Here is a 57671-nt window from a genome sequence, read left to right as displayed (position 1 = left end):
GCGCTGCTGGAATACCTTAAAGTGCTGGGCGGCCCGCTGGAGCAACAACTGCCATGATGATTCGATCCCCTTACGACCGACCTTCCCTGCTCGGCCGCCTCTGGCTGCGCATCGGCGCATTTCTCGGCAAAACCTTGCTGTGGCTGGTGGGCCTCGGCCTACTCGGTTGGCTGGCGGCGACCGCCTGGTACGCCTGGCAACACAGCGGCCCGGTGTCACCAAATGAGCAAATCCCAGCGGGCGAAGCGGCGATGACCCAAGGCATCATCCAGACGGCGGTGCGCATCGTCGACCAACACCGCGAAGGCACGCGCTACCTGCGTGATGCCCACGCCAAGGCCCACGGTTGCGTGAAAGCCGAAGTCAGCGTGCTCGCCGATCTCGACCCGGCACTGCGCCAGGGCGTGTTCGCCGAACCGGGCAAGACCTGGCAGGCGATGATGCGGTTGTCCAACGGCAACGCTTACCCGCAGTTCGACAGCATCCGTGATGCCCGCGGCATGGCGCTCAAGTTACTGGATGTGCCGGGCAAGCAGCTGCTGGCCGACCAGCAGACGCGCACGGAACAAGACTTCGTAATGTTCAGCCACCCGAACTTCTTTGTCAGCGATGTGGCGGAGTACGCGCAGAACATCGGCGCGCAGGCGGACGGCAAGAAGGTGCTGGCGTTCTTCCCCAAGGCCGACCCGCGCAGCTGGCAAGTGCGTCACTTGTTCATCGCCCTGGCGACCCTCGCACCCGCACCGGCCAGCCCGACGCAGACTACGTACTTTTCAGTTTCGCCCTACAAGTTCGGCACGGCCAACGCCAAATTCCGCGTCGCGCCCGACCCGCAAAACTGCCCGGAGTATCAACTGCCGAAACAAAACCAGGACCTGCCAAATTTCCTACGCAGCGCCTTGAGCCAGCAGTTGTCCACCGACCGCGTGCCCGCGTGTTTCGTGCTGCAGATCCAGCGCCAGAACCCGCAGAAATTCATGCCGATCGAAGACACCAGCATCGAATGGAAAGAAAGCGATGCGCCGTATGAAACCGTGGCGAAGGTGCATATCCCGGCGCAGGATTTCGACACGCCCGAGCAGAACCTGGCGTGCGACAACCAGTCCTTCAACCCCTGGTTCGGCGTAGCGGAGCACCGCCCCATCGGCGGTATCAACCGTTTGCGCAAAGCCGTGTATGAAGCGGTCAGCGATTACCGCCACAGCCGCAACGCGCCATAAAGAATGCGTAACAATGGACCCGACGGTGTAAGGATTGCGTCGGGTCTATTGAGCCATTTTCACCCCGCCTCTACCGTGAGCACCTACCCCATCACCCGCAGGAAATCACCGTGGAAGGCTCAACCCTCGGCATGATCGTACTCACCCTGATCGCCGTGTTCGGCACCGCGTCTTTTTGCTTCGAACACCTGGCGACGCGCCAGATCAAAAACAAAAAACCAGTCAGCACTGACCTTCAGTCAGGGAGCCCAGCCTCTGCGGTACGGGCCCGCAACCACTGACGAAAACTGCGCACCGCCGCGGGTGGATTGCGATGATGCGGCTGCATCAGGTGCAAGCGACCGCGACTGTGCATGCTGTGGGGCAAGGCCATTTGCAGGCGCCTGGAGTCGAGGTCGCTTTCCAGCAAGCGCTTCCACCCCAGGGCGACGCCGTGGCCCATCACCGCCGATTGCATCAACAGTTGATAGCTGTTGGTGCGCAAGGCATGGCGCGGCGAGTAGTAATCGGCGCCCGCGTCAGCAAACCAGTCGGCCCAAGTCAGCCAGTCGTGGTGGTGGTCTTCCACGATCAGCAAGGTGTGAGCGTGCAACAGGTGACGCAGGTCGCGAATCGGGCCATGGCGCTCAAGGTAACCGGGGCTGCACACGGCGATGACCTGCTCGCTGTCGAACACCGGCGACAGCTCAAGGCCGTGGGGCGCGGCCAGTTCATCCAAGTGATAGAACAAGCCCAGGTCATATTCGCTGACATCCAGATGGCTGGGGCTTTCGCTGCACAGGATGCGGATATCCAGGTCCGGATGGTCGCGCTGGAACTGCGGCAACAGACCGGCCAGCCAGATAGAGCTGATGGTGGGCGTACTGGCCAGGGTCAACTGGCGATCGGCACCGCGCCTGCGCAACTCGGCGGACTCGCGGTCAAGCTCGCGCAACAGGCGTTGGACAGTTCGAAAATAACGCACCCCGGCGGGTGTCAGGCTCAAGCCCTGGGCCAGCCGATAAAACAGCGGGCGGGCCAGGTCTTCTTCGAGGCGTTTGACCTGGCGGCTGACCGCGCTCTGGGTCAGGTTCAATTCATGGGCGGCCTGGGTAAAGCTCAAATGGCGGGCCGCCGCTTCAAAGGTCTGCAAGCAATTGAGGGGAGGAAGATCGACGTTACGGCGCGACATGAGCAAGTCCATTGGCAATGACGGGCCCAGGTTACCCCAGGCCCGCAGAGATCACGTTGGCGAGCATCCTGCCAGTTGCCTGCTCAGAGTGCGACCCTGGCCACGCGTTTACTCCATTGCCGACGGTGTTCCAACTGGCCGTTTTCCCAGGCGGTCTGCTCCGCTTCGATGTAGAACCACTCGGCGTCGGCGTGCACGCTCAATTGGCTTTCCACCTCCACGGCCCACTGGTCGCGGCCGACTCGGTAGTGCCATTCGATATCGGCCCGCGTCGACAGCGGATCCCAGGGCAAAGTGCGGTATTGCTCAGTGCAACGCTGGTCCACCGACAAGCCGTGGTCGGTAAACCGCACTGAACCCAAGTCATCTTCGATTTTCACGGAGACTTCGCCACTGCCCACGTCTTCGATCAAGGTGCGTTTCGGCGCAGCGGCGCGTAGGACGTCCATCGCCACCGGCGTAGCCGACTGTGGCGCTTCGAACGGGCAGTCCACCGCCTCGCCTTTGAATATCGGCAGTTGCAGGCTTTGCAGACTCGGCAGCAACGTCAGAGTGGTCAGCTCACGGCTCGGCCACAGTAACGGGAAACTCGCGGTACTAAGGGCAAGACGCAAACGGTAGCCGACGGGCAGGCGCATGCCGATGTGGTCGAGGTTTAACTGCACGTCCATGGGCTCACCGGGGACTACAGGTGTTACCTGGGAAAAATCCTCACGCAGTGTGAGATTGAGTACCCCGTAACTGATCTGCGTGACTTGCCCGTCCGGCGCTATCGCATTCAGCCGGGCGACCAATTGACCACAGGCGGTGTCACTTGCCAGGCGCAACTTAAGACGTGCATCGCCGAGCAACGACAGCGGCTCGGTCAGCACCTGGGAGTCGAAGCACAGCGAGTGGGCGTCATCACGACGTTGATCCGTCGGTCCATCGGGGCCAAACCAGATGGCGCAGTATTCGCCTTGGTGCAGGCCGGTGGTCAGCGGCGAGCAGATGCTGCGCGGCGCCGCCAATGGCAGTGAGCCTGCACTCAGGCCCTGTTCGCCGAGACTGAAATCCGCCCATTGCACCTGCGGATCCGGCCAGCCGGAGGTCTGCACCCAGATCCCCGGCCGCTCGGCATAACTGCCCTTCGGCGGCAGAATATCCTGTAGGTAAAAGGTGCAAGACGCGTCATCCATTACCCCGTTATTGATGCCCTTGAGCCAATGATCCCACCAGCGCTTGGCCTCTTGCAGGAAGCCGATGGCCGGGTTGGGCACGGCGAAATGCGGGTACTTGTGGATCCAAGGTCCGATCATGGCTTTCTTCGGGCCTGGTAGGTTTTGCATCAGGCGCGAAACGGTGTTGCGGTAGGCATCGCCCCAGCCACCCACCGCATACACGGCCGCCTTGATCTTCGAATAGTCCTCGCACACCGAGCCATGGCGCCAATAGTCATCGCGGGTCTGGTGTTGCAGCCAGGTTTGCGCCAGCAACGGCATGGCGTCCAAGCGTTGGTGCCAGAGGTGTTTCCAGTCGTCGCCCACCAGCAAAGGATCCGGCACCGCGGCGCTGAAGTTGAGCATGGTGGCGGCCCAGCCGAAGTTCTCCATCAACAGATTGCCGCCCTTGTAATGGATGTCGTCGGCAAAGCGATCATCGGTGGAGCACAGGGTAATGATCGCCTTCAACGCCTCGGGCTGGCGTGCCGCGACTTGCAGCCCGTTGAAGCCGCCCCAGGAGATGCCCATCATGCCGACATTACCGTCGCACCAGGGTTGATGGCACAGCCAGTCGATCACTTCGAGGGCGTCTTCCTGTTCCTGAAGCAGGTATTCATCGGCCATCAAACCTTGGGATTCACCGTTGCCCCGCATATCCACCCGCACACATACATAGCCCTGCCCCGCCATCCACGGGTGGGTCAGCGCATCGCGTACGGCGGTGCCGTCGCGTTTGCGGTACGGCAGGTATTCCAGGATCGCCGGGAAGGTTTGCAGGCCGGCGACTTCCGGTAACCAGATGCGGGCCGCCAGTTGGGTGCCGTCCTTCAAGGGGATCAGGCAGTGCTCGATTTCGCGCACGGTGTAAGCAAATTCAGTGACGATTTCCATCAGTAACTCCTACAGCGGTTCAATCGATCAGCGGGCGAAATCCGGCACCGGGCTGGCGCCACGCGATTGCATTTCGGGGGTCCGCTGAAGGCGTTTCACATCCAGCAACGCGGGATTTTTCAACCAGAAAATCAGCGAGGTACTGGCCAACAACACCAGGATCATCCCGGGCAAACCGCCGAGGTTGGAGAGCATCTTCACCCCGTCGATGCCCACAAACGCGACCATGACCCACGACACCGTGCCGATAATCAGGCCCCAGACGATCTTCAGCAGCGGGTTGCCGTCGAGATCGGAGTCCGCGGTCACGCCTTTGCTGCACAGGTTGGCGATCACATCGGTGCTGGAGTCCGCCGCCGTGACAAACGAGATGAACGCTACTAACAGCAGGAACGCGATCATCAGGCCGCTGGCCGGCAATTGCTGGAACATCTGGTACAGCACGTGCTCCACGCCCTGCTCGTTCAGCACACGGTTGAGGCTGCCGTCGCCGAGGGCATCGAAGTACAGGCTGGTGCCGGAGAAAATGCAGATCCATATCGCCGTGAACAGCGCCGGGTAGAGCATGTTGATATGGATGAATTCGCGCACGGTATAGCCACGGCCAATCTTGCCAAGGAACAGCGCGCTCACCGGCGCCCAGGCAAACCACACCGACCAGTAGAACACCGTCCAGCTCTGCGGCCAGGTGTCGCCACTCGCGGCGCCAGTGAACAGGCTGCGGCTGAAGAAGGTGTCGAGGTACACGCCAAGGGACTCGACGCCGAGGCTGAACATGTACAAGGTCGGCCCGCACAGCAGCACAAACAATCCCAGCCCCAGCATGATCCAGGTGTTGAACGAGGACAGCATCACAATGCCTTTCTGCAGGCCGCTGGCGGCCGAGGCGACAAAGGTGATGACGATGATCGCAACGATGATGGCCAGGCGGAACGGCGTGGTTTCACCGCCGATATATTGGGCCAGGCCACCGGCCAGGGTCAGCGCGCCAGTGCCCAGGGATGAGGCCATGCCCGCCACCAGGGCGAACATCGCCAGGGTGTCGATCAGCCCGGCGTAGCGCTTGACCCGCGCTGCGCCCAGCAGCGGCTCGAGCATGGCGCCAATGGAGAAGTTGCTGCGACGGTTATAGAACACCAGCGCAAACACCAGCGAGGGCACCAGGTAAATGGCGTAGGGGGTGATGGTCCAGTGCAGGAACATCGTCGACATGGCAAAGGTCTTCGCCGCCGAACTGCCCGCTTCGATCGGCAGGCTGGTGGGTGGGCCATACAGGTGATAGAGCGGTTCGGCGATGGTCCAGAACAGCACGCCCACTGCGAGCGTGGTGCTCAGCGCCACCATGAACCAGCGCCATTTGCGCAGCAATGGCTGGGCGTCTTCGCCGCCGATACGCACCTTGCCCAACGCGGAGAAGTAGACGATCGCCGTCAGCACCACCATGGCAAACGAGCCGGCACTGAACAGCCATGAGAAGTTTTTCAGGATTAGGTTATTGAGCTGTTTGCTGATCGCCAGGAAGGCATTCAAGTCGACATAGCTGGCGATCACCGCCGCCAGCAGGATCAGGAACGTTGGCCAGAACACCAACGGACGCAGTGGATACTTCATAGAGAGCCATTCCCCTTGCAGACTATTCTTATCTTAGAGAGCGGGCACCGCAGCATCCTGCTGCCGTGACTCGCCTGGAAGTCTTCGCGTAGCTATAGATAAACGTTTAAGCGGCCAGGGACGCAATCAACCAATCTGCATAGGGGTATTCCGTCACGTCATGGCGCACCAGCACAGTTCAGGGCGACATGCAGTGCACAACGGCGAAGCGTAAGGCGGATAAATCGCAGACGAAAAAAAGCCCGCTCAATGAGCGGGCTTCTTGTGGTGACCTGGCGTTCAGCGTTCCAGGTGACCGAATATGGCGCAGCGGACGGGACTCGAACCCGCGACCCCCGGCGTGACAGGCCGGTATTCTAACCGACTGAACTACCGCTGCGCGTAACACTTGAAGCGAATGGTGGGTGATGACGGGATCGAACCGCCGACATTCTGCTTGTAAGGCAGACGCTCTCCCAGCTGAGCTAATCACCCTTCACTTTCGGTGTGGGCGGCATCATACACCAAAAATTCGCAATGTCTTGATTTAAATGCACTTTATTTTTGATTTTTTCCAGAGCCCGGCGAAACCCCGTAAAAACGGGCTTCTGCTCGCGCAAATACGAGTCTATTGGGTTTACCGGGCGCTTAACCGCACAATTAAAAATTATTCTCAATAACGCCTGAGCCACGCTTATGTCTGTGGGTGAACTGCCCTTCCAAAGGGAAATCACCCAGCTCTGCAGCGAGCATCATGCCTGGCTGCTCACCTGGCTGTGGCGCAAGCTCGACTGCCGCCAAAGTGCCGCTGACCTGGCGCAGGACATCTATAACTCTCCCCATGGCGGCGATGAAGAGCTCTCCCAGGACGCCAATTGGCTGGTCGACCTGATGACCCAATATCAGGTCAGCAAAAACCTGTCGGCGACGCTGAACGTCAACAATATCTTCGACAAGTCTTACTACACCAACATCGGCTTCCATAACTCCGCCGCTTACGGTGAGCCACGCAATTTCATGGTGATCACACACTGGAATTTCTGATCCCCCAATAAAAAACGCCGCCGACCATCGGAAATGATCGGCGGCGTTTTTTTTGCAAAGCCCAGACAGCAAAAAGCCCGCTCAATGAGCGGGCTTCCTGTGGTACCTGGCGTTCAGCGTTCCAGATAACCGAATATGGCGCAGCGGACGGGACTCGAACCCGCGACCCCCGGCGTGACAGGCCGGTATTCTAACCGACTGAACTACCGCTGCGCGTAACACATGAAGCGAATGGTGGGTGATGACGGGATCGAACCGCCGACATTCTGCTTGTAAGGCAGACGCTCTCCCAGCTGAGCTAATCACCCTTCGTTTCGGTGTGGCGCGCATTCTACGGAGCGGCCCTAGGTCTGGCAAGCACTTTCTTAAATCTTTTTTTTGATAGCTTCCAATGGCTTAGGCAGGGTTGGCCTGGGACGTTATCAAGAGAATAATGCCCCCCTTTGTATAAAGGAGAGACTCGCCCCATGTGGTTCAAGAACCTGCTTATCTATCGCCTGACCCAAGATCTGCCTGTTGATGCCGAGGCGTTGGAAGCGGCCATGGCCACCAAACTGGCGCGCCCTTGTGCCAGCCAGGAGTTGACCACTTACGGTTTCGTCGCGCCTTTTGGTAAAGGTGAAGACGCTCCCCTGGTTCACGTCAGCGGTGACTTCCTACTGATCGCCGCGCGCAAGGAAGAACGCATCCTGCCGGGCAGCGTGGTGCGTGACGCACTGAAAGAGAAAGTCGAAGAGATCGAGGCCGAGCAAATGCGCAAGGTCTATAAGAAGGAACGCGACCAGATCAAGGATGAAATCATCCAGGCCTTCCTGCCGCGCGCCTTTATTCGTCGCTCGTCGACCTTTGCCGCGATCGCGCCGAAACAGGGCCTGATCCTGGTCAACTCCGCCAGCCCCAAGCGCGCCGAGGACTTGCTGTCCACACTGCGTGAAGTGATCGGTACCCTGCCGGTTCGCCCGCTGACGGTAAAAACCGCACCAACCGCGATCATGACCGACTGGGTCACCACCCAGAAGCCGGCGGATGATTTCTTCGTGCTCGACGAGTGCGAACTGCGCGACACCCATGAAGACGGCGGCATTGTGCGCTGCAAGCGCCAGGACCTGACCGGTGAAGAGATCCAGCTGCACCTGACCACCGGCAAAGTCGTGACCCAACTGTCGCTGGCCTGGCAAGACAAGCTCTCCTTCATGCTCGACGACAAGATGACGGTCAAGCGCCTGAAGTTCGAAGACCTGCTGCAAGACCAGGCGGAACAGGATGGCGGTGAAGAAGCCCTGGGCCAACTGGATGCGAGTTTTACCCTGATGATGCTGACGTTTGGTGACTTCATCCCTGCGCTGGTCGAAGCACTCGGCGGTGAAGAGACCCCACAGGGTATCTAAAAGCTAATTAGATCTTATGTGGGCACGGTCAGTGTGGGAGCCGGGCTTGCCCGCGATGCAGGCACCTCGGTCTTCAGTTGAATCGAGTTGATGCTATCGCAGGCAAGCCAGCTCCCACATTTGATCGAGTTGCCACCTCCAGCACTCTAATAACAAGGACACCCCCATGCGCGCACTCGCCGTCTTGAGCCGCTTCGTTGGCAATACCTTCGCCTACTGGGTGTTGATTTTCGCCGTCGTCGCCGTCCTCGAACCCGGCTGGTTCATCGGACTGAAAAGCGCCATCGTCCCGTTGCTGGGTCTGGTGATGTTCGGCATGGGATTGACCCTCAAGATTGATGACTTCGCCGAAGTCGCCCGCCATCCGTGGCGCGTGGCATTGGGCGTGGTCGCACACTTCGTCATCATGCCGGGCGTGGCTTGGTTGCTGTGCCAGGCCTTCCACCTGCCGCCGGAAATTGCCGTTGGCGTGATCCTGGTCGGCTGCTGCCCAAGCGGCACCTCCTCCAACGTGATGACCTGGCTGGCCCGCGGCGACCTGGCGCTGTCGGTCGCCATCGCCGCCGTCACCACCCTTCTCGCCCCGCTGTTTACGCCGGCGTTGATCTGGCTGCTGGCGTCGGCCTGGCTGCCGGTGTCGTTCATGGAGTTGTTCTGGTCGATCCTGCAAGTGGTGCTGCTGCCGATCGTGCTCGGCCTACTGGCGCAGCGCGTGCTCGGTGATCGGGTACGCCACGCGGTGGATGTGTTGCCACTGGTGTCGGTGGTGAGCATCGTGATCATCGTCGCGGCGGTGGTTGCCGCCAGCCAGGCGAAGATCGCCGAGTCGGGCCTGTTGATCATGGTTGTGGTGATGCTGCACAACAGCTTCGGTTACTTGCTGGGCTACTTCACTGGCCGCGTGTTCAAGTTGCCATTGGCGCAGCGCAAGTCGCTGGCGCTGGAAGTGGGCATGCAGAACTCCGGGCTGGGTGCCGCATTGGCCAGCGCGCATTTCTCGCCCTTGGCGGCGGTGCCGAGTGCGTTGTTCAGCGTCTGGCACAATATTTCCGGGGCGTTGCTCTCGACTTACTTGCGCCGCATGAGCGAGAAGGAAGACCGTCGCGCCTTGGAGAACACGCCGCAAACTTGATCAGTCGATCACTTTTGGGCACTCTTACGAGCTTCGCGGGGACGACCCCGTGACGCTTTCAAGCGCCTAATCCGGGGACGACCCCACCTAGCGTTAGGAGGTCATCATGTCCTGGATCATTCTGTTTTTTGCGGGCCTGTTTGAAGTTGGCTGGGCCGTCGGCCTGAAATACACCGACGGTTTCAGCAAGCCGCTGCCCACTGCCCTAACGATTGCCGCCATGGCCGTAAGCCTTGGCCTGCTGGGGCTGGCGATGAAGGAACTGCCCCTGGGCACCGCCTACGCGATCTGGACCGGAGTCGGTGCCGTGGGCACCGTGATCGCCGGGATTATCCTGTTTGGGGAATCCATGGCGCTGTTCCGCTTGGCCAGTGTCGCGCTGATCATTTGCGGGCTTATTGGCCTGAAGATCAGTACTTAAGCCACTACCGCAATCGCGGCGATGCGGCGACCCGACAAGTCCGCTCCCACATTTGGATTTGTAGATACGCTCAGATGTGGGGGCTTGCCTGCGATGAGGGCCTTGAAGCCAGAAAAAACTACCTGACACTCCCCCGCAACACCCCCACCCTTTCCTGCAACTGCGCAGGCGTCGCGGCCTCTACCGTCACCGGCTCACCCGCCACCAACACCACCCGCGACCAGACCCGATGAAACAACCCTTTGTTCGGATCGCGGCTGAAAAAACTCCCCCACAACCCCTGCAACGCCATCGGAATCACCGGCACCTGCGTCTCCTCCAGAATGCGCGTCACGCCACCGCGAAACTCGTTCATCTCGCCATCGGCGGTCAACTTGCCCTCCGGGAAAATGCACACCAACTCCCCGTCCTTCAGATACTGCGCAATCCGCGTGAAGGCCTTTTCATAGATTTGGATGTCTTCGTGACGCCCGGCAATCGGAATCGCCCCGGCCGTGCGGAAGATAAAGTTCAGCACCGGCAAGCGGTAGATCTTGTAGTACATGACAAAGCGAATCGGCCGACGCACCGCGCCGCCGATCAGCAGCGCATCGACAAATGAAACGTGGTTGCACACCAGCAGCGCCGCGCCTTCGTCCGGGATCGCTTCCAGGTTGCGATGCTCCACGCGGTACATGGAATGGCTGAGCAGCCAGATCATGAAACGCATGGTGAACTCGGGGACGATCTTGAAGATGTAGGTGTTAACCGCGATGTTGAGCAGCGACACCACCAGGAACAATTCGGGAATCGACAGCTTGGCCACGCTCAGCAGCAGGATCGACACAATCGCCGAGACCACCATGAACAGTGCGTTAAGAATGTTGTTGGCAGCGATGACCCGCGCACGCTCGTTCTCGGCGGTGCGCGACTGGATCAACGCGTACAGCGGCACGATATAGAAGCCGCCGAACACGCCCAGGCCGAGGATATCGAACAACACCCACCAGGCTTGGCCGTAACTGAGCACCGCGAGCCAATCGTTGGCCTGCACGTTCTGCGGGAAGCCGCCGGAATGCCACCACAGCAACAGGCCGAACACGGTCAGGCCGAATGAGCCGAACGGCACCAGGCCGATTTCCACCTTACGCCCGGAGAGTTTTTCGCAAAGCATCGAGCCGAGGGCGATCCCCACAGAGAACACCGTGAGGATCAACGTGACCACGGTTTCGTCGCCGTACAGCCATTCCTTGGCGTACGCCGGGATCTGCGTCAGGTAAATCGCGCCAACAAACCAGAACCACGAGTTACCCACGATTGAGCGCGAAACGGCCGGCGTCTGCCCCAGTCCCAGGCGCAAGGTGGCCCAGGATTCACTGAAAATGTTCCAGTTCAGGCGCAACGCTGGGGTCGACGCCGCCGCCCGCGGAATACTGCGGCTGGCCAGGTAACCCAATACCGCCACACCGACGATCGCCACGGCTACCACCGGTGCGTAATGGGTGGACGACATCATTATTCCAGCGCCGATGGTACCGGCCAGGATCGCCAGGAACGTGCCCATTTCCACCAGGCCGTTGCCACCTACCAGCTCATCGTCGTGCAGGGCCTGGGGCATGATCGAGTATTTCACCGGACCGAACAGCGCCGAGTGGGTGCCCATGGCAAACAGCGCCAGCAGCATCAATTCCAGGTGGTTGGTCAGGAAGCCCGTCGCGCCCACGGCCATGATCACAATCTCGCCGATCTTGATCGCGCGGATCAATGCGTCCTTGTTGAACTTCTCGCCAAACTGCCCGGCCAGCGCCGAAAACAGGAAGAACGGCAGGATGAACAGCAAGGCACAGAGGTTGACCCAAATGGACCGGTCACCGTCGATGGTGAGCTTGTAGAGAATGGCCAGGATCAGCGATTGCTTGAAGATATTGTCGTTGAACGCACCCAGCAACTGGGTGATGAAAAACGGCAGGAAACGCCGTGTGCGCAGCAAGGTGAATTGCGAGGGGTGGCTCATCGTCCGTGTTCCTGCGTGGCCTGTTATCGATTCAGGCCACGACTTTACCTAATCCGGCTTACTTATTCGCTAGTCCTGCAATGCATGGCGAAACAAAAAGCTCACCTTTATAGGCGCCCTGCACCGTGCGTTTAGCGACGATCAGCCACATCAGCGTCAACGCCACCACCAACAGACAGCCGAATACACTAAAGAACCCCAGGTGCAGCAGGCTCGCCAACTTCAGTGTGGACAAGGCGTAAACCCCCAAGGGAAAAGTGAAGCCCCACCAACCCAGGTTGAACGGGATACCGGCGCGCAGGTAGCGCAGGGTAATCAGTACGGCGATCAGCATCCACCAAAGGCCAAAGCCCCACAGTGTAATGCCTGCCACCAGCCCGAGGCCGTTAGCCATTTCACCGACACCCGGCAAGCCATTGGCCGCGAAGATCGCCGGCGCATCTCCCCCCAGCAACAACATGCCCAAGGCACCGGTGCCGATGGGGCCTAGCGCCAGCCAGCTCGACGCGGCCATATTGGCGTGGGGCAATTTATGCAGGGCCATGCGCAGCATCAGGATGGTCAGGATGCTGAACGCCACCGGCAGGGAAAACGCCCACAGCACGTAGCTGGTCACCAGCATCACCAGTTGCGAATGGGCGTCCGCCAGGTGCGGGGCCAGCAGGCCACCGCTGGCGGCGGCGACTTCGGCGGCAACCACGGGCAGCAGCCAAACGGCAGTCATCTGGTCGATGCTGTGTTCCTGGCGGGTGAACATCATGAACGGGATAAGCACGCCGCAGGCCAAGGCCATCGCGACATCCAGCCACCACAGCGCTTCAGCCAGCGGGATCACGTCGCTGCCCCAACGCGGCAGGCCGAACAGCAGCAAGCCATTGAGAATGGTCGCGAGCCCCATGGGGATAGTGCCGAAGAACATCGACACCGTGGAGTGCCCGAAAATCCGCCGCGCCTCGTGGAAAAACATCACCCAGCGGGCTGCGTACAACACGCTGAACAACACGAACAGGCCGACGGTGAACAACCACAGCGCTTCGGCGATGGCGTACAAACCTGGCAGGTTGACCGGCAACTGCGCCAGCGCCAGCGCCAGCACGCCCGTGCCCATGGTCGCGGCAAACCAGTTGGGGGTGAACTGGCGAATCACTTCCCGAGGACGGGTCAGGTAACTGAAGGGTTTATAACTGATGGTATTCGAGCAGGTCATGATGGCAATCCTCTTCCTCACATGAGGTTGAGACCATGATAGAACCTGATCGAATATCTATATAACGGGTAATATCTCTATCTGTTATCTACTTTGTAGATATGGCCTAAACGCTGCCTTCGCACTCGATCACCAGAATACGCGCCGGGCCTTGGGGATGGGCCACATGCTCGGTGCCGACACTGGCATAGAAGATATCCCCTACGCCCAACTCCGCCACCTGTTCGAAGCCGTTGTCGCGGTAGTGCATCTGCACGCGGCCATCCAGCACCACGAACACTTCCTCGCCGTCATTGATGTGCCAGCGATACGGCTGGTCAGTCCAGTGCAGGCGCGTGGTGATGCCGTTCATATTGGCGATATCCAGCGCCTCCCAGGCGCGACTGCCGGTGAAGTCCTTGCTGCGGATGATCTTCATGCTTGAATCTCGGTCGGGCGATACGAGAGGCGATTATTACCTATCAGCCGCGTGTCGTCGCCTTGGCGCGCGCCGAATCCTGCAACAGCAGCCCGACCAGTGCGCCGAGGGACAGCAGGATGAGTACCGCGCCGTAACCATCGGTGGTGACGATCAAACCAAAGCTGCGAATCAGGTTGCCCGCCAGCAAAGACGGCAGGCAGAACGCCAGGTAACTCAGCACATAAAACGCCGACATTAAACCCGCACGCTCATGGGACAAGGCCAGCGGCACCACACTGCGCAGGGCACCGAGGAAGCCTGCGCCAAACCCACTGCCGGCGATCAGGGTGGCGATAAAAAACAAAGGCAGGCTGGCGCTGTGCACGGCCGTGAGGATCAGCGCCACACCGACTGCCAGCAAGCCGGCCCCAAGGCGTAGCACTTTGTCGGCCGGGCGATTGCGCAGCGTGAAGATCATCAATGCGCCGCTCAAAGTCAACACCGCCACCAGGCCGCCGCCGATCAGGTTGGAGGTCGAACCGGTGGCGGCCCGTACGAGTGACGGCGCCAGGGACAGGTAGAATCCGCCCATCGCCCACACCGCCACATCCACCGGCAGCGACAACCACAAGGCCCGGCGCGCTTGCGGCGGTACATGTAAGGTCGGACACAGCGAAGCCAGTGCGCCGGGGATACGGCTGACGGTTTCCGGCAGGCGCCATACGTACACGGCCTGCAACAGCATCAACACGAACAGCGTGCAGTAGATCAACTGGGTCGGCAGCGGCGCGAATTCCACCAGCAGACTGCTGCCCATCGCACCGCACGCCATGCCCAGCAGCGGCGCCACGCTGTTGACCAGTGGACCTTGCTGGCGATCCGTGTCGAGCAGTGCTGCGCCCAGCACGGCAGTGGCCATGCCCGTAGCAAAGCCCTGCAGCGTACGTGCGGCGATCAACCAGGCCACGCTGCCTTCATTGATAAACAGCAGCATCGCCAGCATGTTAAGGATCAATGCAGCGAAGATCACCGGCTTGCGTCCCAGGTGATCCGATAGTGAGCCGACGGTCAGCAGCGCCGCCAGGAGACTCAGCGCATAGACACCAAAGATCAGCGTGAGCATGCCTGCGGAAAAATGCAGGCCTTCCTGATACAGGTGGTACAACGGCGTCGGCGCACTGGAGGCGGCAAGAAACGTCAGCAAGGTGATCGCAAGGAACACCAGGCTGGAACGCTGAGAAATAAAGTTGGGCATGCGCACACTCCGCTAAAGCTAATACTTTGCTTTTGCGGAGTGTGCTACCAGGCTGGGCTTAAAGCAAATTCTTTGTGTTAAGGTTTTACACATGGCGATAAAAGAAGGCCTCCGCCCGGGGGGCCGCAGTGCCCGGGTACAAGAATCCGTCCATTCAGCCGTGCGTGAACTGCTCGAAGCCCATGAGCGCTCCAGCGTCACCGTGCCGATGATCGCTGCGCGCGCGGGGGTGACGCCGTCGACCATCTACCGGCGTTGGGGCGACCTTTCTGTGTTGCTGGCGGATGTGGCGTTAGCACGGATGCGCCCGGACAGCGAGCCGGCGAACACCGGCAGCCTGCGCGGCGATTTGCAGGCCTGGGCCGAGCAGTATCTGGATGAGATGAGTTCAGAGCCTGGGCGGAACATGATGCGTGATGTGCAGTGCATGATTACGCCAGGCTACTGCGTGAGCATCCTGAGCGGGCAGTTTCAGGCGATTGTCGATCGCTATCCGGACAGCAGCCCGCCGAGCGTGGATCACCTAATCAACCTGCTGGCGGCGCCAACGGTGTTTCGTATTCTATTCTCGACCTCGCCGCTGACGGTTGAACAGCTGCATAGCCTGATCGAACTGGCACTGAAGGTCTGAAGCCCTTGCACAAAACCAAATGTGGGAGCGGGCCCGCCCCCACATTTTAGACCGCGTTTAGGTCCGCGCTTACGTACGCATCCCGCGCCCGCTCACCAGCAGCTTCGCGCAGCCCATATACAGCACCACGGTCGCCACCAACATGAACGTAATCGCCACGCTGATCTTGATATCCGACACACCCAAAATACCGTAGCGGAAGGCGTTGACCATGTGCAGCACCGGGTTGGCCAGCGATACGGTCTGCCAGAAAGGCGGCAGCAAGCTGATCGAGTAGAACACGCCACCGAGGTAGGTCAGCGGCGTCAGCACGAAGGTCGGAATGATCGAAATATCATCGAAGTTGCGTGCAAACACGGCGTTGATGAAACCCAGCAGCGAGAAGATCGTCGCCGTCAGGACCACCACCAGAATGGTGACCCCGAGGTGATGCACTTGCAGGTGGGTGAAGAACAGCGACAACAAGGTCACGATCACGCCGACCATCAGGCCACGCAGCACACCACCGGCGGTGTAGCCGATCAGGATGGTGTGTGGCGACACCGGCGACACCATCAATTCTTCAATCGAGCGCTGGAACTTGCTGCCGAAGAAACTGGAGACCACGTTGCCGTAGGAGTTGGTGATCACCGACATCATGATCAGGCCCGGCACGATGTATTCCATATAGGTGAAACCACCCATGTCACCGATCTGCCGGCCGATCAGATTACCGAAGATCACGAAGTACAGGACCATGGTGATCGCCGGCGGCAGCAAGGTCTGCGGCCAGATCCGGGTAAAGCGCTTCACTTCGCGATAGACGATGGTTTGCAGCGCGACGAGGTTGGGTTGCAGTTCGGAACTCATACCGCCACCTTCGCCAGATTTTTCTCCACCAGGGACACGAACAACTCCTCAAGGCGATTGGTTTTATTACGCAGGCTCAGCACTTCGATGTTCTGGGTCGCCAACTGCGTAAACAGCGCGGTGATGCCCATGGCTTTGTCCACCTGCACTTCCAGGGTGTGGCTGTCCAGCAGACGACTTGGGTAGCCCATCAGTTGCGGCGCCACCGACAGGTTATTTTTCAGGTCGAGCAAAAAGGTTTCCACGTGCAACTGGCCCAGCAGGTTACGCATGCTGGTGTTTTCGACGATGGTGCCATGGTCGATGATGCCGATGTTGCGGCACAGCTGCTCAGCCTCCTCCAGGTAGTGGGTGGTGAGGATGATAGTGATGCCTTTCTCGTTCAGCTCGGTGAGGAATGTCCACATCGAACGACGCAGCTCGATATCCACGCCAGCAGTGGGCTCATCAAGGATGAGAAGGCGCGGCTCATGCACCAGCGCGCGGGCGATCATCAGGCGGCGTTTCATGCCACCAGACAGCGAACGCGAGGGCACATCGCGCTTGTCCCACAGGCCCAGCTGGGTCAGGTATTGCTCGGCGCGCTCCTTGGCGATTTTCGCCGGGATGCCGTAGTAGCCCGCCTGGGTCACGACGATATCGAAGGTCTTTTCAAACTGGTTGAAGTTGAATTCCTGGGGCACCACGCCGATGGAACGCTTGAGCGCCGCCGGGGATTTGTCCAGGTCATGGCCGAAGATATTCACCGAGCCGCTGGTCTTGTTAACCAGGGTCGAGAGGATGCCGATGGTGGTGGATTTGCCGGCGCCGTTGGGGCCGAGCAAGGCGAAGAAGTCACCTTCGGCAACGTCCAGATCGATACCACTCAGGGCCTGGAAACCGTTGCCGTAGGTTTTGGTTAGCTGCCGGATGGACAGAGCGGAACTCATATCGGGATACGCACCAAAAGAAGGGAATAGAAAGAGTAGATGAGGGCGCAGCGCAGGTAGTTCAACCTGCGATGCATGGCAGGCATGGTGCTTGCACGCGCGGCACAAGTACAGTCACCTGTATTAATAGTCAGTATTAAGTCAACACGGTCATGACCGCTTTGCGGTAGGCCGGCCGTTGTTGCAGGCGCTGATACCAGGCCTCTAGATGGGGCATTTCAGGCCGTTCAATGGGCATTTCAAACCAGGCATAGATGAAGCTGCCCAAGGGGATATCGCCCATGCCGATCTCATTGCCCGACAGATACGGCTGCGCGGCGAGCGCCTCGTCAACGGTCTTGAGCACATCGATACAGGTTTGGCGCCCGGCGTGGATGCTGTCCCAGTTCTGTTTTTCGGCCGGGGTGCGCAGCACGCCCCAGAACACGATCTTGAAGGGTTCGGCGAAAGTGGAAGTGGTCCAGTCCATCCACTTCTCCGCGTTGGCGCGGGCTTTCAAGTCACTCGGGTACCAGTTGGACGCCTGTTTGGCGCAGAGGTAACGCACGATGGTGTTGGATTCCCACAGCACAAAGTCGCCGTCTTCGATCATCGGCACCCGACCGTTGGGGTTCAACGCTCGGTATTGCGGTGTGTCGACTACACCAAAAGCCCCGCCCGCATCAATTGCCTCATAGTCCAGGCCGAGCTCCTCGGCGCACCACAGCGCTTTCCTGACGTTTGATGAATTTTTACGACCCCAGATTTTCAGCATGACCGCGCCTTCATTGTTGATGAACATGGCTGGATGAACGCAGCAGCATACGCCGGTTCAGGCGCGGCTCAAATCGCTGTGCATATCGCCAAGCAGGGGCGGCATATCCTCGGCAAACAGATGCGGGTAACACTGCTGGATATGGGCGAAGAAAAACGCCTCGGGTACGTCAGGGAATTGCCCATGGTCGACCACGTACTCCATCGAACGCTGGCCCTGGCGGTTGAAAGCGTGGAAAACGCTGTCGTTGATCCCGTCGAAATCCAGCGGCGGCACGTCGAACACATCGCACAGTTGCCTGTTGAACGCGGGCGTGGCTTTGACCCAGCGATCATTTAGGTAAAGCTCGGTATAACCGTGCATGGCAAACACGTCACTTTTGAGCAAGGCGAGCAGGCGCGGGGTCGACAAGTGATTGCGCACGTCCGCCAGGCCGATGCGCGCCGGGATGCCGCAGTGGCGGGCACAGGCCGCGAGCAACGTGGCCTTGGGCACGCAGTAGCTTTCGCCGGTGGACAGGGCAAAGCTGGCATTTAATGTGTCTGGATCGCGACTGAAGGTGTAGGGGTTGTAGCGAATCGCCTCACGCACGGCGTAGTAAAGGCTGACTGCCTGGTCACTTAAATTCGCACGAGTTCCGCGATGTTTTTCGGCGAACTCCACCACCGCAGGGTGGTCACTATCGATGAAGCGGCTGGAACTCAGGTACGTATCCATGAGTGTTATCTCCGAAGGAAGCCTAGAGTCTAACCACAGGCCTGCCGTGGAGTTAACGACGAATCGGCCAAATCTCGTTACACCCTGATCACCCCGCTTGCTCGGATGCCGACTAAGCTCCCTGGTGGTTTCGCCCCTGGTTTCACGGAGGATTGAATATGCTGTTGTTGTGGATACTGGTGCTGGTGGTCGGCATTGCCTACCTCGCACACCGCCGCGTCGCCCCCCTGCCCGCCCTTGGCGTCGTCGCCGTGTACTTGCTGGCGATGGGCGCCTGGAGCCACGCACCGGGCTGGCTGTTGCTGATCTTCTGGGTGTTGATCGCGGTTGTGGCCGCGCCGCTGTTGCTACCCGATCTGCGCCGCCAATACTTCACCAAGCCGCTATTCAGCTGGTTCCAGAAAGTCCTGCCGCCGATGTCCGAAACCGAGCGCGACGCCATCGAAGCCGGCACGGTGTGGTGGGACGGCGAGCTGTTCAGTGGTCGCCCTGACTGGGACAAGTTGCTGGCCTATCCCAAGGTCCAACTGACCGAAGAAGAACAGGCCTTTATCGACGGCCCGACCGAAGAACTCTGCGCCATGGTCAGCGATTGGGAAATCGGCCAGGCCATGGACTTGCCGCCGGCTGCCTGGGAACACATCAAGACCCACGGCTTTTTCGCGCTGATCATTCCCAAGGAATATGGCGGCAAGGGCTTCTCGGCTTATGCCCACTCCCAAGTCGCGATGAAACTCGCCACCCGCAGCGGCGACCTTGCGTCCACCGTGATGGTGCCCAACTCCCTCGGCCCGGCCGAACTGCTGCTGCACTACGGCACCGACGAACAACGTAACCATTACCTGCCGCGCCTGGCCCGTGGCGATGACATCCCTTGCTTTGCGTTGACCGGCCCGCTGGCGGGTTCCGACGCTGGCGCCATGCCCGACACCGGCGTGATCTGCAAGGGTGAATGGGAAGGCAAGGAAACCCTCGGCCTGCGCTTGAACTGGGAAAAACGCTACATCACCCTCGGCCCGGTCGCGACCCTGCTGGGCCTGGCCTTCAAGGCCCATGACCCAGACCACCTGCTGGGTGAAGAAGAAGACCTGGGCATCAGCCTGGCGCTGATCCCGACCGACACCCCCGGCGTGGAAATCGGCCGCCGCCACCTCCCCCTCGGCGCCGCCTTCATGAACGGCCCCAACTCCGGCAAGGATGTGTTCATTCCCCTGGAGTACCTCATCGGCGGCCAGGAAATGCTCGGCAAGGGCTGGATGATGCTGATGAACTGCCTGTCGGTGGGCCGTTCGATTTCACTGCCCGCCGTCGGGACCGGCGCCGCCAAGTTCACCAGCCTGGTGACCGGCCAATATGCGCAGGTGCGCGAACAGTTCAACGTGCCATTGTCGGCCTTCGAAGGCATCCAGGAAGCCCTGGCCCGCATCGGTGGCAACGCCTGGCTGATGGACAGCGCGCGCATGCTGACCGCTAATGCCGTGGACCTGGGGGAGAAACCTTCGGTACTGTCGGCGATCCTCAAGTACCACCTCACCGAACGTGGCCGCGAGTGCATCAGCCACGCCATGGACGTGCACGGTGGCAAGGGCATCATCATGGGCCCGAACAACTACCTGGGCCGCAGCTGGCAAGGTGCGCCGATCTTCATCACCGTGGAAGGCGCGAATATCCTCTCGCGCAACCTGATGATCTTCGGCCAGGGCGCCATCCGTTGCCATCCGTTCGTGCTCAAGGAAATGGCCCTGGCCGGTCGCGAAGACCATGACCAGGCGCTGAAGGAATTCGACAGCCTGCTGATGCAACATATCGGTTTCGCCGTGAGCAACGCCGCCAGCACCCTGGTGCTGAACCTCGGCGTAGGTCATTTCGAGAAAGCGCCGGGCAACCGTTTGAGCCAGGGGTATTTCCGCGCATTGAACCGTCAGGCTGCCGCGTTCGCGCTGCTGGCCGACCTGAGCATGATGCTTCTGGGGGGCGAGCTGAAGCGCCGCGAACGCCTGTCGGCACGCCTGGGTGATGTACTGAGCCATATGTACCTGGCCTCGGCCGCACTCAAACGTTATCACGACCTCGATTCACCGGATCATCTGCAACCACTGTTCACCTGGGCCATGGAAGAGAGCCTCGGCGAGTCGGAGCGGGCATTGGATGAACTGCTGAGCAACTTCCCGAACAGGGTCCTGGGCTGCCTGCTGCGGGTGATCGTGTTCCCGTTTGGCCGTCGCCATACCGGTCCGTCCGATGCACTGGATGCCGAAGTGGCCGCGGTAATCGGCCGTGCCAAAGGCGACCCAACCCTGGAAGAACTGCTCGCTGGCTGCTACCGCCCGCAATCTGCGGAAGACCCAGTGGGCGCCCTGCAGCATGCCTACGACCTGCTCGGCGCGAGCCATCCACTGCAGAAAAAACTGCACACTGCGTTAAAAAGCGGCCAGGTCAAACCGGCTGCCGGGGAACATGCCATCGACGCCGCGCTGCACGCCGGGGTATTGCAACCGGCCGAGGCGCAATCTTTGCGTGATGCCGAAGCGGCACGGCGCAAGGTCATCGACGTGGATGATTTCAGCAAGGAAGAGCTGACCCAAGCCGAAGGTAAAGTCCGCTGACCTCAGCGGTCATATAAATGCGGGCGTGAGAGCTATATACTCTCGCGCCCGTTTTTGCTTTAGAGGACTTATCTCGTGTCCAACATCGTTGCCGATCATCTCGTCTTGCTCGACCACTTGCGCAGCATCCTGGTTGCCGTCGGCGAAGCCGAGCAGGTGCCCGAGGAAAGCCATACGCTTTTTCTGGAGCGTTTTGACGAATTGCGCGCCCAGCTGCCGATTGATCCGATCGAAAGCCAGTACCTGGGCCAGGACCTGATGAGCCAAGTCATCCTGCGCTACCCACAAATTGCCCACTTGGTGCCGCGCGACCTGCTGTGGTTCTTTGGCGGTGACTGCCTGCACTTTATGCCAGACGAAGAACTGGACCTGTACCAGGCCCTGGAAGAACGTCGCTTCGAAGCCGAACAAAACGACGAGCCGTTCGACTGGAACCGGGAAAAACAGCTGCTGGCCATGCCGCAAGACCAGAGCAAGCACTGATTCCTGTGGGAGCTGGCTTGCCTGCGATGCAGGCAACTCGGTCTGCAGTTGAGCCGAGGTGATGCCATCGCAGGCTAGCCAGCTACCACATCTACCGACGACGCAGTGTCGGCTCCTTTGCCATACACTCCACCAGATAATCGATAAACACCCGCAACTTCGGCGGCAGATACCGCGTGGGTGAATGCAGCAACCACGCCTCGCCATGATAGGACGCAATAAAGTCCCACCCCGCCAACACCTGCACCAACCGCCCCTCTTCCAAGGCATGGCGCGCCGTGAAATACGGCAAGCTGCCAATCCCTACATGCTGCAACACCGCATCCAAGCGCACACCGGTATGGTTCGCCGCATAACGCCCGCGCACGGGAACCGTCACTGCCTTGCCGGCCTGGCGGAATCTCCAGCGAGAATCCCCCGGCGTTTCCCCCAGATAGATGCAACTGTGCTCCAGCAAATCATGAGGATGGCCCGGCGTACCGTGATCGTCCAGGTACTGCGGTGTCGCGCACAACAAATGCTCGATAGGCAGTAACTGCCGGCCCACCAACCCCGGCGGTGGGCTGTCGGTGATGCGAATACTCAAGTCGATATTGTCATCAATCAGGTCCACCGGCCGGTCCTCGAGGATCAACTGCACATCTACCTTGGGATAACGCCGCAGGAACTCCGGCATGTGCGGGTGCACCACAAACCGCCCCACCGCCTTGGGCACGCTGACCCGCACCAGCCCTTCGGCTTCATGGGTGAACTGGCCGCTGATCTCCATCACCGAACGCGCCGCGCTGACCATTTCCTGGCAGCGCCTGAACACCTCTTCGCCACCCTCGCTCAAGCGCAATTTGCGTGTGGTACGTTGCAGCAACCGAGTCGCCAGGGCTCTCTCCAGGCGCGAGATGCTGCGGCTCACCGAGGAGGGTGAAGCGCCCATCTGCCGGGCGGCTTCGGAGAAGCTGCCGGCCTCCACCACATTGACGAAAATCGCCATTTCGCCCAACAGCGGCAAAGGTAGATTGATGCTCATGGTGCACAGGTCCATTGACGATTCGGCGGATTATCACCCATTTGCGCACTATTTATACTGTCGGTAGAACCCTGATACGGATGTAGATAATGACCGAGCGCCTGTTTTTCACCCACGACCACCTGACTGCCGAGCTTGAAGTACTGGGTTGCACCCCGCACGAGGACCAGTTTGCAGTCATCCTGCACTCGACCATTTTTCACCCCCAGGGCGGCGGACAACCCTTCGATACCGGCTGGCTCGGTGACAGCACTGTACTGCGCGTCACCCAGGAAGCCGATCGCGTAGTGCACTACGTCGACCGGCCACTGGAACCGGGCCCGATCACCGCGCGGGTCGATGAACAACGCCGCGCGCTGCACACCCGGCTGCATTCCGCCGGGCACTTGATCGGCAACGTGGGCGAGACCTTGGGTTGGATGCCGATCAAGGCCCATCACTGGCCAGGCGAAGGCAAGATCACCTTTATCCGTGGTGAAACTGCGCAGGTCATGGAGGCCGCGGCGATTCAACAGCAGGTCAACCAATGGATCGCTGCGGACTCCCCACGCCATATGAGCCTCAAAGACGGCACTCGCGAAGTCGGCTTCGGCGAATTACCCGCGTATGCCTGCGGCGGTACTCATGTGCAGACATTGAGCGAGTTGGGCCAGGTGACCATCCTGGCCGTGTCGGAGAAAAAGGGCGCGCTCTGCGTTCGCTACGAAATCGACTGAGAAGACGCCTATATTCCGCAAGTGCGCGTGCAACTGCAAATAGCCCAGGCACGCCGGTTAGCCGGTCAATTCGCGTCGTCGTTGACGACCATTGCCGGCAAGCCTGCTTCTACAGGTCCGTTCGACCCCCTCGCCCATGGAAAAAGGAGGTGGTAGTGTGTGGAAATATTTCTGACACTTCGATCAGAAATCTTCTACTGACTACCAGCAAAGGAATGCGTCCCTCCATGCACTTTCCACTCAAGCAACTGGCGGCTGCCACCCTGTTCGCGGCGAGCCTATCGGCCATCTCTGGCCCAGCTTTCGCCACTATCACCCCCGACCAAAGCACGGCGATTCTCAAGAGTTTCAGCGAAACCTCCGTCAGTGATTTTCGTGGTTTCCTCGGTACCCTGGCCAACGGCGACCTTGGCAAGACCAGCGATGTGGGCCCGGCGATCAGTGCCTTTCTCGACAACAAAACCCTGAGCGCCGACCAGCAGAACGAAATCAATCGGCTGCTGGGCATCTATACGCGGGTGAAGTATGGCAAGGCCGCCACCGAAACCCTGCGCGAGCTAGTGGAAATTCCGACCTTCAATGTGGACGGTCTACCGCAGTATAAAAATCCGGAATTCATCAAGATCGCCGGCAAGATCCAAGACCTCGCCAAGGCCTTCAACCTGAATTTCCGCAATATCGACAATCGTGTGTACGAAATTTCTCTGGAAGGCAGCGGCGATGAGGTGGTCGGCATCCACGCCCATGCCGATGTGGTACCGGTAACGCCGGAAAACTGGGTGCTGAAAGACGGCACCAAGCTAGATCCGTTCAAGGTCACGCTGATCGGCGACCGCATGTACGGCCGTGGCACCGAGGATGACAAAAACGCCATTGTGGTAGCCCTGTATGCCATGAAGGTCATCAAGGAAGAGAAGCTGGCGCTGGCGCGTAACTTCAAGCTGCTGGTGGACACCACCGAAGAAACCTCCGGCGACGCAATTCCGTATTACTTTGAAAAGAACCCGACGCCGCAATACAACCTCGCGCTGGATGGCGGCTACCCAGTGGTAATTGCCGAGAAAGGCTACGGCACGGTGATGGCAACCTTCCCGCGTCGCAAGCCTGAAGGCAAAGGCGCGGAAATCATCTCGATGACCGGCGGCATGGCGACTAACCAGATCCCGTCGGCTTCGGTTGCAACGTTTCTCAGCGACAAACCTGCCGAATTGGCCGCCAGCCTGCAAAAGGCCGGCACTGAATATGCCAAGCGTAACGGCGGTGATTTCGAGGTCGCCACCAAGGTCGACGGTAAAGACGTCAAGCTGACGGTCACTGGTGTTTCGGCTCACTCGTCCGAGCCGGAGTCCGGCATCAACCCGGTATCGCGCATGCTGGAACTGATCCACAGCATCGACGGCAAAATCGCACTCAAGCACAACCAGATTACCGATGCCGCACGTTATGCGTCTGACAACTGGGGCCTGGACTACCTCGGCGGCAAGCTGGGCGTGGGCTTCTCTGACGAATTCATGGGACCGCTGACCACCTCGCTGACCTTTGTTGGCCTGGATGACAAAGCCTTCAAACTGGCGGTGAACCTGCGTGTGCCGAAGGGCAAATCCCCGGAGAAACTCAAGGCACAAATCGCCGAAAAGTTGAGCGCCTGGGACAAGAAAACCAAGGTTAACGTGGACTTTACCTACTCGGTGGCCGAACCGATGTTCCGCAACCCGGAAGGTGAATGGGTGAAAGCACTCTTGGCAGTGGCCAGCGAAAACCTCGGCATGGAGCACAAGTTCGGCACCTCGGCCGGCGCAACGTCCGTGCACGAACTGCCGAACGGCGTGCAATTCGGCCTGGCGCGGCCGGAAGTAAAGTACACCGGGCACACCGACAACGAGTTCAAGACCGTCGACCAGTTCTTGCTGGACTTGCAGATTGTCACAGAAATGATGGGCCGTATCGGGCAGTTGCCGAAGCTCTGACCCTCCCCGGACCCGCCAGCCTGGCGGGTCCTTTTGGCGCCGACCTAGCCATTCGGTCAGTTACCACGCTGAATCCTCTTGCGTACCCTGCCCTCTGACTCTGTCGGAGGAATCGGGATGTCTCTGCTCAACGCTGTCGAACGTGCCTGTACACGCCTGGCTCCCTTTGGGTGGCGCGACCTGTTGCTGCTCCATGGCCTGGATATCACTTCGGGCACGCTGCGCGAAGAACTTGCCCAACCTCTGCAGATCAACCGCACATTGGCGGGTTTCGAAGACTTCTCTGTCAGCGCTATGCGTGGTATCGAACCGGGGCGACCGGCTGACAGCCTGCTGTTTCATGCATTCGCATCGCCCAACGTGAGCACCGATATCCGCGGTGAAGCACTGACCGAATTTCCGACAGCGGCTGAAATCGAGCAGATCCTCAATTACGTCTACGGCGCAGCGCCCCCCAGCTTGGCGTCATTCGGTGATCAGCAACTGGCGATCGCGGTGTTTGCCTACGAATACCGGACACAGCCTGAAACCGTGCATCGCCGCCAGGCCGACTTGTGTTTTTCCCGCACCGGCGTGGCCCGCGTGGGCACAGCCGCCGCGCTATATGACCCGCAACGGCGAGGGTTCTTGCCATTCGTTGAGGGCCAGCCCAGTCAAATGCGCGTTATACCGGCGCGCTACGGCGCCTTTATCGCGGCAAAACACATTGGCCAGCCAGAACAATTTGGCCCGATGAACGCCCAGCCCATCGACTCGGACCTTGAGTTCTGGGTGCCCCTGCACAAACTTTTCGATGGAGATGAATGCCTGGCGGGGATGGACCTGAGGGTGCAACTGGAAAGCCACCAGATCAACGAAAAGATCGGGCAGATCCACCGGCGCTTTCACGGTACCGGCTGGCAGGAACCTGACATTCTCAACCCGCCTTTCGTGATTACCCAAGGACTCTGCCATTGGGCGGATGTCGATACGTTCGCGCCGGGACTGCTGGTGCCCGACGCTAAAAAGACCCTGGTGGAGCTGGCTTATTATCAGGGCAGCCCGCTGTCGTTCATGATGCCGTCGGACTCGGGTGGCCTGATCCATGGACGGCATCGCGTGCGCGACGACGGCTCGGTCGAAGACCTCAATGAGTTGGAAAACGTCGATGCAATCGTCAAGGCCGGCGGCTATCGCGCCCTGCACTATCAAGACGCCATGGCGGACGGCTGGGTGCGGGCGAACTGCCCGCAGTTGATGCTGGAAAGCATTGCCGCCTATTCCATCATTGGTGCCCCGGACTTTTTCCCACTGTGCGGACAACGAGAACTCAAGGCGTGGTCCAGCGACCCCGAGGTGTTCCCCTGCCCGGCGCCACCTTGCCCGGAGGTGTGGCATACACGGGTCAATCCGCTGTGCGACGTGCGCTTCTATATCAATCAGTCCCTGACGGGTAATCACTTCTCCCCGGAAGATCGCGGCGTCACGGCGATTATCTCCCATCCCCAGCCCTCGACAACGCCCAACGCGAGCACGTCGGTGGCGGGTGCCCAGCGACAATCCTGGCTGCCGGATTTCGCCAACGGTGTGTTTGGACCCGGCTGGGAAGTCGGCCGCGGCTTGGTGGATGCGCCGTTTACCAATGTGCTTTGCGGCTATCAACTGGCCAGCCCATTTACCGAGGACGCACGTATCTGTGCCGCGCTGGGCTCCTACTGGCCAGGTGTCGCGCCGGACTCGACCCGCACGTTCGAACCGCGCAGTGTGTCGGCCACGGTCATCCCGCTGACAGACAGCGAAACAGGCCAGCGCGGCAGCCCGGGCTGGGATGGCCGCAGCGGACCGGCACTGATTGAAGTTGAAGGACGCTCGGTGGTCCAGTACGAGGCCTATGAGTACAGCGATTACACAAGAGCCGCACTGGCCGGCCAGTTGTCGCTGGCGATGACCGGGCAGACCAGCACCGAGCAGTACCATCAGCGTGTGCTGGGCATGCGGCGCGCGTACAAGGCAGTCGGCGCAGGATCAGACAAAGAACAGCGAAAACTCTGGCCCCTGCTGTCGTTTTATCGGGTAGAACTGCCGGATGACGCCTTCGAGGCGGCGCAACAGCAAGCCAATCATCGGCTGGAGGGCGATGTGCAGCACTACTGGCTGTACAAGCGCGGGGGGATCACCACACCGACGGACAACTTCAAGCTTCGCCATGTGCAGATCGAGCAACAGGTGCAACTGTATATGGGCCAGGACGCGCTGCTTGTCCGCCAGGACGGTGGGCCCTGGCGCAAAGTTGATGAACGACGTTGACGTGGTGGTCATGGGAGCGGGCCCGGCGGGATGTGCCGCGGCGATTCATTGCGCACAACGCGGTTTGCGGGTTGGCTTAGTAGAAAGAAGCCATTTCCCTCGACACCGACCCGGGGAGACTTTGCATCCAGGGGTTGAACCCTTGCTGCGGCAACTCGGCGGCAACGCACTACTGACCGATCCGGCATACCTGAGACACGCCGGGCACTGGGTGCATTGGGATGGCCCACCGCGCTTCCATGGGTTTGGCGGTGAGGCCTGGCGGGGTTTTCAGATCCCGCGCGCCCTGCTCGATCAGCAATTGCTCCAACAGGCCCGCACGCTGGGCGTGCAGGTTAGCCAACCGAAGTGCGTCAGCCAGGTGTTGCAACAGCACGGTCGGGTATCGGGCGTTCAGGTCGGGGCTACCCAATGGACCGCGCGCTACGTGTTGGACGCCACCGGTCGGCATGGCTGGCTGCAACGTCAATTGCAGATACCCTGCCTGCGCCTTTCACCTCGGCTGATTGCAAGGTATGGCTACTGCGAGGACCACCGCCTTCCGGATACAGCACTGGGACTGTTTGCCAACCGCCAGGGCTGGCACTGGCTTGCTCGAATCAGCAGCACCTGCGTGCATTGGACGCAGCTGTCGTTTTACGCTGCGGACACCTGCAGGGCGATCCCTAAAGCACTGGACCAACAAACAGCGACCGACGTGACGCGAGGCGCCGACGTGACGTGGCGGTGCGCTCAGCACACCACGGGGCCTGGCTACTTTTTAGTCGGCGATGCCGCCGCAACCCTCGACCCTTGTGCCTCCCATGGCGTAATCAAGGCATTGATCTCAGGCATGCAGGCTGCCTCGGCGATTGTTGATTGCCTGTCCTGGCCGGCGGGGGAATCGATTATTCAAGCGGCCTATCACGCCTGGGTACGGGAAGGCTTCAAACGTGATGTGACGGCGCTGCGCGGCTTTTATCAAGCCCACCCCCACCCACCGGCGTGGCTGCACACTCAGGAATAAAAATCGACACACACAAAAACGCCGATCATCTCTGATCGGCGTTTTCGTTGAATATGGAGCGGGAAACGAGACTCGAACTCGCGACCCCGACCTTGGCAAGGTCGTGCTCTACCAACTGAGCTATTCCCGCAAATGGCGTCCCCTAGGGGACTCGAACCCCTGTTACCGCCGTGAAAGGGCGGTGTCCTAGGCCACTAGACGAAGGGGACACGCTACTGAAATACATGGTGTGTATTTCAGTGCCCAGAGATTAGATCCGAAGATCATGCCCTGGTTTCACTCAGTGTCGCCCAAGAGCAACACTGCTTAAATTTGGAGCGGGAAACGAGACTCGAACTCGCGACCCCGACCTTGGCAAGGTCGTGCTCTACCAACTGAGCTATTCCCGCATATTGGCGTCCCCTAGGGGACTCGAACCCCTGTTACCGCCGTGAAAGGGCGGTGTCCTAGGCCACTAGACGAAGGGGACACACGTACAACATTCACTCCCTACCGCGTTTCGCTGTGCGCTTTACGCTGTAAGTGGCGCGCATTCTATGGATGGATTGAAAGGTCGTCAACCCCCAAGGATAAATTTATTTAAATCAATGACTTCGCCCTGCTTTACGGGCTTGTGCGAACGTTATGCCCGTTCGGGCTTTGGCGCCTATATTCTGGCGCCCGACAAGACGCTATAGTTCACTCCGGAAAATGATGGCAATGTGCATTCATGCAGGGAACGCCTATCTATATAGAAGCAAACTACCTGGGCAACTGGTCGATCAGTTCTATCCGCCGGAACGCCCAGTCACTACACTCCACTGTAAACCCTATAAAGAGGTCACACCGGTGACACCACTCATGATCACCCTGTTGGTAATAGCCGTTATCGCCATACTGATTGCCATTGGCTATATGAACCACGTGGTGGAAAACAACAAGCTGGAAAAGAAACGTACCGAAATCGAACTCAATGATCGGCTGCGCCGCTGCGGTGAAATCACCGAGACCTTTCCTGGCCAGTTGATGACCCCGGCGCTCAAACTGTTGCTGACCCGACTGGAGCTCAACGTTAACCAGCGGCTGTTGAACCTCAACAAGACCAGCGCACCGATCAAGGCCCGCATCGCCGAGCTGAATGCGCTGGTGGCCCAGGGTGAATCGATCCCGGTGAGCAACCCGCCCGCGCCGATCCAGACCGAAGCCAAGGCCAAGGACGTGCGTTTCCTGCTTGAAGCCCTCCACGGCCAGGTCACCCGCGCTGCTCAGGACGGCTTCCTGTCGTCCAACGAGGCCAAGCACTGGATCAAGGAAATCCGCCATATCCTGGTGTTGCTGCATATCGAGTTCTTCAACAACCTCGGCCAGCACGCTTTGCAGCAAAGCCAGCCGGGCCAGGCGCGCCTGGCATTCGAACGTGGCGTGCAGTACCTGCGCAAACAACCGGAGCCGGGGATCTACAGCGCACAGCTGCAACAACTGGAAGCCCAACTGGTCCGCGCCAACTCCACGGTACTGACCAACAGCAAGCCTGCCCAAGACGAGGTCAACGAATTGACCGAAGGCCTCAAAGTGGTCGACGCCGACGCGGAATGGAAGAAAAAAGCCATTTACGACTGATTGGCCCCTCTCCATGTGGCGAACTCTGTTCGCCACATGCCATCACTTTGCATCTATCCGCCGCCCCTCGACTAGCGTAAAAAAGTGCCCCTCACTCCGTGAAGTCAGAGGTCTGCTATGCCTGTCGCCGTCATTGATGGACAACCGCTGCACTACGTCGACCAGGGCTGCGGCCCCGTCGTCCTGCTGGGCTCAAGCTACCTGTGGGACCGCGACATGTGGTCGCCGCAGGTCGAAGCCCTGTCGCAACAGTACCGCGTGATCGTGCCCGAGCTGTGGGGCCATGGCGAGTCCGGCCCGCTGCCGGCGCAAACCCATTCCCTCGACGACCTCGCACGCCAGGCCCTGGCCCTGCTGGACCAGTTGGACATTTCACACATCAACCTGGTGGGTCTCTCGGTCGGTGGCATGTGGGGTGCGCGGCTGGCGTTGCTCGCCCCCGAGCGGGTCAACAGCCTGGTGCTGATGGACACCTACCTCGGCGCCGAGCCCGAGGCCACGCGCCAGTACTATTTCTCGCTGTTCAAGATGATCGAAGACGCCGGCGCCATCCCTGAACCTTTGCTGGATGTTATTACTCCGATCTTCTTCCGCCCAGGCATCGATCGCGAATCAGCGCTGTACCAGGATTTGTGCAAGCAATTGCAGGGTTACTCCAAAGAGCGCCTGCTGCGCAGCATCGTGCCCCTGGGCCGGTTGATCTTCAGTCGCGAGGATGTGCTGGCGCAGTTGCCACGCTTGGATGCCAACACTACCTTGGTAATGTGTGGCGAACAGGACAAACCGCGCCCTCCCGCCGAGTCCGAGGAGATGGCCGGTCTGATCGGCTGCAGCCTGATCCTGATTCCGCAGGCCGGCCATATCAGTGCGAGGGAACATCCGGACTTCGTCAACGAAGCGCTGCTGACCTTCCTGGCCAACCACGCCTGACCGCCCTCCCCAGTGATCGCAGCCAACACGCTGCGATCACAGGCGAAAATGCCCCACCATGCCCTTGAGCTCCGCCCCCAACTGCGCCAGTTGAATACTCGACGCAGCGTTGCCCTGCATGCTCAGCGCCGACTGATCCGCACTGGCACGGATACTGGTGACGCTGCGGTTGATCTCTTCGGCCACCGAGCTTTGTTCCTCGGCCGCAGCGGCAATCTGCTGGTTCATCTGCTGGATCAACGACACCGCCGCCGCGATGCTGCCCAGGGCGCTTTCGGTTTCCAGCGCATCGCTCACTGCCAGCTTCACCAGCTCGCCGCTTTGCTGGATCTGCTGCACGGACGACTGCGCCGCACTGCGCAAGGTACTGACCAACCGCTCGATTTCTTCCGTGGATTGCTGGGTGCGCAGGGCCAACGCGCGCACCTCATCGGCGACCACCGCAAAACCCCGCCCCTGTTCGCCCGCGCGGGCGGCTTCGATGGCGGCGTTAAGGGCCAGCAGGTTGGTCTGTTCAGCCACGCTTTTGATGACGCTCAACACGGTGCCGATATGCTGGATCTCTGCGCTCAGGCTCTCGATGCTGGTGCTGGCACTGGTGCTGGAGGTGGCCAGTAATTCGATGCGCTGCAGGCTTTGGCGCACCACCCGTTGGCCACTGTCGACTTTGTCATCCGCCGTCTGCGCGGCTTGCGCGGCCTCTTCGGCATTGCGCGCCACGTCGTGAACGGTGGCGGTCATCTGGTTCATCGCCGTGGCAACCTGTTCGGTTTCTTCTTTTTGGCTGCTGACTTCGATATTGGTCTGCTCGGTGACGCTGGACAATGAATGCGCCGAGCTGGCCAGTTGTTCGATACCGGCTTGCAGGCCGCTGACCATTTGGCTCAAGCCACTGCCCATCTGCTGCATCGCCTGCATCAACTGGCCGATTTCATCGCGACGACTGACGTCCATGCGCCCGCTCAAGTCGCCGGCGGCGATCTGCTGGGCCACGGCGATCACACTGCGCAGCGGCGCGACGATCAATCGGGTTATCACCCACGCCGCAATCAACCCTACCAGCAGTGCCAGGGCCGAAGAACCGATGATCAGCCCTGCGCTTTTCTTTAACTGCGCCTGCATCGACTGATCTTCGGCGCTGTAAGCCTGGTTGACCCGGCTGACCACTTGCTCCGCCCGATCATGCAACTGTTTGTAGACCACTTTCTCCTGCGCCAGCAGGCCGGTGTATTCGCCGAGCTTTTCACTGAACGCGGCAATATGCCCGGAGACTTCGTTGAGCACGGTCTGGTAGCCCGAGTCCTTGACCGAGGTCTTCAGTTGCTCGACCTGGGCCAGGGCCTGGTCGGCCTGCTCGATCTTGCCCTGCTCAGTGCCCTCCCCGCTCACTTTGCGGCTCTGATCCAGACGCACATGGGCTTCGTTCATGGCTTGCAACATCAAGCGTGAGACTTGGCTGATCTGTCCCGCCTGCTCGATAAACTCAGCGCCCTCCTTGCCCTGGCTTTCCTTCAGGCCATAGGCACCGTCATCTGCCAGCCCGGCCTGCAAGACGTCTAGGTTGTTCGCCACGCTGGACACCGACCAACTGGCCATTTCAAGGGCCAGGTCCTTGGTCTGGGTCAATTCGACAAACTCATCGAATGCCTTGCGGTATTGCGCCAAGGCTTGCTCGACATCGTTCATCACCGGCACGTTGGCGGGCGATTGAGCCTTGAGGCTGGCCGCGAGCGCTGCCAGGGTATCGACACTTTCATGCAGGGCATCGACGGCCTTGGGGTCGGCATGCAATGCGTAGTCCTGCTCGATCAGGCGCACCTTGAGCAGGCCGCTGTTGAGCGAAGACATGGCCTTGAGGCCTTCGAAACGCTGTCCAACGGATTGCAGGGACCACACGCCGATGGCCGCGACCAACGCGGTCAGCAGCAATACCAGCATGAAGCCCAAGCCCAGTTTCTTTGCCATACCGAGGTTGGCGAAATGTCGTTGCACGACCGAAATCATTGCACTTGAATCCTCTTGCAATGGCAGATGCCATAAAGCCCGGTTAACTCAGGCGAGATTCGCAACCACAAGGCATTGAACACAAGGCGTTGGCGCCACAATAATGGCAAAAAGCTACACGCTCGTCGTTTTCAGGATGGTCGAGGTCGATCTGGCAGGCCCCATGGCGCGGAACAACGCCAAGGCTCGTTGATCGGCCGCATAGGCCACATTGATACGCAGCCAGTCACTGGGTTCGCCGGTTGGACTGAACAGCGCCCCCGGCGATAACAAGACACCGAGCCGCCGGGCACACCCCTGCACTCGTGACCGATCCCCCACCCCTGGCCGTGCCCACAGGAACATACCGCCAGCGGGTTTGGCGAACACCTCCCACTCCTCGTCCTCCAGTACCTGCAACGTAGCGGCCATTTGCGCACGCAGTCGCTTGCGCAGGCGCTGCACACACTTGCGATAGGTGCCATTAGCCAGCAGCGTGGCCACCACCGCCTCGGCAAATCGCGAGGTGCCAAACCCGGTCATGGTCTTGAGGCTGGCCAGTTGCGCGATGATCACCGTGCTGGCACTGAGATACCCCACGCGGAGGGCACTGCTCAGGGTCTTGGAAAAGCTCGCGACATAGATCACCCGGTCATCATGGGGAAACGCCGACAGCCGCGTGCAACTGGCAGGTTGCAGGTCGCCGAAAACATCCTCTTCAATGATCAGGAAGTTCTCGCGGTGCGCCAGTTCCAGCAAACGTTCAGCCACTGTGCGGTTCAGGCTGGTGCCGGTGGGATTGTGATACAGGCTGTTGATGAACAGGCACTTGGGCCGATGCCGCTGCAACAATGCTTCCAGCGCCGAGAGGTCCGGGCCTCCTTGGGTGCGCGGCACTTGCAGCAGTTGCACGCCGTGGAACGCCAGCTGCCGATAGAGGTTGCCGTACCCCGGCGATTCGACCACCACGCAATCGCCAGCCTTGAGCAACGTGCGTATCAGCAAGTCCTGTGCATGACTGGCGCCTGACGTGGTGAGAATGCAGTCAAGGTGGGTGGCAATGTGGATCTGGGTCAGTCGCTTGAGCAGTTGTTCGCGCAGCGCCAGCAAACCCAATGGGGTGCTGTAGTTGAACAGACCGGCGGTGTCGGTACGGGTGACTTCACGAATCGCATAGCTGATGTCATCGCTTTCGCGCCAGGCATCCGGCAACCAGCCGCAGCCCAGTTTCAGCTCACCCATTGGGTTATCGATGAACGGCCCCCATTCCCGCTCTGCGCCTTCGTACCATTGGCCCTCATGCAAGCCGGACGGCTGCGCGACCACAAACCCCGAGCCGGGCTTGGACACCAGTACGCCCTGGGCGGCCATCCGCTCGAACGCCTCGATCACGCTGGACTGGCTGAGCAGATTATCGAGGGCCACCTGTCGAATGGACGGCAAGCGCGTGCCGGGACTCGCCCCACTGTTGCGAATCCACTGCGCCACTGCGCTGATGATTTGCTGCACCACCGGTACAAGGGCTTGTCGATCGATCCCTAAATCCATGCGCCACTCACTTCCTCTGTCTGTTATTCAACCCAGAACAGTTAAGCACAGAAGCCCCTCACAACCCGTCGCCAAATTTTATTAAAGTATTGATTTTATTGAATTATTTACCTAATGATACACATTCTGACAGGGCCCATTGCCAGCTATGGAAACGCCCCACAGCCCTCCCAAACCTTTTCGAATGGCGGGCGACGCGAGGTCCTAGATAGCCGTAGCACCACCGTCCACCGCCAAGGCCTGGCCAGTGGTAAAGGCCGCGCCATCGCTACAGAGGTAGAGCACCGCGCTGGCGACCTCCTCGACCTTGCCAATGCGCCCGACCGGATGCATGGCGGCGGCAAATTCGGCTTTGCGTGGGTCGGCTTCATAGGCACGCCGGAACATATCGGTATCGATCACCGCCGGGCAGACCGCATTGACGCGAATTTTCTTCTTCGCATATTCAATGGCCGCCGATTTGGTCAGGCCGATCACCGCATGCTTGGAAGCGGCGTAAATGCTCATCTTGGGCGCCGCGCCCAAACCCGCTACCGACGCGGTGTTGACGATTGCCCCGCCACCCTGGGCCAGCAGTAGCGGCAACTGGTACTTCATGCACAGCCACACGCCTTTGACGTTGACGCCCATGATGGCGTCGAACTCATCCTGGCTGCCGTCGGCCAACTTGCCTTTCTCGATCTCGATTCCGGCGTTATTGAAGGCATAGTCCAGGCGGCCATAGGCGGTGATGGTCTGGGCCATCAATTGCTGCACATCGGCCTCCAGCGTGACGTTGCAGCGTACAAACAGCGCTTCCCCGCCCGCCTGGTGGATCAAGGCGACGGTACCCTCGCCGCCCGCTGCATCCAGGTCGGCAACCACGACCTTCAAGCCTTCGGCGGCGAATGCGAGCGCAGTGGCGCGACCAATACCGGCGGCGGCACCGGTTACCAGGGCGACTTGACCGGAAAACGTCATGCTCATGGAGGATGTCCTGAAGAGTGTGTTGTGGGAAATCTAGCCGTGGCCCGAGTCTAGCCAACGCCACGCCGGACGCGTCAGCACTATCAAAAGGCCAGTTAAGGCTGCATGGATCGCAGTGATAACAGACATAGGCTGACTATCAGCAATGCCTATCGACAAGCATTCGCGCATTGGGTGAACCTTGCTCCATGGCCGTTCAAGGTTTATCACTTCAGGTTCATTTCCAGAAGAGTCCCTGCCATGACCGCCCAGACCAACCGCCAATTCCTGCTCGCCAAGCGCCCGGTCGGCGCGGCGACCCGGGAAACCTTCACCTACCAGGAAGTGCCGGTGGGCACACCCCAGGATGGGCAGGTGCTGGTGCGCAACGAATACCTGTCCCTCGACCCGGCCATGCGCGGCTGGATGAATGAAGGCAAGTCCTACATTCCGCCGGTCGGCATCGGTGAAGTCATGCGCGCGCTGGGTGTGGGAAAAGTGATTGCGTCCAACAACCCGAAATTTTCGGTCGGGGACTACGTCAACGGTGCCTTGGGTGTGCAGGATTACTTCCTGGGCGAGCCGCGTGGTTTCTACAAGGTTGATCCAAAACTCGCGCCTTTGCCGCGCTACCTGTCTGCCCTGGGCATGACCGGCATGACGGCCTACTTCGCGTTGCTGGACACCGGCGCACCCAAGGCAGGCGAAACCGTAGTGATCTCCGGCGCGGCCGGCGCCGTGGGCAGCATTGCCGGGCAGATCGCCAAGCTCAAAGGCTGCCGCGTGGTGGGCATTGCCGGCGGTGCAGACAAGTGCACGTTCCTGGTGGATGAACTGGGCTTCGACGCCGCCATCGATTACAAAAGCGAAGACGTGCCCGCCGCGCTCAAGCGCGAATGCCCCAAGGGCGTGGATGTGTATTTCGATAACGTCGGCGGCGATATTCTCGACGCCGTCCTCAGCCGCCTGGCACTGAAGGCGCGCGTGGTGATTTGCGGTGCCATCAGCCAATACAACAACAAGGAAGCCGTGAAGGGCCCGGCCAACTACCTGTCATTGCTGGTCAATCGCGCGCGTATGGAAGGTTTTGTGGTGATGGATCACGCGGCAAACTTTGCCGCGGCCGGGCAGGAAATGGCCGGCTGGATGGCGCAGGGCAAGCTCAAGAGCAAGGAAGATATCGTGGAGGGGCTGGAGACGTTCCCGGAGACGTTGATGAAGCTGTTCAACGGGGAGAACTTTGGCAAACTGGTACTCAAGGTCAACTGACACACCTTGGATCTAATTGTGGGAGCAGCGATGCGACGTGCTCGCTCCCACATCTATGTTTCCAGGTTCGACCTGATATCAGGCGATCTCGGCAACTACCGCCGCCAGCGCCTTCGCCGGATCCGCCGCCTGGCTGATCGGGCGGCCAATCACAAGGTAATCCGAACCCGCATCCAGTGCCTGACGCGGGGTCAGGATACGGCGCTGGTCATCCTGGGCGCTGCCCGCCGGACGAATCCCCGGAGTCACCAGCTGCAGCGACGGGTGCGCGGTTTTCAGCGCCTGGGCTTCCAGCGCCGAACACACCAGGCCATCGAGGCCGGCTTTCTGCGCCAGGGCGGCCAGGCGCAGGACTTGCTCCTGGGGCTCGATGTCCAGGCCAATACCGGCCAGGTCTTCACGCTCCATGCTGGTGAGCACAGTGACGCCGATCAGCAGCGGTTTAGGACCGCTGCGCTGTTCCAGCACTTCACGGCAGGCGGCCATCATGCGCAGGCCGCCGGAGCAGTGCACGTTGACCATCCACACGCCCATTTCGGCGGCAGCCTTGACCGCCATGGCGGTGGTGTTCGGGATGTCGTGGAATTTCAGGTCGAGGAACACCTCGAAGCCTTTATCACGCAGGGTGCCGACGATGTCCGCGGCGCAGCTGGTGAACAGTTCCTTGCCGACTTTGACGCGGCAAAGCTTCGGATCCAACTGGTCAGCCAGCTTCAGTGCGGCGTCACGAGTGGGGTAATCCAGGGCGACGATGATAGGAGTCTGGCAGACGGGCATTGGAATGGGCTCTCAGGCAAGTCGAAATCGGCGCGGATTGTAGCGCAAGCAGCGCCTTTGCGGGATCCGATGATCGGTAAATACTGACCAAGCGCCGTCAGGCGGGCATTTCTGGAAATTATTTCAAAGCTGATACATTCACGACATGCCCACAACACGCCCTACGGCTAGCCTCGCCTGCACGACCCACCGACCAGCACTTCCAGCCATGGGGCTGGGCGCCTATGCTGACCGCAACGACCAGGCAGATGATTGCATTATGCACACCCCTTCCGTCTTTATGAACGACGAGCAAAAAGCCGCGGTGATCGCCGACGACAAGCGCTGGAACACTCGTGCGCTGATCGTTGACGACGATGTGCCGATCCGCGAACTGCTGATCGACTACCTGGCACGCTTCGGCATTCTCGCCACCGGCGTCATCGACGGCACCGCGATGCGCCAAGCCATGCACGCCGAAACCTTTGACGTGGTGGTGCTCGACCTGATGCTGCCAGGCGAGGACGGCCTCTCGCTGTGCCGCTGGCTGCGCGCGGAATCGGACATCCCGATCCTGATGCTCACCGCCCGCTGCGAACCCACCGACCGCATTATCGGCCTGGAACTGGGCGCCGATGACTACATGTCCAAGCCGTTCGAGCCGCGCGAACTGGTGGCGCGCATCCAGACCATCCTGCGCCGCGTGCGTGACGACCGTACTGAACAGCGCACGAATATCCGCTTCGACAACTGGCGCCTGAACAGTGTGCTGCGCCAGCTGGTGGCCGACGATGGTTTGGTGGTGCCGCTGTCCAACGCGGAATTCCGCTTGCTGTGGGTGTTTATCGAGCGCCCGCGCCGCGTACTGAGCCGCGAGCAGTTGCTGGATGCAGCCCGTGGCCGATCAATTGAAGCCTTTGATCGCAGCATCGACTTGCTGGTATCGCGCCTGCGGCAGAAACTCGGGGATGATCCCAAGGCACCGCAGTTGATCAAGACCGTGCGTGGCGAAGGCTACCTGTTCGATGCGCGAGATATCGGCTGATGCGTGCGCCCTTCAACACGCTGTTTGGTCGGCTGTTTGGCGTGTTGCTCGTGGCGATTGTGCTGGCCCACGCGCTGGCGTTCTTCTGGTTCCACCATTACGGCCAACCGCCGCCGCCACCGCCTGAGCGGTTTATCGAGCAACCGGACGGAACAAGGGTACCGGAGCGCAAAGAGCACCACCGCCCCTGGTTTGGCGGCCCGGTGGTGCCCCTGACGTTTCAATTTGTCTCACTGATTATCGCCGCCTGGTACGGGGCCAAGCTGTTGAGCAGACCGATTCAACGCCTCAGCGAGGCGGCCGAGCGTTTAAGCCTGGACCTTGACAGCCCGCCGCTGGAAGAGTCCGGGCCGCTGGAAGCGCGGCAGGCGGCATCGACCTTCAACCTGATGCAAAAACGCATCCGCGAACAGGTCAGCCAACGCGCGCGCATGCTCGGTGCGGTCTCCCATGACCTGCGCACCCCACTGTCACGCCTCAAGCTGCGCCTGGAACAGATCGAAGATACGCGGCTGCAGGGCCAGATGCGCCAGGACCTGGACGACATGATCGGCATGCTCGACGCCACCCTGAGCTACCTGCACGAACAACGCACCAGCGAAACCCGGCATTGGCTGGACGTGCAAGCGCTGGTGGAGTCGATGAGCGAAAACGCCCAGGACCAGGGTTCGGATGTGCAATTCGCCGGCACCTGCGCGCCGTTGCAAGTACAGCCGATGGCCTTGCGTTCGTGCCTGAATAACCTGATCGACAACGCCTTGCGTTATGCCGGCTCGGCACGCATCGAGCTGACGGACAGTCGCGAGGCACTGGTCATCCGCGTCATTGATCATGGCCCCGGCATCGCCGCCGACAAGCGTGAAGCGGTGTTCGAGCCGTTCTACCGGCTCGAAGGCTCACGCAACCGCAACTCCGGCGGCGTCGGCCTGGGCATGACGATTTCCAAGGAAGCGGCGGAACGCCTCGGCGGTCGCCTGAACCTGGAGGAAACCCCAAGTGGTGGACTGACTGCCGTGATGTGGTTGCCCAGGACCTGAGGGCCAGCACCACTCCCACATTAGGCCTCATACAACCGTTACAGCGGCTTATCTTCCAGACGCGCCTGAGCCTGGGTCGCACTCCAATCCGTCAACAGGCTGTAGGCCACCGCCAGCAAGGTCGGGCCGATAAACAGGCCGATAAAACCAAAGGCAATCAAGCCACCGAACACGCCGAGCAGCACAATGACCAGCGGCAGGTTGCCGCCCCGACTGATCAGGTAGGGCTTGAGCACGTTGTCCACGCCGCTGATGATGAACGTGCCCCATACACCGAGGAACACCGCATAGGTGTAATCGCCTTTCCAGGCCAGCCAGGCCGTGGCAGGGATCCACACCAGCGGCGGGCCCATGGGGATCAGGCTGAGCAGGAAGGTGACGACGCCCAGCACCAGCGCGCCCGGTACGCCGGCGATCAGAAAGCCGATCAGTGCCAGCACCGCCTGGGCGGCGGCGGTGCCAATCACGCCGTTGACCACCCGTTGTACGGTGCCAGCCACCAGTTCGATGTAGTAGCCCGCGCGTTCGCCGATCAAGCGTTCCAATAAACGGTGGACGAACATCGCCAAGCGCGGCCCGTCTCGATAGAAAAAGAACACGAACACCAGGCTCAACGTCAGTTCAAGAATGCCGCCGCCGATCTGCGCACTGCGCGCCAGCAACCAATTGCCAACCTGCCCCAGGTACGGTTTGATGCTGACCATCAAGGCCGCGCCTTGTTGGTCGATGCTGTCCCAGGTTGCCACCAGCCGCTCGCCGGCAAAGGGAATCGAACCGAGCCAGGTGGGCGCCGCCGGCAAGCCGTCGACCTGGATATCCTTGATCAACGCCACCGCGTCGCGCACATGGTCCGCGAGGTTGAAGCCCATCCACACCAGCGGCACCGCCACCAGCAAGATCCAGCCCAGCGTCAGGATGGCGGCCGCCAAAGACTCCCGGCCGCCGAGCCAACGCGTGAGCAGGACCATCAGTGGCCAACTGGCAAACGCCAGCACCGCGCCCCAGAACAGCGCCGACCAGAACGGCGCCATCACCCATAGACTGGCACCAAACAGCACCAGCAGCAGGATTTGCACCAGTAGGCGATCGTTATTGAGCATGGGGTATCTCTAGAAGAAGGCTTAGGAAGACAGCTTAGGCGAACGAAGCGGGTCCGTTCGCCTGGTCACGCCTAGCGTATCAGATGCACGCGCAGGCCTTTGGCATCACCGGCGCCGGTTTCCAGGCGAGCAGCGCGCACGCCTTTGTCGATCAGGCCCTGGCGCCACGCTTCGGCGTTCGGCCCGGTCAAACTGACGCGCAACGTGGTGTCGAGGTTCAACCCACGGGAAATCAAGGTCAGCCAGGTGGTGTCGGGTGCGCCGGCGAGCGCGGGGAAGTCCAGCTCACCGGTGCTTTTCAGCTCGCGCGACAGGGTCGCCGAGGTCGGCAATAGATGGCCCAATGGCGCGCTGGCGTCCAATTGCTCCACATGCAGATAGGCGCGGCGATTGCCCCGGGTGATGCCATAGAGCGCGACCAGGGAGTTGGCCTGTGGCTCGGCCAGACGCAGCAACACGTATTCCTGCTGGCTGTCGGCGCCGACCAACTTGGCGTTGCCGAAAATCTCATTGGCCCACAGGCTGCTTTCACCACAATCGCGGGCATTGCACCAGAATAACAACTGCGCGCCCTTTTCCTGCAACGCTTCACGCGTCGCGGTAAACGCGGCGCTGGAGCTGTGTTCGGCGGGCAACTCATAGGTGATGGCGGTGGCTTGGCCGCGCGCGATGGCCTGGTCTTCATAGCGCAACTGGCCGCTGATCTTGCGGATCGCGCCCATGGGGTAGATCCGTTCTTTTTCTTCAGCGGGCCGGTAATCGACGATTTGCGAATCGACCTGGCGGGCCACGGCGGGCAGGTCCTGGCTACCCGGTAGGTCGGCGGCGAATACCAACGGGCTAAGCAGGCTTAAGCCCAAGACACGGATACATCCGTTACGCACGCTCATAAGATCAACGAGCCCTGGCCATCGTTGGTCATAGCGATGTCGAAGTTGTTCATGGTTGACTCCTTTTCAATCCGCCCAGCCTCGGCAGTTGACCGCCCCAAGTCAAGGCGCTCGGAAGAACCGATTGAAACAGTCTGCAACAAGGAGCGCCCCAGACTCATCATTCAGGTGCAAATGATGGCCACCGGGCAGCGTGGTCACGGTAAAGGGTAGCTGGGAAAGCAATTCGGGATGTTTCGCCAGCATGCCGTCGGCAGCGACCACTAACTGCGTAGGGCACCTTACGCGCCGCACGAAGGCCATGGCTTGTTCGTCGGTCAGGCGCATCGGCGAAGCCAGGGTCAGGCGGCTATCGGTACGCCAGGTGTAACCACCCGGCACCGGCATCAAACCGCGCTGGGCCAGCAGTTCTGCGGCTTCGCGACTGACCGCTACCACGCCTTTCATGCGCGCTTCGACGGCGCTATCCAGGGTGTTATAGACCGGCTTGCGCTTGTCCTGCAGGTTCAATTGCGCTTGCAACGCCATGCCCAGCCGCTCGGCGGCGTTCTCACCGTTGGCCGTCGGCGGGATGACGCCGTCGATCAATCCCAGGTGCGTTACGCGCTCCGGCAACGCACCGGCGAGCACCAGAGACACGATAGCGCCGAGAGAGTGACCAAGTAATGCAAAACGTTTCCACCCGAGTTGCTCGGCGACTTGCAGCACGTCATAGACGTAATCCCACAAGGCATAACCGGCGCCTGTAGGACGATGCGCCGAATGCCCGTGCCCGGCCATATCCAGCGCAACGACGCGCAAACCCTGAAGTTTCGGGGCCAGTCGCGCAAAGCTGTTGGCGTTGTCCAGCCAGCCATGCAGCGCGATCACCGGCACACCGTCCTCGGGGCCGAACAGGTGGGCCGCCAGTTCGATATGCGGCAGGCTCAGGCGGACGTCCTCGACGGGTGTGCTCATGCGCAACTACGCTCGCGCGTTTCCCAGCGGGAGAACAGGTTCTTGATCAAGGTCGCGGTGTCTTGGGGGCGCTCAAGGGGGAACATATGGCCGCCGGGCATGGTGAGCATTTCACCCATGGGCAGACGTCCGACGCCGCTGGCGTGGTGACGCATCACTACGCGGCTCTGTCGGCCGCGCACCACCGCCAGCGGCACCTTCAGTTGGCGCACCTGGCCCGGGCTGGTGTGCGGCACGCCACGGTAGATGCTGATTTCTGTGGCCGGGTCAAAGCGCAGGCGCAGGCGATCACCCACCTGATACAAACCATGTTGCAGGTAAGCGTCGAAGCATTCCGGGTCAAAGCCACGGAACAAGGTCTTGCCGGCGAAGTAACTGCGCGCAGCCTCTAGGTCGGTAAATTCCTCGCGACGGCCCAGGGTGCGTCCAGCCGGGGTCAGGCGGTCGATGAAACCCAAGCGCTTGGCCGCGCGAATTACCCAGCGGTCGGCGCGGGTCAGCACCGGCGAATCGAGCATCACCACACCGCGATACAACTGCGGGCAACGCATGGCCGCGTGCAGATGCAACACGCCGCCCAAGGAATGGCCCACGCCCCACACCGGTTCCGGCTGCTGCTCAAGGTGGTGGATCAACTCGTCCACCAGGTTCTGCCAATTATCATCCACCGGAAACCTGGGATCATGACCGTGCTGCGGCAGATGAGCCACCTTGTATTCCGGGGCCAGGGCGGCAAACAGCTTGCCGTAGGTGGCCGAAGGGAAGCCATTGGCGTGGGCAAAAAACACATGCTGCGACATACCGGATCCATCTACAAAAACAGAGATTGATTGTCACCATGCCTGGCCGGCACAGCAATGACTGTAACTGCCAGGAATGATGACACTCACGCCACGCCTATCGCGCCGGGGGGTTCTCGCCCAGCGGTACCACCGCCATGGTCAGGCGCGAGATACAACTGGCTTTGCCATCGTCGCTGGTCAAGCGGATGTCCCACACCTGAGTAGTGCGGCCGATGTGAATCGCGCGCGCCACGGCAGTCACCCGCCCGCTGCGCACACCACGCAGGTGGTTGGCGTTGACCTCAAGGCCGACGCAATAGAACTTGGCGGGATCAATACACAGGTAGGCGGCCGTCGAGCCGACGGTTTCTGCCAACACCACCGACGCACCACCGTGCAGCAAGCCGTAGGGTTGATGGGTGCGATGATCGACCACCATGCTGGCGGTCAGGGACTCGTCGTCCACGCTGTCGAAGCGAATATCCAGCAGCTCACCGATGGTGTTTTTCTGCATGGCATTGAGTTGCTCGATATTCGGCTGGGTGCGCCACAGGCTCATACAAGTGTCCTTCTTGGTTTTATGATGGGCCTAATCCTGCCACAGAACCGATTCGGAACGCTCGCTCCACGCCTGCAATTGTGCACCGTAGGTCGATTCGATCACGTTGCGCTTGATCTTCAAGGTCGGGGTCAGAAAGCCGTTTTCCACCGCCCAGTTTTCGTTCACCACCACCAGTTGACGCAAACGCTCATGCTTGTCCAAGGCGCCGTTGACCTGTTCCAACAGGCGCTCAAGGCTGCTGCGCAGCACTTGCCGGTCCTGGCTCCCCGCCGACAGCACACACAGGCCGATTGGCGCAGCCAGGCCGTCGCCCACTACGCACACCTGCTCGATGCGCGAGTGTTCGGCCAGGCGGTTTTCGATCGGCGCCGGGGCTACGTATTTGCCTTTGCTGGTCTTGAAGATTTCCTTGAGCCGCCCGGTCAGGCGCAAACGGCCATCGGCATCCTGCTCGCCCTTGTCGCCGGTACGCAAGAAACCATCGGCGGTGAGGGTCTCGCAGGTTTTCTGTGGGTCCTTGAAGTAGCCGAGCATGGTCGCACCGCTGCGCACCTGCACTTCGCCCGAGGGGTCGATGCGCACTTCAACACCGGGGCACGGCAGGCCAATCCAGCCGAGGATCTGCTGGCCGGGACGACACACATGGGAGTAGCCGCAGCTCTCGGTCATGCCATACACCTCGAGCACATCCAGGCCCAGGCGTTGGTACCAGCGCAGCAGCGCCTCAGGCACGGGCGCCGCGCCGGACAGTGCGATGCGCAACGCGTCCAGGCCCAGGCCGGCAAGTACCTTGTGGCCTACACGTTTGCCGATAAAGGGCAGGCGCAGCAAGGTATCGAGGCGCTTTTGCGGGATCTTGGCGTAGACGCCCATCTGGAATTTGCTCCAGATCCGCGGCACGCCAAACAGTGCGGTCGGACGTGCCCTACGCAGATCGGTCAAAAAAGTATCCAGGCTTTCTGCGAAATAAACCGTTTGCCCAGTGTAAATCGACGCCATCTCCACAAACATCCGCTCCGCCACATGGCACAACGGCAGGTAGGACAACAGCCGGTCGCCCTCCCCCAGCCCAAATAACTCGGTGCCGCGGGTGGCGGCAAACCCCAAGGCGCCAAAGCTGTGCATCACGCCTTTGGGCAGGCCGGTGGTGCCGGAGGTATAGATGATGGTGGCCAGGTCCGAAGCGGCAGGCTGGGGGTCGTCATGAATCGACGGGCAGGCTTGCAGGTCGGCCCAACTGAAATCGAACGCGCCCGACGGGCACAGTGGCAGGCTGATGGTCGGCACACCCGCCGGCACACCGGGTGCCATGGCGGGCCAATCGTCGAGCTTGCCGATAAACACCAGTGCCGCCTCGGAATGGCTGAGCACATGGGCAACGGAGTCGGCGGTGAGGTTGGGGTACAGCGGCACAGAGACGTGCCCGGCCATCCAGATCGCCAGGTCGGCAATGATCCAGTGCGCGCAGTTTTTCGAGATCAGGGCAATGTGCGAGCCCTGGGGCAACTCGCGAGCACGCAGCCACTGCGCGGCGCAACGGGCCTGGTGGCCGACATCGCCCCAACTGAGGCGTTGCACCTCGCTGCCGCCAACGGGCTGGACCAGAAAGGTCTGACGCGGGTGGCGCGCTTCACGTTCAAAGAAGACCTGCAACGGCAAACGAAAAGCGACGGGCATGGGACGCGCTCCTTTGTGGTCCGACGATAGCCAACCAAGCACTTGCTTGGTTGAATATATAGCACACACAAAGCAGCGATATAGCCTACGGGTGTTTCACACCGACCAGGCTCATCAGCCCCGCCAGCGGGAAATCCCCCTCCAGTTCCGCCAGGCTGGCGGTGTGCATCGGCTGCGGCTGACACTGGTGACCATGCTGCAGAAAGCTGATCAGGCTGCCCACCAACGGCTGGTGGCTGACCAGCAGCACGTTGTCATCGGTGTCGAGCTTTTCCAGCACCTGCAAAGGATTGCCCTCCGGCGTCAGCCACGGCACCGTGCGAATATCCGGCTCGAAACCCAAGGCCTCACGCACCAGGTGCGCGGTCTGCTGCGCCCGCACATAGGGGCTGGCGATGATGGCGCTGAGGGGTTGGCCAATCAGGTGCGCAGCACTGCGCAACACTTCGGCGCGCCCGTGTTCAGTGAGGTTGCGCTGAGCGTCGGAGGGGGCATGGGCTTCTGCTTCGCCGTGACGCAAAATCCACAACTTCACAGCTTTGGCTCCTCATCACGCACCGGGTGCGGCGCTGGCGGCACACTGTGGGCGGCTTCGCCCTCGGGTGCGCGCGGGGTCGGCCAGTCGGCGAACGGCCATGGTTTCTGTTCGGAGTGGAAGCTGCCGAAACGGCCGATCTGCGCCAGGAACTGGCTGAGGCTGTCGCCGAAGTTCATCAGGCCCAGGTTCGGTGCGCCATAGATCAAGCGGTAGATCAACTGCACCACCACCAGCGCGCCGAGCAGGAACTGAGCCACCTGCCACACCAGGGCAAACACCAGCATCCACAGAATGCGCAGGCCAATGGATTCGTACTTGGGCGCTGCTTTTGGATCGTTCATGACGCGTTCCTCAGTTGAAACCACTGGTGGAAATAAAGTCGACATCGGTTTTCGGCTCGGCGCGCATCAGCAGCTCGATGACCTGGTCCAAGGTGCGCCCTTCAAACAGGATAGCGTGCAGCCCGGCGACCAGCGGCATATACACGCCGGCCTCCTGGGCCTTGGCCTTGAGCACCTTGAGGGTGTTGACGCCTTCGGCCACTTCACCCAGGCGCGTGACCGCGTCGTCCAGGCTCAAGCCCTGGCCGAGGGCGAAACCCACCTGGTAGTTGCGGCTTTTCGGCGAGGAGCAGGTGACGATCAAGTCGCCCACACCCGCCAGCCCCAGGAAGGTCATCGGGTTGGCGCCCTGGTTCACGGCAAAACGGGTCATCTCGGCCAAGGCGCGGGTGATCAGCATGCTCTTGGTGTTTTCGCCCATGCCCAGCGCCACGGCCATGCCGGCGATGATCGCATAGACGTTTTTCAGCGCACCGCCCAGTTCGACGCCAAAGCGGTCGTTGCTGGCATAGACGCGGAAGGTCCGGCCATGCAGCACGGCCTGGACGCGCTCGCAGAGCGCTTCGTCTTCACTGGCGACCACGGTGGCGGTCAGCGCGTGCTCGGCCACTTCCCGCGCCAGGTTCGGCCCGGACAGCACGCCAATGCGCGCCTGAGGAGCGATTTCTTCAAGGATTTCACTCATCAGCTTGAAGGTCTGCGCCTCGATGCCTTTAGTCAGGCTGACCAGCAGCTTGCCCGCCAGGCGTTCAGCGTGAGGCGCCAACACCGAACGCAGTGCGCTGGACGGCAGCGCGACGAAACACAGGTCGCAGGCTGTGAGGGTTTCCAGCAGGTCGGTGACAGGCTCGACCGCCGGATGAATCTTGATGCCTTTGAGGTAACGCGGGTTTTCCCGGTTAACCCGAATGGCCTCGGCCTGTTCGGGATCGCGCATCCACTGGCGCACAGCGTGACCGTTTTCGGCCAGCAAATTTGCCACGGCGGTACCAAAACTTCCGCCTCCCAGGACCGCGATAGGGCGCTGTTCAGTCATATGCAATCCGTTAATCCATACCAGTGGCGATGGCGCATTATACGGGCCGACCCGCTTGCGGCCAGCCCCCGTATCAATTCATGCGTTTGCCGGAAAATGGCAAATTTACATGAAGTAATTACAAGTCCGACGACTGGCAAAAGGCCCCACCTCAGTTAACATGGGCGGCTATCCGCAATTATCAAGGCCGTGCCGTGTATTTGGGCCCTCCTCCTCGTCTACCTCTGTGGCTGATGCTGCTGTGCAGCGCGCCGGTCATGGCCGATGACCTGTTCCTCGACAGCCAGCCCCTGCCCCAAGTGTTGACCGCCACGCGCCTCAAGCAATCGGCCGCCGCCGTGCCTGGCAGTATGACCGTGATCGACAGCCAGCTGATCAAGGCCAGTGGCGCGCGGGATATCAGTGAACTGCTGCGGCTGGTACCAGGGATGATGGTCGGCTACACCACCGGCAACCAGGCGACGGTGAACTACCATGGCACCAGTGCCAGCGATGCGCGGCGCATGCAGGTGCTGATAGACGGCCGCTCGGTGTATCGCGCGGGCCTGGCCACCGTGGACTGGAGCGACATTCCGGTCGCCATGGAAGATATCGAGCGCATCGAAGTGTTCCGCGGCCCCAACACCGTCAGCTACGGCGCCAATGCCTTGATGGCGGTCGTCAACATCCTCACGCGCTCGCCGGCCAACAGCCATGGCTCGCGGGTCAAGGTGGTGCGTGGCGCACGCGGCATCAACGACTTCTATGCCAGCCAGGGCGCAGGCTGGGAAACCGGCGACTTGCGCTTGTCCCTCTCCGGGCAACAGGACGACGGTTTCGACAGCGACGCTGCCGGCGCCGACCGCCGTGACGGCCGCCGCCTCAACCGCTTCAGCCTGGCGATCAGCCAGACGCTGAACACCCAACAGAGCATCGACGTGCAGTTGGATGCAAAGGAAGGCACCAACCAACGACCTTATACCTACACTCCAGTGTTTGCCGGGATTACCGAAGGCGGTAACAATTCCGACGTCACAGCCAAAGACTACGCGGGTTCCCTGCGCTGGAATTTTGATTTCAATCCTGACCACAGCCTGTATATCCAGGGCTCGGCCCAACAGTGGGATCGCCGGCAAATCTGGAACGCCTGTGATGCCAAGGTCTCGTTCAGCCCGGAGCTGACCCAGTTATGGCAGTTGAACCCCAATTATGCCGAACGGCTGGCCCGGCACATGGACACCTACAGCCAAGGCAGTGCGCCACCGGGCAGCCCCGCCGAGCAAGCCCTGGCCGACCAGGTGCTGGACCAATGGCGTAACGGCGCCAACCAGAGCGTGTGCGGTGACATCGACCAAAGCACTCGCGAAAGCCGCTACGACCTGGAGATTCAGGACACTCTCAGCCTGTCCGACAGCCTGCGCCTGGTCAGCGGCATGAACTACCGCTACGACCGCGCCGACTCCGACACCTATTTCAACGGCACTCTGGACGACAGCACCTGGCGTCTGTTCGGCCAGTTGGAATGGCGCGCCAGCGAGCATTGGCTGCTGCAAGGCGGCGCGATGTACGAAGACACGCACCTGAGCGGCAACTCGCTGACGCCACGGGTGGCCGTCAACTACCTGATCAACCCGCGCCACGGCCTGCGCGCGGTGTATTCCGAAGCGATCCGCTCGCCGGACATGTTCGAGAACAATGTCAACTGGAGCTATCGCGTCACCAACCTCGGCTCCCCGGCCTATGGGCAGACCACCGGGCAATACTTCGTAAAGACCCGGGGCCCGGGCAACCTCGATAAAGAGATGATGAAATCGAGGGAACTAGGGTACAACGGCTTTTTTGCCGACATCGGGCTGAACATGGACGTGAAACTGTTCTACGACGAGATCACCAACATGATCAGCTCGCCGCTGCGCAATAACCAATACATTGCCAGCAACGCCAACAGCTCTCGGTTTACCGGTGCTGAATCCCAGTTCGACTGGCGCGTGAGCAACGCCGACCGCCTGCGGCTGACCTATGCTTACGTCGATGCCACCAGCAGTAACCCGCGTGATAAAGCACAAACCGCGCGTAACAGTGGCTCCGCCGGCTGGTTGCGTGAATGGGGTCAGGGCTGGTCGAGCGCGCTGTTCTACTATGGCGACGACGCACTCAACGGCTATCGCTTCGAACGGGCCGACCTGCGGGTGGCCAAGCGCATTGCCCTGGGCAAAGCCAATGTGGAGCTGGCCGGCATGCTGCAACAACGCCTCGACAACCAGCCCACCACCTGGGCCGATAACAATTATGACAGTCGCCACGTGCTCTACTTCAGCGCGGAGTTAGAGTTCTGACATGGGCGACTCGTCACGGATGACCCGTTCTTTTGTCAATACGCTCTGGCGACGCGCTGCGCTGCTCGGTTGCCTGCTGTTTGCCGCTCCTGCCTGGAGCGCCGATATCCTGCTGACCGCCGCCGAAGACGGCGCGGGCGTGCAAGCCTTTGCCCAGGCGCTGGCCCAACAACGCCCCGAAGACCACGTCACTTTCACCGCCCTCAAGGATTTACCGGCTCCCAGCCACCTGCCGGCCAACACGCGCCTGATCTTGCTCGACCTGCCCGGTCTCGACTGGCGCCTGCAGGACACCCTGGGCCCGCCGACCCTGGTGCTGCGCATCAGTCGGGTGCAGGCCCACCAGCGCCTGGGCACAACGCAGCACCCACGCATCAGCCTGTTGTGGAGCGACCCGCCGCTGGAGCGCCAATTGCGCCTGATCACCGGCATCCTTCCCCGAGCACGGCGCATCGGCGTGCTCTATGGCACCGAAAGTGAATTTCTCCTGCCCGAATTGCGCCAGCACGCCACGCCCTTGGGCCTGGAAATCGTGCCGCAGCGCTGGGACAACATAAATGACAGTCGGCCGCTACAAACCCTGTTCAGAAAAAGTGACGTGTTGCTCGGCCTCGACGACCCGCAGTTGTACAACCCGAAAACCGCGAAGAACCTGTTGCTGAGCAGCTATGCCCAGCAATTGCCGCTGGTGGGCCCAAATGCGGGCTTTGTGCGGGCCGGCAGCCTGGCCAGCACCTACAGCGACCAGGACGACTGGCTGCGCGTGCTCGACCGCCTGCTCGACCATCCGCCAGCCCATTGGCCGAGTTCGCTGTATCCGGAACACTTCAAAGTCGTGGGCAACCCGCAAGTCGCGCGCTCACTGGGGATCGAACAGGTGGACGAAGCCAGCGTTGCCACGCGATTGGCCGAAGGAGAAAAACGCCCATGACCTTGCGTCGCCGTTGGGATATCAACACCCGTACCCAGCTCATCACCCTGGGCCCGGCACTGTTGCTGACGTTGCTGTTGATCAGCTTCTTTACCTTCGTGCGTATCCAGGACCTGCGCCAGGAACTGGACCACACCGGCCAATTGATCGCGAACCAACTGGCGCCCGCCACCGAATACGGGGTGATTTCCGGCAACAATGATGTGCTTGATAGCCTGTTGCGCGCCACGCTGGCCACGCCCCATGTGCGCTTCCTGGAGATCCAGGACAGCAGCGAGAACATTCTGGTGTACGTCGAGCAACCTTCAGAGCACCACGACCGTTCGCTGTCGGTAAAAGTGTTCCAGGCGCCGATTCGCCTGCAACACATCCAGTTGGGCAATGACTTCTTCCAGGACACCCTCAACGAACCCAAGGCACCGCGTGAGGACTACCTGGGCCGGGTGATCGTCGGCATGTCCAACGACGCGTTCAGCCAGCGCCAGCAGGAGATCCTGTTGAAGGCCGGCATCCTGGCGCTGTTCGCCCTGTTGTTCACCTTCCTGCTCGCACGGCGCCTGGCCGCCAGCCTGTCACAACCGATCAGCGCCATGGGCAATGCGGTGAAGGCCATCCAGCAAGGGGACTACAAGACGCCGCTGCCGATCGTGGATGATTCGGAGCTCGGCGACCTGTCGCGGCATATCAATAACCTCGCCGAAGGGCTCAATCAGGCCAGTCGCGAACAACAGCAGGCCATGGCCCAGTTGATCCAGACCCGCGAAGAAGCCGAGCGCGCCAACAACGCCAAGTCGGATTTCCTGGCGATGATGAGTCATGAGCTGCGCACGCCCATGAACGGTGTGCTGGGCATGTTGCAGTTGCTGGAAACCACCGAGATGACCGAGGAGCAGACCGAGTACGCGGCGCTGGCTTGCGAGTCCACCGAGCATTTGCTCAAGGTCATCAATGACATCCTCGACTTCTCGCGGATCGAGCGCGCCGCGCTGGAGTTGGAGCACATTCCGTTCAACCTCGCGGACCTGATCAACAACTGCGCCCAGGCCTTCCAGCACAGCGCGCAGCAGCGTGGGTTAGCGCTGCAGCTGTCGATCCCGCAAGGAATGGACGCCTTGCGCGTGCAGGGCGACCCGACGCGGATCCGCCAAATCCTGGTGAACCTGATCGGCAACGCACTGAAGTTCACCGAGCACGGCGCGGTCAGCGTTGAACCCCAGTGGCAGACCCTCGACCATGAACTGGTGTGGTTCACCTGTACCGTGCGTGACAGTGGCATCGGGATTTCCACCGAGCGCCTGGAGTTGATGTTCGATGCATTCCAGCAAGCCGACAGTTCCATTTCAAGACGTTACGGCGGCACCGGCCTGGGACTGCCCATCGCCCGTACCCTCGCTGAACGCATGGGCGGCACCCTGCGCGCCCAGAGCGAAGAAGGCCGTGGCTCGTTGTTCACCCTGGAAATTCCCCTGGCCATTGATCAGCAGAGCTTGCCGACCATCGCTACCGACGCCGACGGCAAAGGCAGCGCCGGCGATGGCCGCCATGTCCTGCTGGTGGAAGATAACCCAGTCAACCGCACCGTGGTCGAAGCCATGCTGCGCAGCCTGGGCTTCGCAGTGAGCATTGCCACCGACGGCGCCGAGGCGATCCGTAGCGCCGAAAGCCTGATTTTCACGGCGATCCTGATGGATTGCCGGCTGCCGCTGATCGATGGCTACGAAGCCACCCGGCAGATTCGCCAATTGCCGGGGTGCGCTGACCTGCCGATCATCGCCCTGACCGCCAACGCCTTGCAGGGTGACCGTGAAGCCTGTCTTGCAGCCGGAATGAACGATTACCTGGCCAAGCCGTTCAAACGCACGGATTTGCAGCAAATACTGCAACGTTGGGTGCAATAGCGCCGCGCCATCAGCCAACTCCGACTGGCGTGAAAGGCGAAAGTGCGGCAGTCTTAGGCACCCGAACGGGCCCATAAACAGACCCGGTTTAAAATTTCAGTGAACAAGTGTACATTCAGTGCCTTGCCGCTGTGACTTTCACTACAACGCAATAGTCTATGTGTAGGCTGCCGACATGAGGCATGAACGCTTCATTCGGTTCGGGAAGATTTGCCCTACCCTGCCGCATGGGATTATTGAGGAGCTCGCATGACCAAACAAAACGCCTTTACTCGGGAAGACCTGCTGCGCTGCAGTCGCGGTGAGCTGTTCGGCCCAGGTAACGCGCAACTGCCCGCCCCGAACATGCTGATGGTGGATCGAATCACCCATATCAGCGAAGAAGGTGGCAAGTACGGCAAAGGTGAATTGGTCGCCGAGCTGGATATCACCCCGGACCTGTGGTTCTTCGCCTGCCATTTCGAAGGTGACCCGGTGATGCCAGGCTGCCTGGGCCTTGACGCCATGTGGCAACTGGTTGGCTTCTACCTGGGCTGGCAAGGCCTGCCGGGTCGCGGTCGCGCCCTGGGGTCAGGCGAAGTGAAATTCTTTGGCCAGGTCTTGCCGACCGCCAAGAAAGTCACCTACAACATTCAAATCAAGCGCGTCCTCAAGGGCAAGCTGAACCTGGCTATCGCTGACGGTTCGGTGACTGTCGACGGTCGCGAGATCTATACTGCCGAAGGCCTTCGAGTCGGCGTATTCACTTCCACTGACAACTTTTAAGGGTTATCCGCATGCGCCGCGTCGTTATCACTGGTCTGGGCATCGTTTCTTGCCTGGGCAATGACAAAGAGACCGTCACCGCTAACCTGCGTGCAAGTCGCCCTGGCATCCGCTTCAACCCGGAATATGCCGAAATGGGTCTGCGTAGCCAGGTTTCCGGCTCCATCGACCTGCCCCTCGAAGAACTGATCGATCGCAAGATCTATCGCTTCGTCGGCCACGCAGCCGCCTACGCCTACCTGGCGATGAAAGACGCGATCGCCGACTCCGGCCTGAGCGAAGATCAGGTATCCAACGTACGCACCGGCCTGATCGCTGGCTCCGGCGGCGCATCGACCCTCAACCAGATGGAAGCGCTGGACATCCTGCGCGAAAAAGGCGTGAAGCGCGTTGGCCCGTACCGTGTTACGCGGACCATGGGCAGTACCGTTTCGGCCTGCCTGGCCACGCCATTTGCAATCAAGGGCGTGAACTACTCGATCTCCTCCGCCTGCGCCACCAGTGCTCACTGCATCGGGACTGCCGTTGAGCAGATCCAGCTGGGCAAGCAGGACATCGTGTTCGCCGGCGGCGGTGAAGAAGAGCATTGGAGCCAATCGTTCCTGTTCGACGCCATGGGTGCACTGTCCACCCAGTACAACGAAACCCCGGAAAAGGCCTCCCGCGCCTACGACGCCAAGCGTGACGGTTTCGTCATTGCCGGCGGTGGTGGCATGGTGGTGGTCGAGGAGCTGGAACACGCTCTGGCCCGTGGTGCCAAGATCTACGCGGAAATCGTTGGCTACGGCGCGACGTCCGATGGCTACGACATGGTTGCACCAAGCGGTGAAGGCGCCATCCGCTGCATGCAAATGGCAATGTCTACCGTTGACACCCCAATCGACTACCTGAATACCCACGGCACGTCGACTCCGGTCGGTGACGCCAAGGAAATGGAAGGCGTGCGTGCGGTTTTCGGCGACAAGGCCCCGGCCATCAGCTCTACCAAGAGCCTGTCCGGTCACTCCCTGGGCGCCGCTGGCGTTCACGAAGCGATCTACTGCCTGCTGATGATGGAAGGCAACTTCATGGCCGGCTCGGCCAACATCGACGAGATTGATCCGGTTGTGGCTGATATGCCAATCCTGACCAAGACCGTTGAAAACGCCAAGATCGACACCGTGATGAGCAACAGCTTCGGCTTTGGTGGCACTAACGCTACCCTGGTGCTGAAACGCTGGCAGGGTAAATAAACCTCGCAGGTTGATCATATGAAAAGCCCCGACTGGTTCGGGGCTTTTTTGTGGGTCACTGAATTTGAGATCGTGCTGCGCTACACAGAAAACCGCGCCACCATCGAATTCAAATCCACCGCCAACCGCGACAACTCCTGGCTCGCCGCACTCGCCTGATTCGCCCCCTCGATGTCTGATGCGCCAGATCGCGAACGTTCATCAAATTGCGATCCACTTCCCGCGCCACTGCCGCCTGTTGCTCAGACGCACTGGCAATCACCAGGTTACGCTCATTGATGAGGGTAAACGCCGAGGCAATTTCCTCCAGCGCCGTGCCCGCCGAGGTCACACAGCTGAGTTCTTCAGAGGCCGACGCCAACTGGTTGGAAGACGCGGAGATACGCCGGATGGTGTCGCGCAAGTTCTCCTGCATGCCCTTGAGCGCCCGCTGCAAGCGCGCCGGCTCGTCGCGGCCACTCACGCCGACCTCACCGGTCAAGTCTCCGCTGGCCACGCCCTGGGCGACTTTCAACGACTACGCCAACGGCTGCACGATACTGCGTGTCAGCAAAACCGCCCAGGGCAAACACCATCAACGCCAACACACCAAAACCCAATCCTGCACGCGGGGGATATTCAGACGTCTGATACTCATGCCTTGGCTCCTTCCAAACGCGCTGCATCCATTTGCAGCCGGCTCCTGAAAGGAATCGGCCGATTACGGCCATTGCGCAAGACCACAACGTGATATCAACGTGCTCCGCCATCGCGGCTCGCTTTAGGCAAGACGGCAAGAAAGTTGTCACGCGCGACTTTTTTGGCAACCTCCTCAGGCAACGCATCTAGAAAAGGGTCAAAGCGGCGCATTTCCTTACCCAGCTTGTTGAAACGCCCGACTACATCCGAGCCCACCATAAACCGATCTGGAAAGCGCCTCACCAGCGCTACCCACTCCGAGCGTGGCTGACCTGCGTCGTCCAGTAGATACGGCGTGAGCATGCTCCAGGACAAGTCGATATACAGGTTGGGGTAGGCCTCCAGCATGCGGCTCAACGCGGGCAACAAAAAGTCCATCTGCACCTGATGCCGGTGGATTTCCTTGCTGGTGCCGGCATGGGCCCAGATAAAGCGGGTGTGCGGATGGTTGCGCAGCGGCTCCTCGACCTCGGCGAGATACAGCGGGTTACGCTCGCGTTTGGAGGTGATATTGGAGTGCAGCATCACCGGCAGGTCGTTTTCCGCGGCGAGGTGATAGATGCGTGTCATGGCTTCGTTATTCGCGCGCGGCGTGTCACCCGCCGTGATGGCTGTGAGGTCGTCATGGCGCGTGAAGACTTCGCCGATGCCCTGCCAAAGCCCTGGGTTGAGGTCGAGCATGCGCTGGATATGGGCGTCTGAATTCTTGTCGTTGGGATTGAAGCCGGACAGGAACGGATGAAAGTGCTGGCGCTGCTCTGGGGTCAGTTTGTTGACGGCTGCCGCGACGATCACGTCGGTGGCGCTGTACCAATAGGCATCGGCGTCATCACCGGCGTAGTAGCGTGGGCGTTTGGGCTCGTCTTCGTGCCATTTCTTCGCGACCGGTATGCCGGAAATCATCACATGCTCAATGCGGTTGTCGGCCATCGCCTTGAGCAGCTTGTCCATGCCCGCGGTTTCCTGGAAGAAATCCACGTAATGCAGGTGCGCGTCGCTGTAGGCATAGTCGCGAGCCTGCACGGCAAGGCTACTGGCGGCGAGCCACAAGGCAAGGGTCAGGCGAGTCCAGGGCACGGTAAAACCTCGATTAGGGCTGATACGGGTAGACCTTGCGCGCCATGCCAGGTTCATCCAGCAAAAAACGCGGAACACCGAAGTGCCCGCATGCTCTATAACTGCATGACCTTCATCCTGCCACCCTGTGAGGTTTGCCATGCCTGTTACCGTGAATACCCTGAACCAGGACAACTTTCGCCATAGCGTCAATATCAACAACCATGAGTTGTTTACTGACCTGCCCAAAAGCCTGGGCGGCGACGATTCGGCGCCCTCCCCCCATGACTACTTCGACGCGGCACTGGCGTCGTGCAAGGCCTTGACCGTCAGGCTTTATGCCCAGAAAAAAGACATCCCGCTGACCGGCGTGACCGTGGAAGTCACCCACGACGCCACCGAAGAGCAAAAGGGCAAATACAAGCTCAACGTCAAGCTGACGCTAAAGGGCGTACTCACCGACGAACAACGCGATGAGCTGCATCGCGTGGCTGATCGCTGCCCGGTGCACAAGTTGATGACTACCGCCGAGGTCAGCATCGAGACCCAATTGTCGGAAGGCGCCTTCAGCCAATAGCGGCAACATCCTACCGAGCGGGTTATGCTCAGAAGCATCCAACCCGCTCAGACTGGGATGCACCATGACCACCCTCACCGTGATTCGCCCTCGCCCCGAAGATGTCGAAGGCCAACCGATCCTGCGCCCTTTGCCATCGCGAGAATGCCGCAGCGTTGGGCCTTTTGTGTTTTTCGACCATATGCTGCTCACCCGCTACACGCCGGGCGATGGCATGAACATCCGCCAGCACCCGCATATCGGGCTGTCGACCCTCACTTATCTGTTCGACGGTGCACTGCAGCATAAGGACAGCCTGGGCTCGGACCAAGTGGTGCAGGCCGGCGATGTCAGCTGGATGAC

General features: G+C 60.6%; 50 protein-coding genes, 8 tRNA genes and 3 pseudogenes (2 of these 61 cut by a window edge). 25 read left to right on the top strand and 36 right to left on the bottom strand.

Annotation, left to right across the window (positions count from 1 at the left end):
* Together AACY52_RS05250 and AACY52_RS05245 are read left to right on the top strand one after the other, a co-directional pair.
* Positions 1-57 carry the 3' portion of a di-heme-cytochrome C peroxidase gene (locus AACY52_RS05250; RefSeq protein WP_339560326.1) on the top strand. 1752 nt of this gene lie to the left of the window's left edge, so 57 of the gene's 1809 nt are visible here — the last part of the coding sequence; its start codon lies off the left edge, out of view; it ends in the stop codon at positions 55-57.
* Complete coding sequence (locus AACY52_RS05245; protein ID WP_339414628.1) at positions 54-1220, top strand: catalase family protein; 1167 nt, start codon at positions 54-56, stop codon at positions 1218-1220. The genes AACY52_RS05250 and AACY52_RS05245 overlap by 4 nt, the downstream gene beginning before the upstream one ends.
* Before the next feature lie 235 nt (positions 1221-1455).
* Here AACY52_RS05245 and AACY52_RS05240 read toward each other — a convergent pair whose 3' ends face one another.
* The 5 genes from AACY52_RS05240 to AACY52_RS05220 form a co-directional block, all read right to left on the bottom strand.
* On the bottom strand, positions 1456-2391 hold the full coding sequence (locus AACY52_RS05240; RefSeq protein WP_339560325.1) for a LysR substrate-binding domain-containing protein: 936 nt from the start codon (positions 2389-2391) through the stop codon (positions 1456-1458).
* 83 nt (positions 2392-2474) lie between these two features.
* Entirely contained in the window at positions 2475-4484 is a 2010-nt protein-coding gene (locus AACY52_RS05235; RefSeq protein WP_339457014.1) for a CocE/NonD family hydrolase, read from the bottom strand.
* A 27-nt stretch (positions 4485-4511) separates the two neighbouring features.
* Entirely contained in the window at positions 4512-6095 is a 1584-nt protein-coding gene (locus AACY52_RS05230; protein WP_339560324.1) for a BCCT family transporter, read from the bottom strand.
* A 302-nt stretch (positions 6096-6397) separates the two neighbouring features.
* Positions 6398-6474, bottom strand: a tRNA-Asp gene (locus AACY52_RS05225).
* Positions 6475-6493: 19 nt separating this feature from the next.
* Positions 6494-6569: transfer RNA gene (locus AACY52_RS05220), tRNA-Val, on the bottom strand.
* A gap of 324 nt (positions 6570-6893) precedes the next feature.
* Here AACY52_RS05220 and AACY52_RS05215 point away from each other — a divergent pair.
* Positions 6894-7118, top strand: a pseudogene (locus AACY52_RS05215) (hypothetical protein); the annotation flags it as partial.
* Between the two features lie 136 nt (positions 7119-7254).
* Here AACY52_RS05215 and AACY52_RS05210 read toward each other — a convergent pair.
* Both AACY52_RS05210 and AACY52_RS05205 read right to left on the bottom strand, forming a co-directional pair.
* Positions 7255-7331 (bottom strand) — tRNA-Asp (locus AACY52_RS05210).
* 19 nt (positions 7332-7350) lie between these two features.
* A tRNA-Val gene (locus AACY52_RS05205) sits at positions 7351-7426 on the bottom strand.
* Between the two features lie 159 nt (positions 7427-7585).
* On the opposite strand from AACY52_RS05205, the gene rdgC reads away from it, so the two are divergent.
* The 3 genes from rdgC to sugE all read left to right on the top strand — a co-directional run bounded on the left by rdgC (position 7586) and on the right by sugE (position 10059).
* Positions 7586-8506, top strand: coding sequence for a recombination-associated protein RdgC (gene rdgC, locus AACY52_RS05200; protein ID WP_034103031.1), 921 nt, complete (start codon positions 7586-7588; stop codon positions 8504-8506).
* A 166-nt stretch (positions 8507-8672) separates the two neighbouring features.
* Positions 8673-9638 (top strand): bile acid:sodium symporter family protein, encoded by a 966-nt coding sequence (locus tag AACY52_RS05195; protein ID WP_339560323.1) that lies wholly within the window; start codon positions 8673-8675, stop codon positions 9636-9638.
* Between the two features lie 106 nt (positions 9639-9744).
* Positions 9745-10059, top strand: coding sequence for a quaternary ammonium compound efflux SMR transporter SugE (sugE, locus tag AACY52_RS05190; protein ID WP_010211634.1), 315 nt, complete (start codon positions 9745-9747; stop codon positions 10057-10059).
* A 118-nt stretch (positions 10060-10177) separates the two neighbouring features.
* On the opposite strand, the gene AACY52_RS05185 is transcribed toward sugE, so the two are convergent.
* The 4 genes from AACY52_RS05185 to AACY52_RS05170 form a co-directional block, all read right to left on the bottom strand.
* A complete protein-coding gene (locus AACY52_RS05185; protein WP_339414633.1) occupies positions 10178-12052 on the bottom strand; it encodes an MFS transporter in 1875 nt (624 codons plus the stop codon).
* Between the two features lie 58 nt (positions 12053-12110).
* Entirely contained in the window at positions 12111-13259 is a 1149-nt protein-coding gene (locus tag AACY52_RS05180) for a TDT family transporter (RefSeq protein WP_339414634.1), read from the bottom strand.
* A gap of 106 nt (positions 13260-13365) precedes the next feature.
* A complete protein-coding gene (locus AACY52_RS05175; protein ID WP_028615765.1) occupies positions 13366-13677 on the bottom strand; it encodes a cupin domain-containing protein in 312 nt (103 codons plus the stop codon).
* Between the two features lie 43 nt (positions 13678-13720).
* Positions 13721-14914, bottom strand: a complete 1194-nt coding sequence (locus tag AACY52_RS05170) for an MFS transporter (protein WP_339414636.1) — start codon at positions 14912-14914, stop codon at positions 13721-13723.
* A gap of 91 nt (positions 14915-15005) precedes the next feature.
* Here AACY52_RS05170 and AACY52_RS05165 point away from each other — a divergent pair, with 91 nt between their 5' ends.
* On the top strand, positions 15006-15545 hold the full coding sequence (locus AACY52_RS05165; RefSeq protein ID WP_339427801.1) for a TetR/AcrR family transcriptional regulator: 540 nt from the start codon (positions 15006-15008) through the stop codon (positions 15543-15545).
* Between the two features lie 69 nt (positions 15546-15614).
* On the opposite strand, the gene AACY52_RS05160 is transcribed toward AACY52_RS05165, so the two are convergent.
* The 4 genes from AACY52_RS05160 to AACY52_RS05145 all read right to left on the bottom strand — a co-directional run bounded on the left by AACY52_RS05160 (position 15615) and on the right by AACY52_RS05145 (position 18794).
* Positions 15615-16394, bottom strand: coding sequence for an ABC transporter permease (locus tag AACY52_RS05160; RefSeq protein WP_339414638.1), 780 nt, complete (start codon positions 16392-16394; stop codon positions 15615-15617).
* The gene (locus AACY52_RS05155) at positions 16391-17323 is read right to left on the bottom strand and encodes an ABC transporter ATP-binding protein (RefSeq protein ID WP_049709188.1); all 933 of its coding nucleotides are present in this window, start codon (positions 17321-17323) and stop codon (positions 16391-16393) included. The genes AACY52_RS05160 and AACY52_RS05155 overlap by 4 nt, the downstream gene beginning before the upstream one ends.
* A 136-nt stretch (positions 17324-17459) precedes the next feature.
* Positions 17460-18077, bottom strand: a complete 618-nt coding sequence (locus AACY52_RS05150) for a glutathione S-transferase (RefSeq protein ID WP_339414639.1) — start codon at positions 18075-18077, stop codon at positions 17460-17462.
* Between the two features lie 57 nt (positions 18078-18134).
* Positions 18135-18794: a transglutaminase family protein gene (locus AACY52_RS05145; protein WP_339414640.1), complete on the bottom strand. Its 660-nt coding sequence runs from the start codon at positions 18792-18794 to the stop codon at positions 18135-18137.
* A 158-nt stretch (positions 18795-18952) separates the two neighbouring features.
* On the opposite strand from AACY52_RS05145, the gene AACY52_RS05140 reads away from it, so the two are divergent.
* Together AACY52_RS05140 and AACY52_RS05135 are read left to right on the top strand one after the other, a co-directional pair.
* Entirely contained in the window at positions 18953-21400 is a 2448-nt protein-coding gene (locus AACY52_RS05140) for an acyl-CoA dehydrogenase (RefSeq protein ID WP_339414641.1), read from the top strand.
* 75 nt (positions 21401-21475) lie between these two features.
* Entirely contained in the window at positions 21476-21883 is a 408-nt protein-coding gene (locus AACY52_RS05135; RefSeq protein WP_339414642.1) for a PA2817 family protein, read from the top strand.
* Between the two features lie 91 nt (positions 21884-21974).
* Here the strand turns inward: AACY52_RS05135 and AACY52_RS05130 are convergent, their stop codons facing one another.
* Positions 21975-22907 carry a LysR family transcriptional regulator gene (locus tag AACY52_RS05130; protein WP_339494402.1) on the bottom strand — a complete coding sequence of 311 codons (933 nt, stop codon included), beginning with the start codon at positions 22905-22907 and terminating at the stop codon, positions 21975-21977.
* 89 nt (positions 22908-22996) lie between these two features.
* Here AACY52_RS05130 and AACY52_RS05125 point away from each other — a divergent pair, with 89 nt between their 5' ends.
* The 4 genes from AACY52_RS05125 to AACY52_RS05110 all read left to right on the top strand — a co-directional run bounded on the left by AACY52_RS05125 (position 22997) and on the right by AACY52_RS05110 (position 28882).
* Positions 22997-23623 carry an alanyl-tRNA editing protein gene (locus AACY52_RS05125; RefSeq protein ID WP_339414644.1) on the top strand — a complete coding sequence of 209 codons (627 nt, stop codon included), beginning with the start codon at positions 22997-22999 and terminating at the stop codon, positions 23621-23623.
* A gap of 227 nt (positions 23624-23850) precedes the next feature.
* A complete protein-coding gene (locus AACY52_RS05120) occupies positions 23851-25590 on the top strand; it encodes a dipeptidase (protein WP_339414645.1) in 1740 nt (579 codons plus the stop codon).
* A gap of 117 nt (positions 25591-25707) precedes the next feature.
* Positions 25708-27876, top strand: coding sequence for a hypothetical protein (locus tag AACY52_RS05115; protein ID WP_339414646.1), 2169 nt, complete (start codon positions 25708-25710; stop codon positions 27874-27876).
* Positions 27863-28882 carry an FAD-dependent oxidoreductase gene (locus AACY52_RS05110; RefSeq protein ID WP_339436685.1) on the top strand — a complete coding sequence of 340 codons (1020 nt, stop codon included), beginning with the start codon at positions 27863-27865 and terminating at the stop codon, positions 28880-28882. Before AACY52_RS05115 ends, AACY52_RS05110 begins: the two co-directional genes overlap by 14 nt.
* Positions 28883-28936: 54 nt before the next feature.
* On the opposite strand, the gene AACY52_RS05105 is transcribed toward AACY52_RS05110, so the two are convergent.
* The 4 genes from AACY52_RS05105 to AACY52_RS05090 form a co-directional block, all read right to left on the bottom strand.
* A tRNA-Gly gene (locus AACY52_RS05105) sits at positions 28937-29012 on the bottom strand.
* A gap of 3 nt (positions 29013-29015) precedes the next feature.
* Positions 29016-29091: transfer RNA gene (locus AACY52_RS05100), tRNA-Glu, on the bottom strand.
* A 104-nt stretch (positions 29092-29195) separates the two neighbouring features.
* Positions 29196-29271: transfer RNA gene (locus tag AACY52_RS05095), tRNA-Gly, on the bottom strand.
* Between the two features lie 4 nt (positions 29272-29275).
* A tRNA-Glu gene (locus AACY52_RS05090) sits at positions 29276-29351 on the bottom strand.
* 359 nt (positions 29352-29710) lie between these two features.
* Between AACY52_RS05090 and AACY52_RS05085 the strand changes: the two genes are divergently transcribed.
* Both AACY52_RS05085 and AACY52_RS05080 read left to right on the top strand, forming a co-directional pair.
* Positions 29711-30481 carry a hypothetical protein gene (locus AACY52_RS05085; protein ID WP_339414647.1) on the top strand — a complete coding sequence of 257 codons (771 nt, stop codon included), beginning with the start codon at positions 29711-29713 and terminating at the stop codon, positions 30479-30481.
* Between the two features lie 117 nt (positions 30482-30598).
* Positions 30599-31411 (top strand): alpha/beta hydrolase, encoded by an 813-nt coding sequence (locus tag AACY52_RS05080; protein ID WP_339560322.1) that lies wholly within the window; start codon positions 30599-30601, stop codon positions 31409-31411.
* 36 nt (positions 31412-31447) lie between these two features.
* On the opposite strand, the gene AACY52_RS32200 is transcribed toward AACY52_RS05080, so the two are convergent.
* The 4 genes and pseudogenes from AACY52_RS32200 to AACY52_RS05065 all read right to left on the bottom strand — a co-directional run bounded on the left by AACY52_RS32200 (position 31448) and on the right by AACY52_RS05065 (position 35908).
* Positions 31448-32290: a methyl-accepting chemotaxis protein gene (locus AACY52_RS32200; protein ID WP_370468012.1), complete on the bottom strand. Its 843-nt coding sequence runs from the start codon at positions 32288-32290 to the stop codon at positions 31448-31450.
* 18 nt (positions 32291-32308) lie between these two features.
* Positions 32309-33349 (bottom strand): annotated as a pseudogene (locus AACY52_RS32195) (HAMP domain-containing protein); the annotation flags it as partial.
* A 180-nt stretch (positions 33350-33529) separates the two neighbouring features.
* Positions 33530-34942, bottom strand: a complete 1413-nt coding sequence (locus tag AACY52_RS05070; protein WP_339414650.1) for a PLP-dependent aminotransferase family protein — start codon at positions 34940-34942, stop codon at positions 33530-33532.
* A 204-nt stretch (positions 34943-35146) separates the two neighbouring features.
* Positions 35147-35908, bottom strand: a complete 762-nt coding sequence (locus AACY52_RS05065) for an SDR family oxidoreductase (RefSeq protein WP_339414651.1) — start codon at positions 35906-35908, stop codon at positions 35147-35149.
* A 240-nt stretch (positions 35909-36148) separates the two neighbouring features.
* On the opposite strand from AACY52_RS05065, the gene AACY52_RS05060 reads away from it, so the two are divergent.
* Positions 36149-37156, top strand: coding sequence for an NADP-dependent oxidoreductase (locus AACY52_RS05060; protein ID WP_339414652.1), 1008 nt, complete (start codon positions 36149-36151; stop codon positions 37154-37156).
* 78 nt (positions 37157-37234) lie between these two features.
* Here the strand turns inward: AACY52_RS05060 and pyrF are convergent, their stop codons facing one another.
* Entirely contained in the window at positions 37235-37933 is a 699-nt protein-coding gene (gene pyrF / locus AACY52_RS05055) for an orotidine-5'-phosphate decarboxylase (protein ID WP_339414653.1), read from the bottom strand.
* A 259-nt stretch (positions 37934-38192) separates the two neighbouring features.
* On the opposite strand from pyrF, the gene AACY52_RS05050 reads away from it, so the two are divergent.
* Complete coding sequence (locus tag AACY52_RS05050; protein ID WP_339414654.1) at positions 38193-38957, top strand: response regulator; 765 nt, start codon at positions 38193-38195, stop codon at positions 38955-38957.
* Positions 38957-39994: an ATP-binding protein gene (locus AACY52_RS05045; protein ID WP_339414655.1), complete on the top strand. Its 1038-nt coding sequence runs from the start codon at positions 38957-38959 to the stop codon at positions 39992-39994. Before AACY52_RS05050 ends, AACY52_RS05045 begins: the two co-directional genes overlap by 1 nt.
* A gap of 38 nt (positions 39995-40032) precedes the next feature.
* On the opposite strand, the gene AACY52_RS05040 is transcribed toward AACY52_RS05045, so the two are convergent.
* The 9 genes from AACY52_RS05040 to AACY52_RS05000 all read right to left on the bottom strand — a co-directional run bounded on the left by AACY52_RS05040 (position 40033) and on the right by AACY52_RS05000 (position 47877).
* Complete coding sequence (locus tag AACY52_RS05040; protein ID WP_339457020.1) at positions 40033-41094, bottom strand: AI-2E family transporter; 1062 nt, start codon at positions 41092-41094, stop codon at positions 40033-40035.
* 71 nt (positions 41095-41165) lie between these two features.
* Positions 41166-41984 (bottom strand): DUF4892 domain-containing protein, encoded by an 819-nt coding sequence (locus AACY52_RS05035; protein ID WP_339414657.1) that lies wholly within the window; start codon positions 41982-41984, stop codon positions 41166-41168.
* A gap of 102 nt (positions 41985-42086) precedes the next feature.
* Complete coding sequence (locus AACY52_RS05030; protein WP_339414658.1) at positions 42087-42941, bottom strand: alpha/beta hydrolase; 855 nt, start codon at positions 42939-42941, stop codon at positions 42087-42089.
* A complete protein-coding gene (locus tag AACY52_RS05025; protein WP_339414660.1) occupies positions 42938-43741 on the bottom strand; it encodes an alpha/beta hydrolase in 804 nt (267 codons plus the stop codon). The genes AACY52_RS05030 and AACY52_RS05025 overlap by 4 nt, the downstream gene beginning before the upstream one ends.
* A 97-nt stretch (positions 43742-43838) precedes the next feature.
* On the bottom strand, positions 43839-44282 hold the full coding sequence (locus tag AACY52_RS05020) for a hotdog fold thioesterase (RefSeq protein WP_339560321.1): 444 nt from the start codon (positions 44280-44282) through the stop codon (positions 43839-43841).
* A 30-nt stretch (positions 44283-44312) separates the two neighbouring features.
* A complete protein-coding gene (locus tag AACY52_RS05015) occupies positions 44313-45962 on the bottom strand; it encodes an AMP-binding protein (RefSeq protein ID WP_339529699.1) in 1650 nt (549 codons plus the stop codon).
* 85 nt (positions 45963-46047) lie between these two features.
* Positions 46048-46497, bottom strand: coding sequence for a phosphohistidine phosphatase SixA (gene sixA / locus AACY52_RS05010; protein WP_339560320.1), 450 nt, complete (start codon positions 46495-46497; stop codon positions 46048-46050).
* Positions 46494-46841, bottom strand: coding sequence for a DUF4389 domain-containing protein (locus AACY52_RS05005; RefSeq protein ID WP_339414664.1), 348 nt, complete (start codon positions 46839-46841; stop codon positions 46494-46496). Before AACY52_RS05005 ends, sixA begins: the two co-directional genes overlap by 4 nt.
* Positions 46842-46851: 10 nt before the next feature.
* Positions 46852-47877, bottom strand: coding sequence for an NAD(P)H-dependent glycerol-3-phosphate dehydrogenase (locus tag AACY52_RS05000; protein WP_049709214.1), 1026 nt, complete (start codon positions 47875-47877; stop codon positions 46852-46854).
* Between the two features lie 194 nt (positions 47878-48071).
* On the opposite strand from AACY52_RS05000, the gene AACY52_RS04995 reads away from it, so the two are divergent.
* The 5 genes from AACY52_RS04995 to fabB all read left to right on the top strand — a co-directional run bounded on the left by AACY52_RS04995 (position 48072) and on the right by fabB (position 55018).
* The gene (locus AACY52_RS04995; protein WP_339436680.1) at positions 48072-50192 is read left to right on the top strand and encodes a TonB-dependent receptor domain-containing protein; all 2121 of its coding nucleotides are present in this window, start codon (positions 48072-48074) and stop codon (positions 50190-50192) included.
* Between the two features lies 1 nt (position 50193).
* Positions 50194-51123, top strand: a complete 930-nt coding sequence (locus tag AACY52_RS04990; protein WP_339560319.1) for an ABC transporter substrate-binding protein — start codon at positions 50194-50196, stop codon at positions 51121-51123.
* Complete coding sequence (locus tag AACY52_RS04985; protein ID WP_339427795.1) at positions 51120-53021, top strand: ATP-binding protein; 1902 nt, start codon at positions 51120-51122, stop codon at positions 53019-53021. Before AACY52_RS04990 ends, AACY52_RS04985 begins: the two co-directional genes overlap by 4 nt.
* A gap of 249 nt (positions 53022-53270) precedes the next feature.
* Entirely contained in the window at positions 53271-53786 is a 516-nt protein-coding gene (gene fabA, locus AACY52_RS04980) for a 3-hydroxyacyl-[acyl-carrier-protein] dehydratase FabA (protein ID WP_003210552.1), read from the top strand.
* Positions 53787-53797: 11 nt separating this feature from the next.
* A complete protein-coding gene (gene fabB / locus AACY52_RS04975; RefSeq protein WP_012723103.1) occupies positions 53798-55018 on the top strand; it encodes a beta-ketoacyl-ACP synthase I in 1221 nt (406 codons plus the stop codon).
* An 80-nt stretch (positions 55019-55098) separates the two neighbouring features.
* Here the strand turns inward: fabB and AACY52_RS04970 are convergent.
* A pseudogene (locus AACY52_RS04970) lies at positions 55099-55577 on the bottom strand (HAMP domain-containing protein); the annotation flags it as partial.
* Positions 55578-55750: 173 nt separating this feature from the next.
* Complete coding sequence (locus AACY52_RS04965; protein ID WP_339415038.1) at positions 55751-56773, bottom strand: amidohydrolase family protein; 1023 nt, start codon at positions 56771-56773, stop codon at positions 55751-55753.
* Positions 56774-56912: 139 nt separating this feature from the next.
* Between AACY52_RS04965 and AACY52_RS04960 the strand changes: the two genes are divergently transcribed.
* Both AACY52_RS04960 and AACY52_RS04955 read left to right on the top strand, forming a co-directional pair.
* Positions 56913-57329 (top strand): OsmC family protein, encoded by a 417-nt coding sequence (locus tag AACY52_RS04960; RefSeq protein WP_314567716.1) that lies wholly within the window; start codon positions 56913-56915, stop codon positions 57327-57329.
* 64 nt (positions 57330-57393) lie between these two features.
* Positions 57394-57671 carry the 5' end (the start) of a pirin family protein gene (locus tag AACY52_RS04955; protein WP_339529696.1) on the top strand. The gene runs 589 nt beyond the window's last position, so 278 of the gene's 867 nt are visible here — the first part of the coding sequence; the start codon lies at positions 57394-57396; its stop codon lies beyond the right edge, outside the window.

The sequence above is a fragment of the Pseudomonas sp. EA_65y_Pfl1_P113 genome (assembly GCF_963970525.1).
GTDB lineage: Bacteria > Pseudomonadota > Gammaproteobacteria > Pseudomonadales > Pseudomonadaceae > Aquipseudomonas > Aquipseudomonas tritici.
The sequence above is the reverse complement of the archived record's forward strand: the minus strand, read 5'-3'. Positions and strand labels throughout refer to the sequence as shown.

Coding starts and splice junctions, on each gene's coding strand:
- AACY52_RS05245 (WP_339414628.1), top strand. CDS start 54: ATGATGATTCGATCCCCTTACGACCGACCTTCCCTGCTCGGCCGCCTC.
- AACY52_RS05125 (WP_339414644.1), top strand. CDS start 22,997: ATGACCGAGCGCCTGTTTTTCACCCACGACCACCTGACTGCCGAGCTT.
- AACY52_RS05035 (WP_339414657.1), bottom strand. CDS start 41,984: ATGAGCGTGCGTAACGGATGTATCCGTGTCTTGGGCTTAAGCCTGCTT.
- AACY52_RS05050 (WP_339414654.1), top strand. CDS start 38,193: ATGCACACCCCTTCCGTCTTTATGAACGACGAGCAAAAAGCCGCGGTG.
- AACY52_RS05235 (WP_339457014.1), bottom strand. CDS start 4,484: ATGGAAATCGTCACTGAATTTGCTTACACCGTGCGCGAAATCGAGCAC.
- AACY52_RS32200 (WP_370468012.1), bottom strand. CDS start 32,290: ATGGTCAGCGGCCTGCAAGCCGGTATCGAACAACTGGCCAGCTCGGCG.
- AACY52_RS05115 (WP_339414646.1), top strand. CDS start 25,708: ATGTCTCTGCTCAACGCTGTCGAACGTGCCTGTACACGCCTGGCTCCC.
- AACY52_RS05025 (WP_339414660.1), bottom strand. CDS start 43,741: ATGTCGCAGCATGTGTTTTTTGCCCACGCCAATGGCTTCCCTTCGGCC.
- AACY52_RS05040 (WP_339457020.1), bottom strand. CDS start 41,094: ATGCTCAATAACGATCGCCTACTGGTGCAAATCCTGCTGCTGGTGCTG.
- AACY52_RS05140 (WP_339414641.1), top strand. CDS start 18,953: ATGCTGTTGTTGTGGATACTGGTGCTGGTGGTCGGCATTGCCTACCTC.
- AACY52_RS05185 (WP_339414633.1), bottom strand. CDS start 12,052: ATGAGCCACCCCTCGCAATTCACCTTGCTGCGCACACGGCGTTTCCTG.
- AACY52_RS05060 (WP_339414652.1), top strand. CDS start 36,149: ATGACCGCCCAGACCAACCGCCAATTCCTGCTCGCCAAGCGCCCGGTC.
- sugE (WP_010211634.1), top strand. CDS start 9,745: ATGTCCTGGATCATTCTGTTTTTTGCGGGCCTGTTTGAAGTTGGCTGG.
- AACY52_RS05015 (WP_339529699.1), bottom strand. CDS start 45,962: ATGCCCGTCGCTTTTCGTTTGCCGTTGCAGGTCTTCTTTGAACGTGAA.
- AACY52_RS05195 (WP_339560323.1), top strand. CDS start 8,673: ATGCGCGCACTCGCCGTCTTGAGCCGCTTCGTTGGCAATACCTTCGCC.
- AACY52_RS04960 (WP_314567716.1), top strand. CDS start 56,913: ATGCCTGTTACCGTGAATACCCTGAACCAGGACAACTTTCGCCATAGC.
- fabA (WP_003210552.1), top strand. CDS start 53,271: ATGACCAAACAAAACGCCTTTACTCGGGAAGACCTGCTGCGCTGCAGT.
- AACY52_RS05000 (WP_049709214.1), bottom strand. CDS start 47,877: ATGACTGAACAGCGCCCTATCGCGGTCCTGGGAGGCGGAAGTTTTGGT.
- AACY52_RS05030 (WP_339414658.1), bottom strand. CDS start 42,941: ATGAGCACACCCGTCGAGGACGTCCGCCTGAGCCTGCCGCATATCGAA.
- AACY52_RS05130 (WP_339494402.1), bottom strand. CDS start 22,907: ATGAGCATCAATCTACCTTTGCCGCTGTTGGGCGAAATGGCGATTTTC.
- AACY52_RS05230 (WP_339560324.1), bottom strand. CDS start 6,095: ATGAAGTATCCACTGCGTCCGTTGGTGTTCTGGCCAACGTTCCTGATC.
- AACY52_RS05145 (WP_339414640.1), bottom strand. CDS start 18,794: ATGGATACGTACCTGAGTTCCAGCCGCTTCATCGATAGTGACCACCCT.
- AACY52_RS05160 (WP_339414638.1), bottom strand. CDS start 16,394: ATGAGTTCCGAACTGCAACCCAACCTCGTCGCGCTGCAAACCATCGTC.
- AACY52_RS05180 (WP_339414634.1), bottom strand. CDS start 13,259: ATGACCTGCTCGAATACCATCAGTTATAAACCCTTCAGTTACCTGACC.
- AACY52_RS05070 (WP_339414650.1), bottom strand. CDS start 34,942: ATGGATTTAGGGATCGATCGACAAGCCCTTGTACCGGTGGTGCAGCAA.
- AACY52_RS05150 (WP_339414639.1), bottom strand. CDS start 18,077: ATGCTGAAAATCTGGGGTCGTAAAAATTCATCAAACGTCAGGAAAGCG.
- AACY52_RS05165 (WP_339427801.1), top strand. CDS start 15,006: ATGGCGATAAAAGAAGGCCTCCGCCCGGGGGGCCGCAGTGCCCGGGTA.
- pyrF (WP_339414653.1), bottom strand. CDS start 37,933: ATGCCCGTCTGCCAGACTCCTATCATCGTCGCCCTGGATTACCCCACT.
- AACY52_RS05110 (WP_339436685.1), top strand. CDS start 27,863: ATGAACGACGTTGACGTGGTGGTCATGGGAGCGGGCCCGGCGGGATGT.
- AACY52_RS05170 (WP_339414636.1), bottom strand. CDS start 14,914: ATGCCCAACTTTATTTCTCAGCGTTCCAGCCTGGTGTTCCTTGCGATC.
- AACY52_RS05155 (WP_049709188.1), bottom strand. CDS start 17,323: ATGAGTTCCGCTCTGTCCATCCGGCAGCTAACCAAAACCTACGGCAAC.
- fabB (WP_012723103.1), top strand. CDS start 53,798: ATGCGCCGCGTCGTTATCACTGGTCTGGGCATCGTTTCTTGCCTGGGC.
- AACY52_RS05120 (WP_339414645.1), top strand. CDS start 23,851: ATGCACTTTCCACTCAAGCAACTGGCGGCTGCCACCCTGTTCGCGGCG.
- AACY52_RS04985 (WP_339427795.1), top strand. CDS start 51,120: ATGACCTTGCGTCGCCGTTGGGATATCAACACCCGTACCCAGCTCATC.
- AACY52_RS04990 (WP_339560319.1), top strand. CDS start 50,194: ATGGGCGACTCGTCACGGATGACCCGTTCTTTTGTCAATACGCTCTGG.
- AACY52_RS05175 (WP_028615765.1), bottom strand. CDS start 13,677: ATGAAGATCATCCGCAGCAAGGACTTCACCGGCAGTCGCGCCTGGGAG.
- AACY52_RS05080 (WP_339560322.1), top strand. CDS start 30,599: ATGCCTGTCGCCGTCATTGATGGACAACCGCTGCACTACGTCGACCAG.
- rdgC (WP_034103031.1), top strand. CDS start 7,586: ATGTGGTTCAAGAACCTGCTTATCTATCGCCTGACCCAAGATCTGCCT.
- AACY52_RS05005 (WP_339414664.1), bottom strand. CDS start 46,841: ATGAACGATCCAAAAGCAGCGCCCAAGTACGAATCCATTGGCCTGCGC.
- AACY52_RS05045 (WP_339414655.1), top strand. CDS start 38,957: ATGCGTGCGCCCTTCAACACGCTGTTTGGTCGGCTGTTTGGCGTGTTG.
- AACY52_RS05020 (WP_339560321.1), bottom strand. CDS start 44,282: ATGAGCCTGTGGCGCACCCAGCCGAATATCGAGCAACTCAATGCCATG.
- AACY52_RS05240 (WP_339560325.1), bottom strand. CDS start 2,391: ATGTCGCGCCGTAACGTCGATCTTCCTCCCCTCAATTGCTTGCAGACC.
- AACY52_RS05065 (WP_339414651.1), bottom strand. CDS start 35,908: ATGAGCATGACGTTTTCCGGTCAAGTCGCCCTGGTAACCGGTGCCGCC.